49 protein-coding genes and 1 pseudogene (1 of these 50 only partly in view) are annotated in these 56,370 nt (G+C 74.5%); 25 read left to right on the top strand and 25 right to left on the bottom strand.

Annotated elements, in window-relative coordinates:
- From AB0K43_RS26830 to AB0K43_RS26815, 4 genes are all read left to right on the top strand, one after another.
- Positions 1-619, top strand: partial view of a sulfotransferase gene (locus AB0K43_RS26830; protein WP_363644106.1) — the 3' portion only. It extends 569 nt beyond the left edge of the window; the window shows 619 of its 1,188 coding nt (coding positions 570-1,188); its start codon lies off the left edge, out of view; its stop codon occupies positions 617-619.
- Between the two features lie 393 nt (positions 620-1,012).
- A complete protein-coding gene (locus tag AB0K43_RS26825; protein WP_363644104.1) occupies positions 1,013-1,183 on the top strand; it encodes a hypothetical protein in 171 nt (56 codons plus the stop codon).
- Between the two features lie 122 nt (positions 1,184-1,305).
- The gene (locus AB0K43_RS26820; RefSeq protein ID WP_363644102.1) at positions 1,306-1,740 is read left to right on the top strand and encodes an AraC family transcriptional regulator; all 435 of its coding nucleotides are present in this window, start codon (positions 1,306-1,308) and stop codon (positions 1,738-1,740) included.
- Between the two features lie 47 nt (positions 1,741-1,787).
- Entirely contained in the window at positions 1,788-2,207 is a 420-nt protein-coding gene (locus AB0K43_RS26815) for a VOC family protein (RefSeq protein WP_363644100.1), read from the top strand.
- 19 nt (positions 2,208-2,226) lie between these two features.
- On the opposite strand, the gene AB0K43_RS26810 is transcribed toward AB0K43_RS26815, so the two are convergent.
- Complete coding sequence (locus AB0K43_RS26810; protein WP_363644098.1) at positions 2,227-3,132, bottom strand: ABC transporter substrate-binding protein; 906 nt, start codon at positions 3,130-3,132, stop codon at positions 2,227-2,229.
- Between the two features lie 270 nt (positions 3,133-3,402).
- Between AB0K43_RS26810 and AB0K43_RS26805 the strand changes: the two genes are divergently transcribed.
- Together AB0K43_RS26805 and AB0K43_RS26800 are read left to right on the top strand one after the other, a co-directional pair.
- Positions 3,403-4,215, top strand: coding sequence for a maleylpyruvate isomerase family mycothiol-dependent enzyme (locus tag AB0K43_RS26805; RefSeq protein ID WP_363644096.1), 813 nt, complete (start codon positions 3,403-3,405; stop codon positions 4,213-4,215).
- 163 nt (positions 4,216-4,378) lie between these two features.
- On the top strand, positions 4,379-4,906 hold the full coding sequence (locus tag AB0K43_RS26800; RefSeq protein WP_363644094.1) for a gamma carbonic anhydrase family protein: 528 nt from the start codon (positions 4,379-4,381) through the stop codon (positions 4,904-4,906).
- 16 nt (positions 4,907-4,922) lie between these two features.
- Here AB0K43_RS26800 and AB0K43_RS26795 read toward each other — a convergent pair whose 3' ends face one another.
- The gene (locus AB0K43_RS26795; protein ID WP_363644092.1) at positions 4,923-6,719 is read right to left on the bottom strand and encodes a hypothetical protein; all 1,797 of its coding nucleotides are present in this window, start codon (positions 6,717-6,719) and stop codon (positions 4,923-4,925) included.
- A gap of 202 nt (positions 6,720-6,921) precedes the next feature.
- Here AB0K43_RS26795 and AB0K43_RS26790 point away from each other — a divergent pair, with 202 nt between their 5' ends.
- The 5 genes from AB0K43_RS26790 to AB0K43_RS26770 are packed head-to-tail and all read left to right on the top strand — an operon-like array spanning position 6,922 to position 15,165.
- Positions 6,922-11,055, top strand: coding sequence for a hypothetical protein (locus AB0K43_RS26790; RefSeq protein WP_363644090.1), 4,134 nt, complete (start codon positions 6,922-6,924; stop codon positions 11,053-11,055).
- Positions 11,056-11,102: 47 nt separating this feature from the next.
- On the top strand, positions 11,103-11,537 hold the full coding sequence (locus AB0K43_RS26785; RefSeq protein WP_363644088.1) for a hypothetical protein: 435 nt from the start codon (positions 11,103-11,105) through the stop codon (positions 11,535-11,537).
- On the top strand, positions 11,534-12,250 hold the full coding sequence (gene grpE, locus AB0K43_RS26780; protein ID WP_363644086.1) for a nucleotide exchange factor GrpE: 717 nt from the start codon (positions 11,534-11,536) through the stop codon (positions 12,248-12,250). Before AB0K43_RS26785 ends, grpE begins: the two co-directional genes overlap by 4 nt.
- Before the next feature lie 24 nt (positions 12,251-12,274).
- Entirely contained in the window at positions 12,275-14,851 is a 2,577-nt protein-coding gene (locus tag AB0K43_RS26775) for an Hsp70 family protein (RefSeq protein WP_363644084.1), read from the top strand.
- The gene (locus AB0K43_RS26770) at positions 14,848-15,165 is read left to right on the top strand and encodes a hypothetical protein (protein ID WP_363644083.1); all 318 of its coding nucleotides are present in this window, start codon (positions 14,848-14,850) and stop codon (positions 15,163-15,165) included. The genes AB0K43_RS26775 and AB0K43_RS26770 overlap by 4 nt, the downstream gene beginning before the upstream one ends.
- Positions 15,166-15,203: 38 nt before the next feature.
- Here the strand turns inward: AB0K43_RS26770 and AB0K43_RS26765 are convergent, their stop codons facing one another.
- The 4 genes from AB0K43_RS26765 to AB0K43_RS26750 form a co-directional block, all read right to left on the bottom strand.
- Entirely contained in the window at positions 15,204-15,932 is a 729-nt protein-coding gene (locus AB0K43_RS26765) for a hypothetical protein (RefSeq protein ID WP_363644081.1), read from the bottom strand.
- Positions 15,933-16,155: 223 nt separating this feature from the next.
- On the bottom strand, positions 16,156-18,930 hold the full coding sequence (locus tag AB0K43_RS26760) for a tetratricopeptide repeat protein (protein WP_363644079.1): 2,775 nt from the start codon (positions 18,928-18,930) through the stop codon (positions 16,156-16,158).
- A gap of 16 nt (positions 18,931-18,946) precedes the next feature.
- Complete coding sequence (locus AB0K43_RS26755) at positions 18,947-20,182, bottom strand: hypothetical protein (RefSeq protein WP_363644077.1); 1,236 nt, start codon at positions 20,180-20,182, stop codon at positions 18,947-18,949.
- Positions 20,182-21,330 (bottom strand): hypothetical protein, encoded by a 1,149-nt coding sequence (locus tag AB0K43_RS26750; RefSeq protein ID WP_363644075.1) that lies wholly within the window; start codon positions 21,328-21,330, stop codon positions 20,182-20,184. Before AB0K43_RS26750 ends, AB0K43_RS26755 begins: the two co-directional genes overlap by 1 nt.
- Before the next feature lie 186 nt (positions 21,331-21,516).
- Here AB0K43_RS26750 and AB0K43_RS26745 point away from each other — a divergent pair, with 186 nt between their 5' ends.
- Complete coding sequence (locus AB0K43_RS26745) at positions 21,517-23,055, top strand: MFS transporter (RefSeq protein WP_363644073.1); 1,539 nt, start codon at positions 21,517-21,519, stop codon at positions 23,053-23,055.
- Here AB0K43_RS26745 and AB0K43_RS26740 read toward each other — a convergent pair.
- Together AB0K43_RS26740 and AB0K43_RS26735 are read right to left on the bottom strand one after the other, a co-directional pair.
- On the bottom strand, positions 23,043-24,311 hold the full coding sequence (locus AB0K43_RS26740; protein ID WP_363644071.1) for a glycosyltransferase: 1,269 nt from the start codon (positions 24,309-24,311) through the stop codon (positions 23,043-23,045). The two genes, AB0K43_RS26745 and AB0K43_RS26740, sit on opposite strands and share 13 nt — an antisense overlap.
- 151 nt (positions 24,312-24,462) lie before the next feature.
- Complete coding sequence (locus AB0K43_RS26735) at positions 24,463-25,317, bottom strand: SDR family NAD(P)-dependent oxidoreductase (RefSeq protein WP_363644069.1); 855 nt, start codon at positions 25,315-25,317, stop codon at positions 24,463-24,465.
- 107 nt (positions 25,318-25,424) lie between these two features.
- Here AB0K43_RS26735 and AB0K43_RS26730 point away from each other — a divergent pair, with 107 nt between their 5' ends.
- Positions 25,425-25,886, top strand: a complete 462-nt coding sequence (locus tag AB0K43_RS26730) for a MarR family transcriptional regulator (protein WP_363644067.1) — start codon at positions 25,425-25,427, stop codon at positions 25,884-25,886.
- Between the two features lie 138 nt (positions 25,887-26,024).
- Here AB0K43_RS26730 and AB0K43_RS26725 read toward each other — a convergent pair whose 3' ends face one another.
- The gene (locus tag AB0K43_RS26725) at positions 26,025-26,390 is read right to left on the bottom strand and encodes a hypothetical protein (protein WP_363644065.1); all 366 of its coding nucleotides are present in this window, start codon (positions 26,388-26,390) and stop codon (positions 26,025-26,027) included.
- 140 nt (positions 26,391-26,530) lie between these two features.
- On the opposite strand from AB0K43_RS26725, the gene AB0K43_RS26720 reads away from it, so the two are divergent.
- The 8 genes from AB0K43_RS26720 to AB0K43_RS26685 all read left to right on the top strand — a co-directional run bounded on the left by AB0K43_RS26720 (position 26,531) and on the right by AB0K43_RS26685 (position 33,193).
- Complete coding sequence (locus AB0K43_RS26720) at positions 26,531-26,890, top strand: hypothetical protein (protein WP_363644063.1); 360 nt, start codon at positions 26,531-26,533, stop codon at positions 26,888-26,890.
- Complete coding sequence (locus tag AB0K43_RS26715) at positions 26,887-27,900, top strand: hypothetical protein (RefSeq protein WP_363644061.1); 1,014 nt, start codon at positions 26,887-26,889, stop codon at positions 27,898-27,900. Before AB0K43_RS26720 ends, AB0K43_RS26715 begins: the two co-directional genes overlap by 4 nt.
- Positions 27,901-27,980: 80 nt before the next feature.
- Complete coding sequence (locus AB0K43_RS26710) at positions 27,981-28,367, top strand: roadblock/LC7 domain-containing protein (RefSeq protein ID WP_363644059.1); 387 nt, start codon at positions 27,981-27,983, stop codon at positions 28,365-28,367.
- A 186-nt stretch (positions 28,368-28,553) separates the two neighbouring features.
- Positions 28,554-29,495 carry a 5-dehydro-4-deoxyglucarate dehydratase gene (locus tag AB0K43_RS26705; protein WP_363644057.1) on the top strand — a complete coding sequence of 314 codons (942 nt, stop codon included), beginning with the start codon at positions 28,554-28,556 and terminating at the stop codon, positions 29,493-29,495.
- Positions 29,495-30,754 carry a glucarate dehydratase family protein gene (locus AB0K43_RS26700; protein ID WP_363644055.1) on the top strand — a complete coding sequence of 420 codons (1,260 nt, stop codon included), beginning with the start codon at positions 29,495-29,497 and terminating at the stop codon, positions 30,752-30,754. The genes AB0K43_RS26705 and AB0K43_RS26700 overlap by 1 nt, the downstream gene beginning before the upstream one ends.
- Positions 30,751-31,911 (top strand): hypothetical protein, encoded by a 1,161-nt coding sequence (locus AB0K43_RS26695; protein WP_363644053.1) that lies wholly within the window; start codon positions 30,751-30,753, stop codon positions 31,909-31,911. Before AB0K43_RS26700 ends, AB0K43_RS26695 begins: the two co-directional genes overlap by 4 nt.
- Positions 31,908-32,735: an NAD(P)-dependent oxidoreductase gene (locus AB0K43_RS26690; protein ID WP_363644051.1), complete on the top strand. Its 828-nt coding sequence runs from the start codon at positions 31,908-31,910 to the stop codon at positions 32,733-32,735. The genes AB0K43_RS26695 and AB0K43_RS26690 overlap by 4 nt, the downstream gene beginning before the upstream one ends.
- Before the next feature lie 59 nt (positions 32,736-32,794).
- Positions 32,795-33,193, top strand: coding sequence for a DUF4440 domain-containing protein (locus tag AB0K43_RS26685; protein ID WP_363644049.1), 399 nt, complete (start codon positions 32,795-32,797; stop codon positions 33,191-33,193).
- 40 nt (positions 33,194-33,233) lie between these two features.
- On the opposite strand, the gene AB0K43_RS26680 is transcribed toward AB0K43_RS26685, so the two are convergent.
- The 7 genes and pseudogenes from AB0K43_RS26680 to AB0K43_RS26650 form a co-directional block, all read right to left on the bottom strand.
- Positions 33,234-33,743: a hypothetical protein gene (locus AB0K43_RS26680; protein ID WP_363644047.1), complete on the bottom strand. Its 510-nt coding sequence runs from the start codon at positions 33,741-33,743 to the stop codon at positions 33,234-33,236.
- A gap of 101 nt (positions 33,744-33,844) precedes the next feature.
- Entirely contained in the window at positions 33,845-36,274 is a 2,430-nt protein-coding gene (locus AB0K43_RS26675; protein ID WP_363644045.1) for a PQQ-dependent sugar dehydrogenase, read from the bottom strand.
- Positions 36,275-36,284: 10 nt separating this feature from the next.
- Positions 36,285-37,673, bottom strand: a complete 1,389-nt coding sequence (locus tag AB0K43_RS26670; protein WP_363644043.1) for a carbohydrate-binding protein — start codon at positions 37,671-37,673, stop codon at positions 36,285-36,287.
- Positions 37,674-37,709: 36 nt separating this feature from the next.
- Entirely contained in the window at positions 37,710-38,900 is a 1,191-nt protein-coding gene (locus AB0K43_RS26665) for a carbohydrate-binding protein (RefSeq protein WP_363644041.1), read from the bottom strand.
- 352 nt (positions 38,901-39,252) lie between these two features.
- Positions 39,253-40,224 (bottom strand): NAD-dependent epimerase/dehydratase family protein, encoded by a 972-nt coding sequence (locus AB0K43_RS26660; protein ID WP_363644039.1) that lies wholly within the window; start codon positions 40,222-40,224, stop codon positions 39,253-39,255.
- Positions 40,225-40,254: 30 nt separating this feature from the next.
- The gene (locus AB0K43_RS26655) at positions 40,255-40,383 is read right to left on the bottom strand and encodes a hypothetical protein (RefSeq protein ID WP_363644038.1); all 129 of its coding nucleotides are present in this window, start codon (positions 40,381-40,383) and stop codon (positions 40,255-40,257) included.
- A 178-nt stretch (positions 40,384-40,561) separates the two neighbouring features.
- Positions 40,562-41,248, bottom strand: a pseudogene (locus tag AB0K43_RS26650) (chitosanase); the annotation flags it as partial.
- Positions 41,249-42,084: 836 nt separating this feature from the next.
- On the opposite strand from AB0K43_RS26650, the gene AB0K43_RS26645 reads away from it, so the two are divergent.
- Positions 42,085-42,384: a hypothetical protein gene (locus tag AB0K43_RS26645; RefSeq protein WP_363644036.1), complete on the top strand. Its 300-nt coding sequence runs from the start codon at positions 42,085-42,087 to the stop codon at positions 42,382-42,384.
- The gene (locus AB0K43_RS26640) at positions 42,381-43,526 is read left to right on the top strand and encodes a hypothetical protein (RefSeq protein ID WP_363644034.1); all 1,146 of its coding nucleotides are present in this window, start codon (positions 42,381-42,383) and stop codon (positions 43,524-43,526) included. The genes AB0K43_RS26645 and AB0K43_RS26640 overlap by 4 nt, the downstream gene beginning before the upstream one ends.
- Before the next feature lie 75 nt (positions 43,527-43,601).
- Here AB0K43_RS26640 and AB0K43_RS26635 read toward each other — a convergent pair whose 3' ends face one another.
- Positions 43,602-45,527, bottom strand: a complete 1,926-nt coding sequence (locus tag AB0K43_RS26635) for a chitinase (protein WP_363644032.1) — start codon at positions 45,525-45,527, stop codon at positions 43,602-43,604.
- Positions 45,528-45,945: 418 nt separating this feature from the next.
- On the opposite strand from AB0K43_RS26635, the gene AB0K43_RS26630 reads away from it, so the two are divergent.
- Positions 45,946-46,626, top strand: coding sequence for a septal ring lytic transglycosylase RlpA family protein (locus tag AB0K43_RS26630; protein ID WP_363644030.1), 681 nt, complete (start codon positions 45,946-45,948; stop codon positions 46,624-46,626).
- Between the two features lie 24 nt (positions 46,627-46,650).
- Here the strand turns inward: AB0K43_RS26630 and AB0K43_RS26625 are convergent, their stop codons facing one another.
- From AB0K43_RS26625 to AB0K43_RS26590, 8 genes are all read right to left on the bottom strand, one after another.
- Complete coding sequence (locus tag AB0K43_RS26625; protein ID WP_363644028.1) at positions 46,651-47,097, bottom strand: DUF2871 domain-containing protein; 447 nt, start codon at positions 47,095-47,097, stop codon at positions 46,651-46,653.
- A gap of 120 nt (positions 47,098-47,217) precedes the next feature.
- Entirely contained in the window at positions 47,218-48,201 is a 984-nt protein-coding gene (locus AB0K43_RS26620; RefSeq protein ID WP_363644026.1) for an aldo/keto reductase, read from the bottom strand.
- A 39-nt stretch (positions 48,202-48,240) separates the two neighbouring features.
- Positions 48,241-49,692: a glycoside hydrolase family 3 protein gene (locus tag AB0K43_RS26615; RefSeq protein ID WP_363644024.1), complete on the bottom strand. Its 1,452-nt coding sequence runs from the start codon at positions 49,690-49,692 to the stop codon at positions 48,241-48,243.
- Positions 49,689-50,717: a BadF/BadG/BcrA/BcrD ATPase family protein gene (locus tag AB0K43_RS26610; protein ID WP_363644022.1), complete on the bottom strand. Its 1,029-nt coding sequence runs from the start codon at positions 50,715-50,717 to the stop codon at positions 49,689-49,691. Before AB0K43_RS26610 ends, AB0K43_RS26615 begins: the two co-directional genes overlap by 4 nt.
- Positions 50,714-51,973, bottom strand: coding sequence for a 6-phospho-beta-glucosidase (locus tag AB0K43_RS26605; protein WP_363644020.1), 1,260 nt, complete (start codon positions 51,971-51,973; stop codon positions 50,714-50,716). The genes AB0K43_RS26610 and AB0K43_RS26605 overlap by 4 nt, the downstream gene beginning before the upstream one ends.
- The gene (locus AB0K43_RS26600) at positions 51,970-52,866 is read right to left on the bottom strand and encodes a carbohydrate ABC transporter permease (RefSeq protein ID WP_363644018.1); all 897 of its coding nucleotides are present in this window, start codon (positions 52,864-52,866) and stop codon (positions 51,970-51,972) included. Before AB0K43_RS26600 ends, AB0K43_RS26605 begins: the two co-directional genes overlap by 4 nt.
- Entirely contained in the window at positions 52,863-53,792 is a 930-nt protein-coding gene (locus AB0K43_RS26595) for a sugar ABC transporter permease (RefSeq protein WP_363644016.1), read from the bottom strand. Before AB0K43_RS26595 ends, AB0K43_RS26600 begins: the two co-directional genes overlap by 4 nt.
- 1 nt (position 53,793) lies before the next feature.
- Positions 53,794-55,131: an ABC transporter substrate-binding protein gene (locus AB0K43_RS26590; protein WP_363644014.1), complete on the bottom strand. Its 1,338-nt coding sequence runs from the start codon at positions 55,129-55,131 to the stop codon at positions 53,794-53,796.
- A gap of 253 nt (positions 55,132-55,384) precedes the next feature.
- Between AB0K43_RS26590 and AB0K43_RS26585 the strand changes: the two genes are divergently transcribed.
- The gene (locus AB0K43_RS26585) at positions 55,385-56,215 is read left to right on the top strand and encodes a GntR family transcriptional regulator (RefSeq protein ID WP_363644012.1); all 831 of its coding nucleotides are present in this window, start codon (positions 55,385-55,387) and stop codon (positions 56,213-56,215) included.
- The last annotated feature ends 155 nt before the right edge of the window (positions 56,216-56,370 follow it).

Below are 56,370 nucleotides of genomic sequence, written 5' to 3'. Positions count from 1 at the left end.
GCCACTGTCCCAGGCCCGCATCCCCGACCACACGGCGCGGCACTACGAACGGGACTTCGTCCCCGACTACCGCTACCTCAAGCAGGTTTTCCAGGTACTCCAGTACGGCCGCCCGCGCCGCCGCTGGATGCTGAAGTCACCCATGCACCTGGAGAACCTCGACGCGCTGCGCACCGTCTTCCCGGATGCCACCATCGTGTGGACCCACCGCGACCCGGTCACCGTGGTGGCGTCCTTCTGCAGCCTGGTCGAGCACGGCATGGCCATCACCGTCCGCCCCCTCGACCTGCACGGGATCGGCGCCACCTGGCTCGATGTGCTCAGCCGTGCCATGACGCGGGGCCTGGCGGCCCGCGTCTCGATCCCCCCCGAGGCGCTGGTGGACGTCCCCTTCTCCTGGCTCGGGTCCCACCCCGCCACCGGCGCCCCCAAGCTCTACGAATCCATCGGCGCCCGCTGGACCAGCGCCACCGCGGCCCGACTACCCGAGATCACCGCCCGCCCGAAGGGCACCCGCCCGCACAGCTACGACCTGGCGCGCTACGGCCTGACCCGCGCCGGCGTCGAGGCGGCGTTCGCCGACTACAACACCTTGCGCGCCAAGGTCGATCAGGGCTGACGCCCGGGCCCTCCGACGCGTCCGCCGGGCAGGGGCGGGCCGGAAAGGCGCGGTCCGCCTGGTCATTCGGCGTGGGTCACCCCCGGGGCGGCCCGACACGCCAGCTGACCGACGCTTCGACTCTGACACCGAGTCACCTCCGGATTTCGCATATCGGCCTCGGCTCACGCAGAGGGGAAAGACGCTGGCGGAGGCACGCCCGCACCGCGGTGCAGGAAGGGATGGGGCGGGGATGGCCGACCTCGTCGATCGAGCCATGCTGGCGGCGGTGTTCCCGCCGGAGTCGTTGATCACCGTGGCCGAGCACGCGTCGACCGCGGTGGCACACGAGCCGAGCCGTTCGTCTTCTTCCTGTACCTCCTGGAGACCGAGCGGCCCAACTACGACTTCGAGGTGGTGGGCCCGGACGGCACCTACCGGCCCGGCGCGCAGCAGAGGCTGCGGACGAGGATGGCGGCTGCCGATCCGGCGGCCTTCGCCCCGCCGGATCAAAACTCCGAGTTCGAGCCGGGCGAGCCGACCTGGGAGATGGCCCTACGGAACGTGGGCGACCGGCTGCAGTGAGCACCCGGATCCGGCCGGGCGCCCGCACCGGCACCGATCGCTGTCGCGGACGAGTGCGGTGCGCGCTCGACCTGGATCGGCTCTGGGGGCGGGTGGGCGCCGGGCGGCTATCCTGAGGGGTTGTGGCTTCGCATCCTCCCGCCCGGCATCTGTTGCGTGCCAAGGACCTGGCCGACGCTCGGTACGCCGAGGCGTTGACGGTCGCCGAGCTGGCGGCGGCGGCCGGGCTGTCGCGGGCGCACTTCAGCCGGGAGTTCCGGCGGGCGTTCGGGGAGTCGCCGCACGTGTACCTGCTGACCAGGCGGCTGGAGCGGGCGGCCGCGCTGCTGCGGACCACCGATCGGCCGATCGCCACCGTCTGCTTCGACGTGGGGCTGAGCAGTCTGGGGTCGTTCACCACCAGCTTCACCCGGATGCACGGGCTGACCCCGGCGGCCTACCGGGCCGCGTTCCCGCCGGCCGCCGCGCACGCGATCGTGCCCGGCTGCGTCCAGCGCGCGTACGGGCGGCCGCAACACCGCACGTTTCGAGAAGACGGTGCCGACGGGGCGCAATAGCGTGACGGTAACGCCGAAGGAACGCACGCGTACACCGGGAGAATCCGATGCTCAAGATCGCTACCGCGCAGCTCTGGGTCCACGACCAGGAGGAGGCGCTCGCCTTCTACACCAGGAAGGTCGGGATGGAGGTCAGGTCCGACGTCACCCTCCCCGAGATGGGGAACTTCCGCTGGCTGACCGTCGGCCCGGCCGGGCAGGAGGACGTGGCCATCGTGCTGATGGCGATCCCCGGCCCGCCGGTGCTGGACTCCGACACCCAGGCGCAGGTCCGCGAGCTGACCGCCAAGGGGGCGGCCGGCACCGTCTTCCTGACCACCGAGGACTGCGACGCCGCCTACGCCGAGCTCTCCGGCCGCGGGGTCGAGTTCAACGAGAAGCCGACCGACCAGCCCTACGGCCGGGACTGCGGCTTCCGCGACCCCTCCGGCAACAACATCCGGCTCACCCAGCTCCGGGAGATGTGACCGCCGGCCGCCGGGCCGTTCAGCTGCCTCCGTTGACCACGGAGTTCTGGACGGCCCCGGCGGTCAGCTGCCGCTGCGCGAGGATGCCGTCGTAGCTGCTGTCCTGGACGAGCGAGTTGACCGCCTTGGTCAGGACGTCCCGCAGCTTGCTGTCCGCCTTGCGGACGGCGATGCCGTACGGGCGCGGCTGCAGCTGGGGGCCGGCGACGTCGAAGGCCTGGCCGTTGTCGACGGTCTGCGCGTTGTACTGCGCCTTCGGGTAGTCGGTGATGTAGACGTCCACCCGCTTGCCCTTCAGGCTGGTCAGGGCGTCGGCGTCGGCGTCCACCTGGAGCACCTTGAGGGGCTTGCCCAGGTGCTCGCAGGCCTTCTGCTGGCGGGTGGCGAGGTCGTCGTGGATGGTGCCCTTCTTGACCGCGACCGAGCGGCCGCACAGGTCGTCCAGCGTGGCGACCTTGGCCGGGTTGCCCTTGCCGACCATCAGCCCGAAGCCGGCCATGAAGTAGTCGACGAAGTCGACGCCCTCGTTGATCTGCTTGTTGTCCTTGTCGACGCCCTGCTGGCGCTCGCGGGTGTCGGTGATGCCGGACATCGCGATGTCGTACTTCTTGTCGAGCAGCCCGGGCAGGACGTTGGCGAACGGCCCGACGTCCTGGAAGCGGAACTCGACGCCGAGCAGCTTGCCCAGGGCGGCGGCGAGGTCGGGGTCGAGGCCGTCGGGCTTGCTCTGCGGGTTGCGGAAGATCATCGGGGCGGCCGTGTAGGAGGCACCGACCTGGATCACCCCGGCCTTGCGGATCGCCTCGGGGAGCTGGTCGCGCAGGGAGGTCTTGCCGCCGGTGCCCGTGCCGCAGGCGCTCAGCAGCAGGACGCCGGTGGTCGCGGCGGCGACGGCGGCGCAGCGACGGCTGGTGGAGGCAGTCATCTCGGTTACTCCCGGGGGGGTGGAGGCTTGGTTCCGGGGTTCGTGGGATGACGGCGGATCGCGCCGACGCACGCCGCACCGGCCCCGTTCCGATGTGACGCGTCCCGCCCCCGCCGGCGCGGCCGTGCCGCCGCTGAGCTGCGCCGGGAGGAGGAGAAGCTGGCCAGACTATAACCGCCGTGGCCACCTCACGATCCACCGGGGGCGGGCGAGCGGTGCTGGTGGGCCGGGGTATGGACAGGCCGGCCGCCATGGTCCAGGCTCCGCTCCATGACCGAGTCGACCGCCGGCACCGCCGTGAGCGCCCGCCTGACCGAGGCGATCGCGGCCACGGCCGAGGACATCGCCGAGTTGCTCCGGGCGCACCCGCGCGCCGGGGCGCCGATCCCCGGGGCCACCTGGTCGGTGGGCGAGGCCGCGGCCCACCTCGCGCTGGCCAACCTGCTGATGGCCGACCTCGCCGGCGGGCTGGAGCGCCCCTACGGCGACGGCACCCCGGGCAGCCTCGCGGCGGCCAACGCCGAGTCGCTCGACGCCTACCCCGAGCGGGACCCCGCGGTGCTGGCGGAGGCGATCGTCCGGCACGCCGCCGCCTTCACACAGGCCGCCGCGGCCCGGTCCGCGGCCGAACCGGTGCGGACCCCGCTGGGGCCGATGGACCTGGGCACGCTGGCCTCGTACCTGCTCACCCACATGCTGGGGCACGGGTACGACCTGGCGCGGGCGCTGGGGCGGCCGCACATGATCGACCGGGAGCGGGTGGAGCTGTCGCTCCCGTTCCTGCTGACCGCGATGGGCCGGGTGGTCGATCCGGTGGCCGCGGCCGGCCGTGGTGGTCGCTACACGCTCGGGCTGCGCGGCGGGCGGCGGTTCGGGGTGGTGATCGAGGGCGGCACGGCGACGGTCGGCCAGGAACCGCCGGAGCGGTCCGACTGCACGATCGTCGCGGAGCACGTCACCTTCTTCCTGATCGCCCTCGGGCGCTGCACCCCGTGGCAGGCGGTCGCCCGTGGCGGGATCCTCGCCTGGGGGCGCCGGCCCTGGCTGGCGTTCGGTTTCCCGACCCACTTCAAGGCGCCCTGAGGCGGGATCGCGCTCGTGGCGCGGCGGGTCCGGTCGAGGCGGGCCGGGGCGTTCGCCGGCCGGGCCGCGGGCGGTTGCGGCGGCCCGGGGGACGGGGAGTTGACCGGCGGGTAGCCTGCGGGGCAGACCCGGTCGCCGACCGGACCCGGAGAGGGAGACTCCCATGGCAGAGCCGCTGATCGTCGCCGTCGCCGGCCGGACGCCCGAGGTGGATCCGGCCGCTTTCGTGGCGCCGAACGCCGTGGTGGTCGGCTCGGTCACCGTCGCGGCGGGGGCGAGCATCTGGTACGGAGCGGTGCTGCGCGGGGACGCCGAGGCGATCACGGTCGGGCCGGACACCAACATCCAGGACAACTGCACGGTGCACAGCGACCCTGCGTTCCCCGCGGTGCTGGGCGCGCGGATCACGGTGGGGCACAACGCCGTGCTGCACGGCTGCGTCGTGGAGGACGACGTGCTGGTCGGGATGAGCGCGACCGTGCTCAACGGCGCCCGGATCGGGGCGGGTTCGCTGGTCGCGGCCGGGGCCGTGGTGCCGCAGGGCATGCAGGTGCCGCCGGGCTCGCTGGTGGCCGGGGTGCCGGCGAAGGTCCGGCGCGAGCTCACCGAGGAGGAGCGCTCCGGGATCAAGGCCAACGCCGAGGGCTACCTGCTGCTCGCCGAGGCCCACCGCGGGACGGCGCCGCGCTGAGGGCCGCTCCGGCCGGTCAGCGCGGCTGGTCCAGCCCGACCGGCTGCCAGCGGTAGGCGGCGTCCTCCTGCCAGCAGTGCAACTCGTCCTCCACCACGGCGGCCAGGCACAGCCGCCAGTCCTCGCCGACCGACAGCGCGACCCGGGTGGCCGGCCGCAGGGTGGGGCGCCACCAGTGCGGGCGGCGGGCGCCGCCCGCGGCGGGCAGCCGCAGCCGGACGCCGCCGGTGCCGGCCAGCGCGATGGTCGGCCCGCCCCGGTGGCCGGCCATCGCCACGCCCAGCGCCGGCTCGGCGTCCCCGATCTCGGTCGGCGCCGCCTCCGGCCCCGCGCCGAGCGGCCAGAGCCGGACCGAGCCGTCCGGGCGCAGCACGGCGGCCTGCGGCCCCGCCGAGGTGCGGGCCAGGGCCGCGCCGCGCACCGGGCCGGACGGGCGCAGCTGCTCGCAGGCGGCCTGGGCGCCCACCCGCCAGCACAGCACCCGGCCCTGGTGTTCCACCAGCACCGCCCAGACCCCGGCCCGCTCCTCCACCGCGGCCAGCACCCGGTCGGCGGGGCAGCGGGGCAGTTCCTGGCCGGTCAGAGTGACCCCCGGGGCCCAGCGGTACGAGTGCAGGGCGCCGGCCCGGGCCGTCCAGACCACCAGCTCCGCCGCACCGTTCACGGCGCCCGCGACCCCGCTGATCCCGCGGGCCGCCTCCCACCAGCCGGAGGCGTTGCCGACCCAGAGCGCGCCGGAGCGGTCCTCGGCGAACACCGCGAGCTCGGCGCTCCGGCCCGCCCGGCCGATCACCAACTCCCTGATCCCGCTCGGCGACTGCCCCGGCGGAAGCTCCTGGTCGGTGTGCCCGGGGCCGGCCGGGAGCACCCCGGCCGCGCCGCCCGCGACCACCAGCGGCCGCCCGGCCGGGCCCGGCAGCACCGCGAGGCAGGAGGTGCGCGGCAGCGGCCGGTGGGCGCGCAGCAGATCGCGGCCGCGGGCGGCCCAGGGGCCGAGCGGGGCGGGCCGGCGGTCCGGGTCGTGGTGCAGCGGCTCGCAGGCCCACTGCGCCAGCTCCTCCCCGTAGCCGGCCTCGACCAGCTCGCGCCGGGCCTGCTCGGCCGCCAGCCGGTGGTCCAGCCGGGCATGGTCGGGCAGCAGCAGGGCGCGGGCCAGGGTGCCGACGGCGAACAGGTCCTTGGCGGCGGCCGGGAACCCGCCGACCTGCTCGGCCTCGGGCGGTACGTGCCCGGGGGTGAACACCGCGACCGTCAGGGTGTGGTCCAGCGGGGCGAGGAAGGTGAGGTCGATCAGTTTGACGTTGCCCTCGGCGTCCACCAGGACGTTGGCCGGGGAGATGTCCCGGTGCACCCAGCGCTTGCGGTGCAGCTCGTCCACGATCCGGCAGAGCCGGACCAGCACCTCGGCCGCTGCGGGCAGCGCGCCGCGGTTGGCGCCGGCCCAGCGGTGCAGCGGCACGCCCTCCACCCAGGGGGAGATCTGGTAGCCGAGCAACCCGCCGCCCGGGGCGCCGCCGGGCCGGTGCGGGGAGGGGCCGAGCAGGAAGCTGGGCACCACCAGGTCGGTGATGCCCAGGCGGTGGGCGTTGTGCGAGACGTCGTCCCAGCGGCCGAGCCAGCGGCGGACCTCGGAGGGATCGCGCTCCAGCATGATCTTCGCGGCCACCAGTTCCTTCAGCCCGCTGTGGCCGGTGCGCACCGCCCGCCACACCTCGGCCTCGCCGCCGCGGTGGTGGAACTCCAGCAGTTCGTACTGCTCAGGGTCGAATTCCGGCCCGAACCGGAGCCCTGGCACCCAACGCGACTCGGTCACTCCACCCCCGTCTGAGACGACCCGCCGATTGGACCCGGCCCCCGCCTTCGGCAGCCCCAGGATAGTGCTCTTTCCCGACCCGGGGCGCCCCGAAGGCCTATCCTGATCCCACGGGGGCCGACTTGACCATGCGTCAAGGCCTCCTTTCACCAGTCGGGTTGGCGCTGCCGGCCGACGGATCGGAACTGCAGGGGGACGGTGCATGGCGCAGGTCGTGCTGGTGCTGCTGGTGGTGGCGCTGGTCGGGGCGGGCGGGGTGGCGCTGTTGCGGCGTGCCCGCGCGCTCGACCCCGGGGCGGTGGCCAAGGCGCTGACCTCGGCGGCGGTGCAGGCCGCGGCCGGACGGCAGGAACGGGCCCGGCGGCAGTACGCCCGGCTGGCCGGGCGGCTGGCGGCGGCCCCCGCGCCGATGCGGCCGCAGCGCGGTCTGGCGCTGCTCGGCCAGGCCGAGGCCACCGCCGCGCTCGGCGACGGCCCGGCGGCGCTGCCGCTCTACCGCGAGGCCTTTCCGCTGCTGGCCGATCCGGCCCGTCAGCTGCCCCGGTGGAGCCTCGCCCAGCTCGCCGAGGAGCGGATGCGCGCCCCGGAGGGCGACCTCGCGCCGGCGCTCGCCTTCGTCCGGGCAGCCGGCCGTGGCGCGCAGCCCGGGGCCGAGGCCGAGGCGGTGGGCCGCACCCTGGGGTGGTTGCAGCAGCTCTGCCGTGAGGGCTCCGTCGAGCAGCGGGAGAGCGCCACCGCGGCGGTCCAGGGCGGCCTGCCCGGCTGGGACTGGCCGGTGCTGGCCCGGGCGGCGCTGCTGCGCGACAGCGGCCGGCGGGCCGAGGCCGAGGCGGTGCTGGCCACCGCGGCGCCGGCCGGCGGCGCCGAACTCTGGTTCCGACTGGGCGCCTCGCTCAGCACGCCGGGCCGGGAGGCGCAGGCCGTGGCGGCCTTCGACGAGGCGCTGCGGCGCGGCCCCGGCGAGCCCTCGCCGTGGTCCCGCGGCCCGGCGCTGCCCGCGGAGTGCCTGCTGTTCCGGGGGCTCGCCCGGCAGTTCCTGCAGGACCCGGTGGCGGCCGAGGTCGACCTGCGGGCGGCGGCGGCGCAGGCCCCGGCGGACCCGCGCCCGCGCTACGCGCTGGGGCGCCTGGCCCTGCTGCGGGACGCGGACGACCAGGCCCGGGAGCACTTCACGGCCGCACTGGCGGCCGAACCCTCCTACGCCCCGGCCAGGTTGGGCCTGGCCCTGCTGCACGAGCGGGCCGGGCGGGCGGCCGAGGCGGCGGCCGACTACCGGGCCGGGCTCGCCCTGGCACCGGACTGGCGGCCGGCCCTGGTCCGGCTCGGCGCGGCCCTGCTGGCCGCGGGGCAGCCGGCCCAGGCGGAGCCGCTGCTGCGGGCGGAGGCCTCGGCCAACTCCCCCTGGGCCCGGATCGCCGCCTTCCACCACGGTCTGGCGCTGGCGCAAACCGGCGATCCGGCCGGGGCGCTGGAGTGCTGGGAGCCGCTGCGCGACGAGGACCTGCTCGACCGGCTGGCGCTGCTGCGCGACCGGCTGGCCCGGCGGGTGCTCGCCACCGACCCGGCCGGCGCCCGCGCGCTGTGGCAGCGGGCCGTCGCCGACGCCCCGGCCGTACCGGGCTACCGCCTGGCCCTGCGCGAGGCCGCGCTGCGCGAAGCCGCGCACCTGCTGCTCGGCGCGCGGGACGTCCCGGCCGCCCGGGCCCGGGCCGCCGAGGCACTGGCGCTGGCCGGCCCGCCGCCCTCGACGGACCGGGCCGGCCAGGCGGCCCGGGAGGGGCGGCTGCGGGCCGCGCTCGCGCTGGCCGGCGGCTCGGCCGAGGGGCTGGGGGCGCTGCTGGATCCGAGCGGCGCCCCGCGGGACCGCTACCACCTGGCCGCCGCGGCGCTGCTGACCGGGCGGGCGGTGCAGACCGTGACCCTGCTGGCCCCGCTGGAGCCGGACCCGCAGGGCGACCCGGGCCTGGCCAGGCTGCGCGCGCTGCTCGCCGAGCGGGCCGGGAACCTACCCTTGGCGCTGGAGTGGCACGAGCACTTCCTGGCCGCCGGCGGGGCCGGGCCGGACGCCCTCGACGGGGCCCGCTGCTCCACCGGGGCCGACTGCGCCGAGCCGGCCGTCGACGCCTGCGGCGGCTGCGGCCGCGAGGGCTGCGCCGGCCACCTGTACCGCCCCGCCGGCGCGCTCTCCCCGCGCTGCGACCACTGCGCGGGCCACGCCCTGGACGCCGTGCTGGACTGCGGGCGCCGGCTCGGCCTGCCGGAGCGGGCCGAGCCCGCCCTCACCGCCTGGGCCGACGTGCTCGGAGACGGCCCCGCCGGCCGCACCGTCCGCCGGCACCTGGCGCTGCTGCGCGCCGAGGCGGGCGAGCTGGACGCCGCGCTGGACCTGCTGCCCGCCGGGGCGGCCCGGGAGCGCAGCGCCGTCCTGGTCCGCCGCGCCGCCGCCGCGCTGGCCGCGCAGCAGGCCGGGCCCGCCGCCGTCGACCTGCGCCGGGCCGTCGAGCTGAGGCCCGACCACCCGCAGGCCGTCCCCGCGCTCGGCACGCTGGCCGAGCACGAGGCCCGGCAGCACGCCGCCGAGGGCCGGGACGAGGACGCCTGGGAGGGCTACCGCACGCTGCTGCTCCGGGATCCGGGCCACCCGCGGGTGCTGCACTCGCTCGGCCTGGTCAGCTACCGGCGGGCGCTGGCCGCCGAGGCGGCCGGGTCGGCCGAGGCCGAAGCCCTGTGGCAGTGGGCCGTCGGCTGCCTGGTCTGCGCCCTGCACCTGCCTGAGCTGTGGGCCGAGGCCGCCCGGGTCACCGGCCGCCCGCTGGAGGCCGAGCGGATCGCCGCCGCCCGCGGCGCGCTGACCGACCGGCTCCGGGGCGATCTGCGCGAGCTGGACCGGGCGCGCGGCCGCAGTGCGGACCAGGTGGACGCCTGGACGGTGCGGCTCGGGATGGAGGCCCGCAGTGCCGAGGCCTTCGCCCAGGAAGAGCTGCGGGTGGCCGTGCCCGGCGCCCCCGAGCGGCGGCTGGTGCTCGGCCCGGCGCTCGGGGGGCTGCTGCGTCCGGCCCCGGCCGGCTCCGTACTCGCCACCTGGGAAGGGCAGTTCGAGCAGGCGGTGCTGCCGTTCCGCCGGCCCGGGCCGTTCGGCGCGCACCCGCTGACCGAGGCGCTGAGCCTGTTCGACGGCCTCGGGCCGCACCGCTACCTGCTGCTCCAGGGCCGGCACGCGGCGGCGGTCGCCGCCCTGGACGCGATACCCGAGGCCGAGCGCGACGAGGCCTGGCACGTCCTCTCCCGGGAGGCCCTGATCAGCGAGGCCAGGGAGCACCACCGCCACCAGGACTGGCGCGAGGCGCTCGACCGGCTGGCCCGGGCCCGCGCGCTGCCGGGCGCCCCGCTCGCCGCCGAGCTCTCCCTGCTGGCCGCCGACGCCGGGCTGCGCGCCGCCCGCGCGCTGCTCAAGGAGAGCGACGACGACCAGCAGGGCGCGGTGGAACTGCTGGAGCAGGCGCTGGAGTTGGCGCCGGACCACGCCGAGGTGCGGAGCAACCTGGGCGCCGCCTACGCCCAGCTGGCCCGCAAGACCAACAACGAGAGCACCGACTACTCCGCTGCCCTGGTCCTGCTGCGCAAGGCGCTCACGCTGGCCCCCGAGGACCCGACCGCCCGGCACTTCCTGGAGGCCGCCCTCGGCAACCGGGCCAACCAGCTCACCCGCCCCGGCCCCGACCGGGACCTGCTGGAGGCGGTGGAGCTGTGGCAGGAACTGATCGAGCTGGACGCCGACCCGGAGCACCGCCTCGCGCTCGCCTACTCCCAGCGGCTGCTGGCCCGCTCGGCCGCGCTGGCCGACAACCGCGCCGAGGCCGTCGCCCGGATGGCCGCCTCGCTGCGGGCCGACCCGGAGTGGAACGGCGACACCGCGCGCGAGGCGCCGCGCCGGGTCTCGGTGCTGCTGGCCAACCACACGGTGGACGAGTTGCAGGACCGGCCGTTCGCCGAGCGGGCCCGGTTGCTGCGGCAGGCCCAGACCTACGACGACTCCGCCGACCTGCGGCGACTGATGGTCAGCGTCTGGCGCAGCGAGGCGGCGGACGACTACGTGGCCAAGCGCTACCAGGACGCCACCTCCCTGCTCGAACAGGCGCTGGACCTGGCGCACCACCCCGAGGACCTAGCGAAGATCCGCAACGAGCTGGGGGTGGTCTGCGGCGCGCACGCCGTCCAGAACGCCAACCAGCGCCAGTACCGGCAGGCCCGCGCCCTGATCGCGAAAGCCGTCGGGCACAGCCCGGACGACCGCGAGCTGCGCGCGCTCAAGCGGCGGATCGACGCCCTGCGCTGACCAGGACCTGACCGCCCGACCGCCACCGCCGCACCGTTCGAGGAGGAGTGACCGCCACCATGCCGCTGCACGAACCGTCGCCGTACGAGGTCCTGGGCATCCCGCTCTCGGCCGGGGTGCGGGAGATCAACCTCGCCGTCGGCCCGGCGATGCGGGCGGGCCGGTTCGACCGCCAGCAGATCCAGGAGGCCGCGGCGCTGCTGCGCAACCCGGACCGGCGGCTGGAGCTGGACCTCCAGCAGCAGCTGCCGCCGGACCCGGTGGACGGGGTGGCCGCGCTGCTGGGTCCGGCCCTCGCCGAGCCGCTGCTGACCGTCGAGCGGGGGCCGCTGCCGCCCGAGGCGCTGCTGGTGCTGCGGCGCGCCGAACTGGTGGCCGACTTCGCCGAGCCGGCCCCGGCCGGTGTCGACCCCGATCCCCCCGTCCCCGCGCGCTTCACCGCCGACCTGTCGGTGCTGCCGCCGATCGAGATACCGGAGTGAGCGTGCTGGAGCAGGAGTTGGACGAGCCGCTGGAGGTGCCGCAGCGGGCTCTGGAGGTCGATCTGGCGCAGGCGTTCAGCCAGTTGCTGTTCCGGGCCTCGCTGTTGCAGCGGCTGCGGGGCGACGAGGCGCGGGCGGCCAGGGCGGCGCAGCGGGAGTTGCTGGGGCTGCTGGTGGAGGTGGACGACGCCTTGGCGGCGCTCGGGCTCGACCAGGAGCTGGTGCTGCTCGGCCGGGGCAGCGGGATCGACGCCACCCGGCGCCGGCTGCTGGGCAAGCTGGCCAAGGCCGGGGTGCGGCCGATGCGGTTGGAGGGGCTGGCGGCGGACCCGGCGCTGTCCGAGATCGTGGGCGGCGAGGTGCGGCCCGGGCTGGAGCCGGAGACGGTCGTGCAGACCGTGGTCACCGGCTTCTTCTGGAACGACGAGGTGCTGCGCCGCGCCCAGGTGGTGGTGGCCACTCCCCCGCCCGGGCCGGCCGGGCCCCCGGAAGCGGCCGGGCCCCCGGAAGCGGGTGGGCCCGGGGAGCCGGTGGCGGTGGAGCTGCCGGTCGCCGTGGATCCGCCGGCCGCCGTGGCACCGCCCGCCGCGGCACCGCCCGCCGCGGCGCCGGCCCCGACCGGGGCGGGTGCACCCGGCGCCGGTGTGCCCGGGGCCCGGAAGGGCGGGGCCGGAGCCGCGGCGGGCGGTCGGCGCAGGCGACGGAAGCGTTAGGGACAAGAGGGGAATTCGGAAGACATGTACCGCACTCTCGGGATCGATCTGGGCACCACCAACTCCGTGGTGGCCCACCTCCGCCGCGGCGAGCCGGAGATCATCTTCAACCGGCAGAACCAGGAGGCCACCCCCTCCGTCGTCGGCCGGGGCCGGCGTGGCGAGCTGCTGGTCGGCTCGACCGCGCGCGGCCGGCTCGCCCTCGACGGCGAGAACGTGATCCGCTCGGTCAAGCGCTTCATGGGACGCAAGTTCCGCGACCCGCAGGTCCAGGCGGCCCTGGACGAGCTGGACTACAAGGTCACCGCCGGCACCGACGGGGACGTCAACGTCTGGTTCGACGGCCGCTCCTACACCCCGATCGAGATCTCCGCGATCATCCTGCGCCGGCTCAAGGAGGACGCCGAGCAGCGCTTCGGCGAGCCGTTCCACCGGGCCGTCATCACGGTGCCCGCGTACTTCGGCGAGCGCCAGGTGGCGGCCACCCAGGAGGCCGGCCGGATGGCCGGGCTGCACGTGCTGCGGGTGATCAACGAGCCCACCGCCGCGGCCCTCGCGTACGGGATGACCAACGAGGCCGGCGACGAGGGCCGCACCGTGCTGGTCTACGACCTCGGCGGCGGCACCTTCGACATCTCCATCCTGCTGCTGGTGCCCGGCTCGGTCTCGGTGCTCGGCATCGAGGGGGACAACCTGCTCGGCGGCGACGACTTCGACCGCGCGATCACCACCGCGCTGCTGGAGGACATCCGCGAGGAGTACGGCGCGGACTACCGGCCGGACCGCCGGGACCGGCCGCGGATCGCCTCGGCCGCCGAGGTCGTCAAGATCGAACTGTCCAACCAGGAGGCCTCGGACGTGGTCCTGGCCGGCCTCGGCGCGGGGCAGCTGGTGCTGGAGACGGTCTTCGAGCGGCCCCGCTTCGAGGAGCTGATCGAGGCCCGGATCGAGCGCACCATCGAGCTCACCCACAAGGCGGTGATGCAGGCCAACCTCACCGTCGGGGACATCGACGAGGTGCTGCTGGTCGGCGGCTCCACCGCGATCCCGCTGGTGGCGCGGCGCCTGGGCGAGGTGTTCGGGCCGAAGCGGATCCGGCGCGGCGTCAACCCGATGCAGTGCGTGGCGCTGGGTGCGGCGGTGCAGTGCGCGCTGGTCTCCGAGGTGGAGTGCCCGGAGTGCCGTGCCCCCGGTGACCTGGCCGCCTCGGCCTGCGCCAACTGCTCCGCCTCGCTGCTCGGCGGCCCCCGGGTGTCCTGCCCCGGCTGCCACCTGCCGGTGGACACCGCCGCCGCGGCCTGCCCCAAGTGCGGGCAGGACCTGGCCGCCGACGCCGCCGTGGCCGGGCCGGCGGCCGCCCCGGTACCGACCGCGCCCGCCACCCGGACCCGCGGCTGCCCGCGCTGCGGCACCCCGGCGGCCGCCGGGGCGAGCGCCTGCGAGCTCTGCGGGGAGGCACTGGGGACGGCGGAGCCGGGCGCGGACGCCGCCGGGGCCCGCTCCACGGCCGCCGAGGACGTGGGTCTGCGGTGCGCAGGCTGCGGCACCGTCAATCCGCCCGGCACCGAGGTGTGTGCCTCCTGCGGGGAGCTGATGCAGGTCACCAACCCGTTCGACATCACCCCGAAGAACCTGGGCATCGAGCTCAACGACGGCCGGCTGGCCGTCATCATCCCCAAGAACACGAGCTATCCGACCACCTCGCCGGTCAGCCGGGAGTTCGTGGTCTCCGGCAGCGGACGGCAGCGGCTGGAGGTCGCGGTCTACGAGGGCGAGCACGAGATCGCCCAGCAGAACGAGCTGATCGGGCACCTGACCCTGCGGCTGCCCGAGGGCCTGGGCGGCCGGACCCCGGTGGACGTCTCGTTCGGCCTCGACCGGGACCGCACCATCACCCTCTCGGTGCGGGTGCAGGGCGGCGACGAGAAGACCGTGAAGCTGGAGCGGGTCACCCTCGACCCGGAGCTCAAGGTGCAGGTCGAGGACCAGCAGCGGCAGATCGAGAGCTTCACCGACCGCTGGGGCGCCGAGCTCACCGAGGCCGAACTGCGCGAGGCGCGGCGGCTGATGGACACCCTGGACGACATGGCCGCCGGCCAGACCGGGGGCCGGTCGGTGGACGAGGCGCTGGAGCGGGCCCAGGCCCAGCTGCGGGCCCAGCGCTGGGTGCGCGGTTCGGAGGCGTACCTGAGCCTGTTCCTGCACTACTGCGAGAAGCACCTCGACCCGAGCGACCTGAGCCGGCTGCGCGCGGTCGCGACGGAGCTGAGGCTGCGCCGCGAGGCCGCGGACTGGGACGGCGCGGTGGCCGCGGCCGCCCGCGCGGACGAGCTCTGCGACTCGCTCGGGCACACCTTCCGGATGCTGACGATGTGCAACGTGTACGTGAACCAGAACCTGGTCTCGGCGGCCCTGGCCCAGCGGATCATGGCGGAACTGCGCGGGCTGGACGGGGCGGTGGAGTCGGCCAACATGGAGGCGGCCAACCGGCACAACACGGCGCTGCTGCGGCTGTACGCCGAGGCCCAGCGGGAGCTCGGCGAGGACTCGCTGCCGGAGCCGGTCGGCCCGGTCCGCCCGGAGGAGGCCGGCCCCCGATGAGCATGCCGCCGAAGACCGAGGTGCCGCCGATCGAGGTGCCGTGCCCGCAGTGCGCGGTGCCGGCCGACCGGGACAGCCTGCGCTGCCCCTCCTGCCGGGAGGACCTGGCGGCGCTGGTGCGGCTGCGCTACGCCGGCCGGATCGACTACAACGAGGCGCTCGCCCTGGCCCGGGCGGGTGACGATCCGTCGGCGCTGGTACTGCTGCGCCGCGCCCTGGCGGCCGAGCCGGACCTGCACCCGGCCCAACGGCTGCTGGCGCGGATCTCCGCCCGGTCCGGCACGACGGAGGAGGCCACCGCCCTGCGGCGCTGATCGCGCGTCGCGCCCCGTACGGCCGGGCGCGGCCCTCCTCACGTCCCGGGCACGGTCAGGGCCGCCCGCTGGTGGTCGTCGGCGGTCAGCACGACCGCATAGGAGTCGAAGTGGGTGCTGACCACGGCCGAGGCCTCGATCGAGGCGTCGCCGCCGTGGTCGGCCGTCCCGCTACCGGTGATGAGCAGCGTCTCGGCACCCGTCCGGTCCGTGCCGGTGACCTTGACGGTGATCACCGAGCCGTCGGCGACGTCGTCCGCGGTGGCCTTCACCGAGAGCGCGGTGCCGGTCGCCCGGGCGGCGCTCTGCAGGCCGACCTGGTAGGAGGGAGCTGCCGCCACCGCCGCGACGATTCCGGCCGCGCCCGCGAACAGGATCCCGCCGAGCAGCAGCCAGCCGGCGGCGGTCACCCGCCCGGCGCGCTTGAACTCGTCCTGGTACCAGGCCTTCACATCCTCCAGGTTGCCCAACCGGACATCGCGGCTGCGCAGCACGAGCGACCCGAGTGCGAGCAGCACCGCCAGCAGCGTCAGCAGCACGGCGATACCGGCGAGCGTCCGTGGGAGCGGTCGGTCCGCCAGCCGGTCGACGGACACCAGGCCCAGCGCGGTGAGCGCGGTGCCCACCAGCGTGACCGTCGCCACCAGGTACTTCGCGTTGGCCGCGATCCGCAGCAGCGTCTGTTCGGGCCCGAGCGCGGCGGCCGCCTGCTGCCAGCGCACCGTCTCGGGTGACGGTGCCCTCCCCTGCCGGTCGGCGGCGGTCATGGCCTGAACGTCCCTTCGAACTCGACCTCGTGGGCGTCCCCGCCCGATCCGGGACACCGCACCACGACGGTGAAGGGTTGGTCCGCGTTCCTGCTTCGCCGCCGGAACGAGAACCCGAAGTTGGCCACCCTGGTGGGGTCACTCGCCACCTGGTCCCCCACCTCGGCCGTCAGGTCGTTGCCGTGTGCCGCGCAGACGTAACTCGTGGGCGTGAGTGTCGCGTTCACCGTCCCGCTCCGTTCGGCTCGGCCGATCCGTCGGGCTGCAGCAAGCGTTGCAGGACCGTCAGGGAGCGCTGGTCCGTCTCCCGGTAGGCGGGTTGGGTGAGCACGGTCGGCAGGTCGTGCGCGGCAATCCGCAGGACGGCGCGGCGGCGCCCCGGCGAGGGGACCTCGCGCAGCCTCGTCACCGCCTCCTCGTAGGCCTCGACGGCCCGCTCGACCGGGCCGGTGCCGAGCAGCGCGAGCGCCAGGTCGAAGCGGACCGAGTGCATGCTGTCGTCGAGCAGCAGCGCCTCGCCGAAGTTCCTGGCGGCCTGCCTGCACTCGTCCAGCCGCAGGTGGCACCAGCCGGCCTGGGCCAGCTCCAGCGCGTCCCTGGGCGACATGGCCTTGAGGATCGTCCGAAATCTCTGCTCCGCCTGGGCCGGCATGCCGTCCTGGAGCAACAGGTCGGCCATGCCGATCTCCGCCCAGGCTCCGCCACCACCGGCGGCCAGGGCGGACCGGAAGCTCCTGCGGGCATCCTCCCGCATGCCGAGCAGTTCCTCGGCCCAGCCGCGGATCGTCCAGGCCCAACCGATCGTGGGGTCGAGCTGCACCGCCCGGCCCAGCGCCAGCAGGCAGTCCGCCAATTCGTCCTGGTCCATCAGCAGCGCGCCCTTGACCGCCCAGGCCCAGGCGTAGGTGTCGTTGAGGTCGATGGCGCGTGCCAGCGATGCCGCGGCCTCGTCGTCCCGCGTCAGGGTGTACTCGGTGGCGCCCCGGCAACCCCAGGCCCATGCGTCCTGCGGCGCCAGGTCGGTCGCGGCGGTGTAGGACTCCAGCGCTTCGGCCAGGCGCCCTTCGGCGCGGAGCAGTTCGCCGAGTTCGGTGTGGGCCCAGTTGAGCGTGCTGTCCAGCTCCAGGGCCCGGCGCAGGTGGCGCTCGGCCTCGACCTTGTCCGATGCCCGCAGGACCTGGCCCTTGGTGCCCAGGGCGAAGGCGTTGTCGGGGCCGGCCTCCAGCGCCCGGTCCAGGTGGACCAGCGCCTCCCGGTCGCGTCCGAGCCGCCGGAGCGCCTCGCCGAGGTGGGCCTGGACGTCGGTCACCGCTGCCGCGGGCCCACCGGCCTTCGCCAGTCCTCGCTCCGCGCGCTCCAGCACGACCACGGCGTCCTGGAACCGTCCGACCAGGACGCGGACCTTGCCCTGCAGGAGCAGCAGCGACGGCTCGCCCGGGTGGATCCGCAGTCCTTCGACCGCCAACTGCTCGGCGTCGTCGTACCGTGCCCCGTCGAGGAGCAGCCCGCCCAGCGTGTGCCGGATCTCCGGGGAGTCCGGCACGAGGCGCAGCAGCTCGCCGAGCGGCTTGCGCGCCTCGTCGTGCCGGTCGAGCCGCAGCAGCGCCTGCGCCTGCGCGGAGAGCGCCATCACGTGGTCGTGGTCCAGCCCGACCGCCCGCGTCGCCGCGTCGAGCGCGTCCCGGAAGCGGTCGAGCCGCAGCAGGATCATCGATCGGCAGGCGAGCAGGTCGGCGCTGTCCGGGGTGAACAGCAGTGCGTGGTCGGTCTCGGCCAGGGCCGTCACAGGTCGGCCGAGGTCGACCATCGTCAGGATCATCTCCACCCGGTCGTCCAGGTCGGCCACCTCCTCGGCCAGGAGTTCCTGCAGGACCCCGAGCGCCTCGGCCGACCTCCCCGACTGCCGCAGGATCCTCGCCCTCAGCCTGCGCAGCTCGACATCACCGGGCCAGGCGACGAGTGCCTCGTCCACCGTGTCGAGAGCCTCCGCCCGCCGCCCGGTCGTGACCAGCACCCGGACCCGGGCCGCCATCAGCACCGGATCGACCGGGGACATGGTGAGCCCGCTGTCCAGCAGCGCCAACGCCTCCTCGACCCGGCCCAGATCGGCGAGCAGCTGGGCCTGGAAGGCCCGCGCGACCTCCAGCTCGGGGTGGCTGTCCCGCACGCTCTCGATGGCCTCCAACGCCACCTGCGGACCGGCGAGGTCGGCGAGCGCGAAGCTCCTCCCCATCATGGCGTCCACCGGATCGTGGCTCAGGCCGATGGCCTGCTCGAAGCAGTGCAGCGCCTCACCGGGCTGTCCGCCGGCCCCGAAATGCGTTCCTGCCCGCACGTAGGCCGCGGCGGCCTGCTCGGGGCGGTCGTCCAGGAGCCTGGTCTCGGCGAGCCGTTGGGCGAGCCGCGGGTCGTCCTCCTCCACGTCGATGGCCAGTTGCAGGAGCCGCTCGGCGCGCGCCAGGTCGTGCCGCTCACGCAACGTCAGGACGATCCGGATGATCGTGTCGACCGGTACGGCGGCGAGCGCTTCGAGGGCCGTGACGACGGCCTCGAACGCCTCGTCCAGCCGGTCGAGCCGGGCGAGCGCCGTGCCGTGGTCGACGAGTTCGGCCGGCTTGAGCTCCGCTCCCCCGGCGACCAGGCGGTCGAAGATCGCCACGGCGGCCGCGAACCGGACCTGCGCCTGATCGGGCTCGGCGGCCTCGATCGCGCGGCCGAGCACGGTGAGGACACAGGCGTGGATCACGTCCACCTGCTGCGTGCCGTCGGCGTCCGCCGCCGCGACGGCGGCGGCCCTGCGGCCGGGGAGCAGGGCGAGCAGCCTGGTCGAGATCTGGGCGCTCTCGGAGTTCCGCCCCGCGGCGAGCGCCTCACGGGCCGAGGCCAGGTCCATCAGCAGACGGCCGGTAGGTGCGCCGATGAGGTCCCAGTGGCGGGGCACGGCCAGCGGACGCTCGCCACCCGCCGTCGTTCGCCAGGGTTCGGTCCGGATCGTCATCAGCAACTCACCATCCTCAGGGGTCCGGACGGATGGCGCCCGGCAGTTCCACACCTGGCGGCCGCCTGGTCCGACCCCGGATGTCGATGATCTGCTGACAGAGCTCACGGGTGACGTCGGCCCCCTCCGTCACCCAGGCCGGCTCGTGGATGCGCGCATACCAGGAGGCGTTCAGCGCATCGCGCAGGCGGTTTATCGGCGCCACCGCCGGCACCGCTGGTGAAAGCTTCGGGTCTCTCAGCTCCTTGCACCAGCGGCTACCCCACTGCACAGCCGTGTCCCAGTCGTCGACCGCGTATGCAGCCTGCGGAAGGAAAAACCAGTTGAAGGTGTCAAAGACCGTCGCCGGATCGAGCGCGAGTCGCTCAAGCGGGTCGGCCGCACCCGGGTCCGTCCCTAGCACCAGGTGCAACGCCTGGTCCCAGTGCTTGCCCAGCTTGTCGTGGAGGTCGGCAACGTCCCCGTCGGCGATCCGAGCGAGGATTCCACGAACCATCGCCACCCGCTGCGCGACGAACTCCCGACAGTCCGGATCGGGAGCAACGAAATCGAGCCGTAGGAGCATGAGCGCGCAGGCATACGCAGGCCCAAGTGTGTAGGTGGCGAAGGCGTCGGAGAGCAACGCCCGGATTCGCTCCTCGATAACATCCTGGTCAGCCCCGAGGCCATGGTGCACGTCGATCGCGGACTTCCGAGCAAATGCGTCGATCTCCGGGCGGTCGGTGATCGCGACCTGCCCGTACTCGAAGGTGACGAGCGGGAGCGTCCACACGTCCCATTCCGGGAACTGGACGTGGGCAATGTGCCGAGCCCCCGCGTGCCGGCCCCCATTGTGGGCGGGAATCGCGATGGTGGTCAGCATCCTGCCTACACTCCTGGCGCACTCGTTAATCAGCTCGTCCGCAAAGGTGCAGATCTGGTTGTCCAGGTCCCGCTCGCGGAAGGTCAGGCCGCCCATGAGCTCCAGGCACTCACGGAAGATGTCCTCGCTCTGCTCCTGGATCGCTGCAAGTTTCTGCCAAGCGACCCGTTGGTGGAGCGGGTGGGGACTCCGGTCGATCCCGGTCGACAGCTGTTCCAGCTCCCACAGCCTGGACACCGAATCGCTGCGGATGGCGTCGAAGGCCGCGTCCCACACGCCCTCCTCCAGCGGCACGTGGTCGAGGGCGAGTTCGCGGACCGAGAGGTCCCGGGCCCGTTCCAGATTCAGCCGCAGCGCCTCCACCCGCCCTTGGAGCATCGACCAGGGCATCACAGCACCTCCGGAACCCGCTGCTCGGCCAGGCTCCGCGCGCCGATCGCGATCCTCCCGCGGGCGGGCTCGTCGGCCGCGCCGATCCGTGCCAGCCACGCCAGGTTGACCAGATCCGGGATCGGCCGGGCGTCGTCGGCCCCCGCCGTGCCGTCCCGGAGCCGCTTTCTCAGGCCTCCGGTGCCGACCAGGTGCTCACCGTCGTAGCGGGCCGTCGGCAGATGAGCCCGCAGCAGGTCCAGCGACTGCTCGCGCCAGCTGGCGAACGGCTCCTCGGGCCCGCGATCGGCCGCCGTGCCCGCCGCGGTGGTGCCGTCCTGCCAGGCCTGCCGCATGGCGGCCAGTGCCAGGTCGTAGTCCCCGTGCTCGTCGAGGGCCTTGAGCGTCGCGTCGATCACCGCCACGCGGGTGTTGGCGGCCGGGTGCGTCGGCCGGTCGAGCTGGGCGGCGACCGGGTCGAAGCGTTCGAACACGCAGGTCAGGCCGTAGGCCGGGCCGAGTACGTAGCACGCGTAGACATCGGCGAAGATCTCGTGGAACCACGCCCAGTGCCGGCTGTCACCCTCCTGTGCCCGCGCCGCGAGATCCTCCAGCGGGTGCACGGTCCGCCCGCCCTGAACGATGGTCAGTGCCGGTCCGACGAAGTGTCCGTGCTCGTGCGCGACCACCGGCAGCTCCCAGAACGACTTGCTCGGGAAGCGCACCCGGATCACCCGCGAGAAGCGGGTGTAGGACTCGGCGGTGCCGAGCACCGTGAACGACTCCCACCGCACCGGGGCCTGCCGGGTGATCTCGTCCAGCAGCGCGTCCGCGAGCCGGCAGTACCCGTCGTCCAGTCCCGCATCACGCACTGCCGCCCCCTCGACCAGGGCGAGCGCCTCCTCGAAGACCTCGTCGAGCTCGGCCTGGAGCCGGTGCAGGCGGGGCCAGAGCTGGGTCGCCGCGGTGGCGTCGACCGCCTCGGAGAGTTTCTGGACCTCGATGCGGTGGAGGTTGAACTCGGTCGCCAGGCGGATCTCCACCCGCTCGCGCAGGGCCGCCCCGATGGCCAGGGTGCTCTCCTGCGCCGCGTCGATCTGCTGGATCAGGGCGTCGACCCGCGAACGGAGTAACGCGCTGGAGCAGTCTGGGGAGATCGTCCGGGACATGGGGCCACCACCTCACGGATTGGGCCGGGCCCTCACTTCCAGTGTGTTCCTGTTCACCCGATTTGTCCTCCATGCAGGCGCCGCCCGCCGCCGCCGCCGTGTCCGTGCGCCGGTCGCGGCCCCTCGACCCGTAGCGTCGGGCGGTGACGGACCGGGCCGGCCGGTGCGACGAGGGGAACGGCTCCCGTGGAACGCAAGTGGTGGACCCTGCTCGCCGTCTCGGTGGCGACCTTCATGCTCCTGCTGGACATCACGGTGGTGAACGTGGCGCTGCCGTCGATCCGCAAGGACCTCGGCGCCAGCTTCACCGACCTGCAGTGGGTGTTCGACGCGTACGCGCTGACGCTCGCCGCGCTGGTGCTGACGGCCGGGTCGATCGCCGACCGGGTGGGCCGCCGGCGGACCTTCGCGGCCGGGCTGGTGATCTTCTCGCTCGCCTCGCTGCTGTGCGCGCTGGCGCCGAACCCGACCTTCCTCAACCTCTCGCGCGCGCTCCAGGGGGTGGGCGGCGCGGTGATGTTCGCGGTGTCGTTGGCGCTGGTCGCCCAGGAGTTCCTCGCCGGGCGGGAGCGCGGCACGGCGATGGGCATCTACGGCGCCACCATCGGGGTCGCGGTGGCGATCGGCCCGCTGGTCGGCGGGGCGCTGACCGACTCGCTGGGCTGGGAGTCGATCTTCTACCTGAACCTGCCGATCGGCGCGGCGGCGCTGGTGGTCACGTTCCTGAAGCTGCGCGAGAGCCGGGACCCGAACGCCACGGGGGTCGACTGGCCGGGCGTCGCGACCTTCAGCACCGCGCTCTTCCTGCTGGTACTGGCCCTGGTACGGGGCAACGCGGAGGGCTGGGGCAGTGCGCTGATCGTCTCGCTGTTCGTGGCCGCGGCGCTGCTGCTCGGCGCGTTCGTGGTGATCGAGCAGCGGGTCGCCGAGCCGATGCTGCCGCTCGGACTGTTCCGGCGCGGCGCCTTCACCGGCGTGCAGCTGGCCGCCTTCGCGGTCTCCGGCTCGCTCTTCGCCCTGTTCCTCTACCTGACCCTCTACCTGCAGAACTACCTCGGCCTGTCCCCCTTCCAGGCCGGGGTGCGCTACCTGCCGAGCACCGTGCTCAGCTTCCTGGTCGCCCCGATCGCCGGCGCGCTGCTCTCCCGGGTGCAGGCCCGGTTCATGCTCTGCGTCGGCCTCGCCGCGGTCGGGCTGGGGCTGCTGCTGATGAACGGCATCCAGCCGGACTCGACCTGGACCACCCTGCTCAGCGGCTTCCTGTTCGCGGGCGCGGGGGTCGGCCTGGTCAATCCGGTGATCGCGGACGTGGCGGTGAGCGTGGTGCCCAAGGAGCGCAGCGGCATGGCGGCCGGCATCAACGACACCTTCCGCCAGGTCGGCATCGCGGTGGGCATCGCCGTCTGGGGTGCGATCTTCGTCGGCCGCGGCGCCGACCAGGTCCGCGAGCTGGCCGCGGGCACCCCGGCCGCGGTCGGGGCGCGCCCGCGCGAGCTGATCGAGGCGGCCTCCTCGGGCAGCCTGGACGAGGCGCTGGCCGCCGTCCCGGCCGAGTCCCGCGAGGCGGTCGCCCGGGCGGCCCGCGAGGGCTTCCTGTCGGGCCTCAACACCGTGCTGACGCTCGGTGCGCTGCTCGCCTTCGCCGGCGCCGCGCTGGCGCTGTGGCTGGTCCGGGAGAGCGAGATCGAGCGGGACGTCCAGCCGGAGCCCGCTCAGGCCACCTGACGCGCCCGGGCCAGCGCGGCCACCACGCTCGCGGCCTGCCGGTGCTCGGGCAGCTCCGGCAGGTGGACCCGGCCGCGTGCGGCCTGCCGCTCCAGCGCCTCGGCCAGCTCCACCGGATGCTGCGGCCAGGGCGCGATCCCGGCCCTGGCCAGGGTGGCCGCGTTCGCCCGCCCGTGCCCGGAGATCACCTGGTAGCTCACCGCGGGCAGCCCCGCGACCAGGGCCTCGGTCAGGGACAGCCCGCCGGCGTTGTGGACCAGGACGTCGGCGGCGGCCATCAGCGCGGGGACGTCCTCGCGCCAGCCCAGCGCCACCACCCCGGGCAGCCGGGTGATCCGCCGGCGCAGCCGCTCGTTGCGCCCGCACAGCACCACCGGGACGGTGCCGTCCAGCGCGGCGAGCGCACGGACACCCGCCGTCACGTCGCCGAGCCCCAGCGAGCCCGTGCTGAGCAGGGCCATCCGGTGCTCAGGCGGTACGCCCAGCTCGGCACGCAGCGCCTGCCGGCGCAGCGGGTCGACGGGCGCCGCGAAGGCGGCGGGCGCCAGCGGACCGGCCGGCGACATCGGTACGCCGTAGCGCTCGGCGCCCTCCTCGGCGGTGGCCGCCGTGGCGGTGAGGTGGAGGTCGACGTGCGGGTGCACCCACAGGCGGTGCGGCGCCGGGTCGGTGAGGTAGCTGACCACGGGGGCGGTGAGCACTCCCTGCTGCCGCAGCATCCCCAGGCTCTGGGCGGCGAACGGGAAGGTGGTCACCACGGCGTCGTAGCCCTCGCCGGCCCAGCGGGCCAGCTCCTCGCAGGCCAGCCGGCACAGCCGCATGGTGAGGGCGCGCACCACCGAGTCCCGCTCCTCGCTGCGGAACAGCCACTCGAACACGGCCGGCGCGCGGCCGGCGCTGAAGGCGTAGCCGTCCTGCAGCAGCCGCTGGTGGCGGCGCGGCAGGGCGTCGAGGTAGTCGCGGTAGGCGGTGTCCACGCCGAGGGCCCGGAGCCGGTGCACCAGCTCGCGGGCGGCGCCGTTGTGCCCCGCTCCGACGCTGCCCGTGATCACCAGGACCCGGGGCGGGCGGGCCGGGCGGGCCTGCGGTCGGGTCCGCGGACGGGCGGGCGGCCGGTCGGCGCCGGCGGGGCGGTGGCCGGTCGGGGAGGCGTGCTCGAGGACGTTCATGAAGGTCCGCTCGGCGAGGAGCGTCCGGCCCGTCGCGTCGCCGACGGTGCCGGCCGCTGGTGGGGGCGAGTGCCGGAAGATCGGCACCGGTGCCGAAGACGGCGCGAACTCCCTTCTGGGTCGGGCGGGTTCGGCCGGGCCACGGGTGCCTTGGCGGTACCGTAGGAGATCCGGACGATGCCCTTCCACTCACCTGCGTGAGCAGCAACCGGCAGGTCGGTGAACAGCGGGCGGCGGGTCAGGCCACCCAGCTGCCGGTCAGGGCGAGGACGGCCGAACCGTCCAGGTCGGCCAGCTTGCGGCCGGCGAAGGCGCGGGCCGCCTCGGAGGTCTGCATCCGCAGGACGGGGCGGTCGGTGCCGAGCGCCTCGGTGATCGTCACGGCGGCCTCGGCCGGGGTCTGGGCGGCGGTCGCGAAGGCGGCCAGCGTCCGCTCGGCGTAGCGGCCGAGCGCCGGGGCGTACGGGCCGGCGGCGCGCAGCTCGGCGTCCAGGTCGATGCCCTGGTTGGCGATGAACTCGCTGGCCACCGCACCCGGCTCGACCAGGGTCACCTGCACGCCGGCGGTGGCGGCCACCGGGGCGAGCGACTCCAGGAAGCCCTCGACGGCGAACTTGGCCGCGCAGTAGGCCTCGTTGAACGGCTGGCCGACCACGCCACCGACGCTGGTCACGGCGATCAGGCGGCCGCCGGAGGCCCGCAGGTGCGGCATGGCCGCGCGGGTCACCTCGACGACGCCGAAGAAGTTGACCTCCATCACGGCCCGGACGTCCGCCACCGTCTCCTGCTCGATGGTGCCGACGTGACCGGAGCCGGCGTTGTTGACCACGGCGTCCAGCCGCCCGTGCTCGGCGATCACGCCCGTCAGGCAGGCGGCCACCGAGGCCGGGTCGGTGACGTCAAGCTGCCGGAGCAGGACCGACCCGGCGACACCGGCCTCGGCGGCGGCCTGCTCCAGGGCGGCCGAGCGCCCGAGGTCGCGCATGGTGGCGACGACCAGCCAGCCGGCCCGGGCGGCGTCGACCGCCGCGGCCAGGCCGATGCCGGAGGAGCAGCCGGTGATCAGGACGGTCTTGCGCGGGGTGGTGGACATGCCGATACCTCTTCCGGGGTTGCGATCAGGGGATCAGGGGATCCGATTGCGTGTACACACACACTAATGCTGTGTGCACGTGCACGCAAACCGGTACGATGACCGGCATGACGCGCGCCGACCTGACCCTGGGGCCCCTCTCGGAGCAGGACCACGCCTTCTACGGCCTGGTCTGGGCCGGCACCACGCTCGCCGCCCGGGTCGACCGCGAGCTGACCCGGGTGCACGACCTGCCGATGTCCTGGTTCGAGGTGATGCTCTGGCTGGCCGGCCAGCAGGAGCCGGTGGCCGCCTCCGACCTCGGCGCCCGCACCATGCTCAGCCGCAGCCAGGTCTCCCGCGTGGTGGACGCACTGGCCGCCCGCGGGCTGGTGGAGCGCTCCCCCTCGCCCTCGGACGCCCGCTCGGTGCGGATCGCGCTCACCGAGCAGGGCCGCGCCGCCTTCGCCGAGGCCGACGAGACCCGGCGGGAGCTGCTGCGGCCGGTGTTCACCGATCTCCTCGACGCCGCGGACATCCAGGCGCTGGAGACGGTCTGGCGCAAGCTCAAGCAGCCCCGGCAGCAGTAACCCCGGGGCCGCGGGGAATACCGGCGGGTAATCCCCGGCGGAAATGCCGGACGGCCGGAAGGGCATCGCCCACCGGCCGCCGTTGTGTTCCGGACGACAATTCGCCGCTTCGCTGAACCGGCGCCACCCTGCCGTCCGTTACACCTCCAGGATTCCCTCGATGCGCTTCAGTTCGTGACGGGCCAGGGCCAGATTGGCGCGCGAGCGGTCCAGCGCGAAGTAGAGGAACAGCGAGCCGCGGCTGCGGGCCAGCGGGCGCAGCAGGTGGTACTGGCTGCTGAGCGTGATCAGGATGTCCTCGATCGCCTCGTCGAGCGAAAGCCTGGCCAGGGTACGGACCTTGGCGCGCACCACCTCGGTGTTGCCGGCCGCCGCGACCTCCAGGTCGAGGTCCTTGCCGCCACCGAGGTAGCCGAGCGACATCCCGCTCTCGTAGTCGACCAGGGACACCCCGATGGCGCCGTCGATGGCCATCGCTTCCTTCAGCGCGCTCTCAATGTTCACGGCGTTCCTTCTCGTTCACGACTTCGGCTGGCGATGCATTATGGCGGGCCAAAGCGACGACAAACCGTCATCTTCGGTCGTAGTTGCACAAGATGATGTTTAAAGTACTCTGACCGGAGTCGCAAAGTGAAGGGGTGCAGGTGAGCACGGTCGAAGCAGCGCTCCGCGAAGTGCTGGACTCCCCCGGGGTGGTCCGGGCCACTCTGGCCGACGCCGTCACCGGCCTGACCTACGGCGCGGTCGGCTCCGGGACGGCCGCCGGCGACGGCGCCGAGATCGCCGAACTGGCCACCCTGGTCTCCGGCCGGATGCACGAGGCGGGCGCCGGCGGCGAGCTGGAGAGCCTGGTGATCACCACCGCGCGCGCCCACCACGTGGTCCAGCTGGTGCCGCGGCGGGGCGACGCGCTGGTCCTGGCGGTGGTGCTGGACCGCGCGTCCACCAACCTCGCCCTGGCGATCCGCCAGGTGAACGACCTCGCCAAGGCCGTGCTGGCATGAGCCCGGCCGCACCGCCCGCACCGCGCAACGTGCCCACCCTGCTGGTCCGGCTCCAGGAGGAGCGGTTCACCGGCGCCGTCCTGGTCTCCGGCACCCCCGGCGGGGTGGTCCACCTGCGCCGGGGGCTGGTCGTCGCGGTGGAGACGCCCGGCGCTCCCTCGGTCGAGACCGTGCTGCTGAAGTCCCGCCGGATCACCGAGGAGGACTGGTCCGCTGCCCGGGCCGCGGCCGGCCGCACCGACGACGCGCCCGGCCCGGCCGCGACCGAGGCCACGACCGAGGCAGCGGAGTCGGCACCGACCGAGGCGGCGGATCTCGGCTCGGCCCTGGTCGGGCACGGGCTGATCGGCGGCGTGGAGCTGGAAGTCGTCTGCACGGCGGCCGTGTTCGACGGTGCCTTCGCCATGTCGCTCGGCCCGGTCGAGAGTTGGCAGGTGGAGCCGGCCGCCGCGGCCCCCGAGCTCGGCGCCCGGCCCGGGGTGGAGCCGCGGCAGCTGGCCGAGGAGACGGTGCGCCGGGGCACGCTGCTCGCCCGACTCTGGGGCCCGCTCGGCGAGATCGCCGAGGCCCGGCCCCGGCCCGCGGCGCAGGTCGAATCCGGCCAGCTGGCCCCGCGCCACCGCGACCTGCTGCTCAACGCGAACGGCCGGCGGGTGCCCCGGGACCTCGCCTTCGCGGTCGGCCGCGGCGTCTTCCCGGTGATGCTCGACCTGGCCCGGATGCGGGAGCGGCGACTGCTGCGGCCGGAGGCGGAACAGGCGGCGACCGTCCCGGCCGTCGGGCCCCGGGCGCCGGTGCCCGCACAGCCCTCCGCGGCGCCCGACCCGGCCGCCGCACTGCCGCGCCGGGTCCCCGGCGACCGGCGGCCCGGCACCGCCCCGGCCGACGAGGCCGGCCCGCACCGGATGGAGGCCGACGCCACCGCGGACGCGCTCCGGCGCATCCAGCAGGCGCTGGCCGACTCCCGGCGCGCCGAAGCGGCCCGCCACGTCGACCCGGACGCCGGGTGAGACCGCACCGCCCGGCCACCCCCTCAGCCTTCCGGCGCGGGCCCCTCCGCGTCACCGACGCCTATCCAAGGAGCACAGTCATGCAGCAGCGGATCTCGTCCGAGGCACTGGTGGACGAGCTGAGAAGGCTGCGCGAGCGGGTCATGGGAGTCACCGAGTCCGTCGTCTCGACGGCCGACGGCCTGCTCGTCGCGGCCGACACCGTGTCCGTCCAGCCGGAGTCGCTGTCCGCGCTGGCCGCCGCCACCCTGGCGCTCGGCCGCCGCACCACGGCGGAGGCCGGTCTCGGCAGCATGCGGGAGAACGTCACCCGGGCCGGCGGCGGCTTCGTGGTGGTGACCGCGATCGGTGAGCACGCCCTGCTGGTCGTGGTCGGCGACGAAGGGCTGGACGTGGCCGCGCTCGGCCGCGAGTGCCCGGGCACCGTCGAGGCCCTCGGCCGGCTGCTGACGGCCGCCGCCTCGTAGCGCGGGGCTCGCGCCTCGTAGCGCGCGGGGCTCGGACCGAGAGGGCCGTCGCGGGTGTACCGGCGGCGGCGCCGGCGGACGGTCGGGGTTCGTACGCGTGGCCTCGCCGCCGGGGCCGGGCGGGGCTGACAGGATGTCATCGCCCGGTATCCGTCCGTCCCGCAGTCGCGACCTCGAGGGGACCTCGTGCACCTGCAAGGGCTGCTGTCCTTCCCGCTGACCCCGTTCACCCCCGACGACACGGTGGACCTGGCGCGCTACGCCGAGCACCTGGAGCGGCAGATCGCCGCCGGGCCGGCCGCCCTCTTCGTCGCCTGCGGCACCGGCGAGTTCACCGCCCTCGACCGGGAGGAGTACCGCGACCTGGTGGCCACCGCCGTCCGGGTCGCCGGCGGGCGGCTGCCGGTGGTGGCCGGCTGCGGCGGCGGCCCGCGGCTGGCCCGCGAGTTCGCGCTCGCCGCCGCCGGGTGCGGCGCGGACGGGTTGCTGCTGCTCCCGCCGTACCTGGTCGCCTCCACTCCCGCCGGGCTGGTCGGCCACGTCCGCTACGTGGCCGGGGCCACCGAACTGCCGATCATCGTCTACCAGCGGGCCAACGCCGTGCTGGACGAGGCCGCGGCGGTGGCCCTGCTCAACCTGCCGACCGTGACCGGCATCAAGGACGGCCGGGGCGACGTGGACGCGATGCTGCGGCTGGTCACCGCCGTCCGCACCAGCGGGCACCCGCGGGCGGCCGCATTCGGCTTCCTCAACGGCCTGCCCACCGCCGAACTGTCGGCGCAGGCCTACCGGGCGATCGGCGTGCCCGGCTACTCCTCCGCCGTACTCTGCTTCGCCCCGGACATCGCGACCGCCTTCCACCGCGCGGTGCGAACCGGCGACCAGCGGGCCGTCCAACTGCTGCTGGCCGAGTTCTACCTGCCGTTCGTCGCGCTGCGCGACCGGGTGCCCGGCTACGCCGTCGCCCTGGTCAAGGCCGGGGCCCGGCTCGCCGGCCTCGACCTGGGCCCGGTCCGGCCGCCGCTGGTGGACGCCTCCCCCGAGCACGTCCGGCAGCTGTCCGGGATCATCGCGCGCGGGCGCGCCGCGCTGGCCCGGTCGGCCCCGTCGGCCCGGTCGGAGGACTGATGCGGATCCGCTCCGTGGTGATCACCCCGGTCGCCTTCGCCGACCCGCCGCTGCTCACCGCGGCCGGGGTGCACCAGCCCTGGGCCCTGCGGGCGATCGTCCAACTGCACGGCGAGGACGGCCTGGTGGGCCTCGGCGAGACCTACGGGGACGCCCCCCACCTGCGGCTGCTGGAGGCCGTGGCCCCGACCCTGACCGGGCTCGACCCCTTCGACACCAACGGCCTGCTGCGCCGGGTCGAGGCCGTGCTCGGTGGCGCCGACGCCCCCGACCGGCACGGGCTGACCGGTGGGTCCACCCCGCGCAAGACCGCGCTGCGGGTGCACAGCCCGTTCGAGGTGGCCTGCCTCGACCTGCAGGGGCAGCTGGTCGGGCGGCCGGTGGTGGACCTGCTCGGCGGCCCGGTCCGCGACCGGGTGCCCTACTCCGCCTACCTGTTCTACAAGTGGGCGGGCCACCCGGGCCGGGTGGCGGAGGACCCGTACCCGGAGGCGCTCGACACCGAGGGCATCGTCACCCAGGCCCGGCTGCTGATCGACCGCCACGGCTTCCGCTCGATCAAGCTCAAGGGCGGGGTGCTGCCGCCGGACCGGGAGGTCGAGGCGATCCGGGCGCTGCGCGCCGCCTTCCCCGACCACCCCCTGCGGCTCGACCCGAACGCCGCCTGGACGGTGGCGACCTCGCTCCGGGTCGCCGCCGCCACCGAGGGCCTGCTGGAGTACCTGGAGGACCCGACCCCGGGCATCCCCGGCATGGCCGAGGTCGCCGCGAAGGCGCCGATGCCGCTGGCCACCAACATGTGCGTGGTCGGCCCGGACGACATCCCCGAGGGCTTCGGCCGCCGGGCGGTCGGCGTGCTGCTCGCCGACCACCACTACTGGGGCGGCCTGCGGCGCTCGGCCGAACTCGCGGCGATCTGCCGTACCTGGGGCGTCGGGGTCTCCATGCACTCCAACAGCCACCTCGGGATCAGCCTCGCCGCGATGACCCACCTCGGCGCGGCGCTGCCCGAGCTCGACCACGCCGCCGACACCCACACCCCCTGGCAGAACGGCCAGGACGTGCTCGCGGAACCGCTCCCGATCACCGACGGCGCGGTCCGGGTGCCCGACGGCCCCGGCCTCGGGGTGCGGCTCGACCCCGACGCGCTGGCCCGGCTGCACGAGAACTACCTGCGCTGCGGCATCCGGGAGCGCGACGACACCGGCTACCTGCGGCAGTTCGACCCCGCCTTCCGCGTGCGGCGGGCCCACTGGTGACCTCGACCGTGTCCGCCCACGCCTACCCCTGGGACGTGCTCGGCGACCCCGCCCTGGCGGACCGGGTCCGGACGGCCGGACTGGACGCCGTGACCCTCGCCGTCAGCTACCACTCCACCCGCGCCGCGACCCCGCAGCACCCGCGCCACCGCTTCGTCGACGCCCGGCACGCCGCGCTCTACCGCCCGGTCAGGCCACGGGCCTGGCAGGGGCGCCGGCTGGCGCCGCTGGGCGCCGACTGGATGGCGGGCCCCGACCCGGCCGGCGCGGCCGCCGCCGCACTGGCCGGGGCCGGCATCCCGGTCAACGCCTGGGTGGTGCTGGCCCACAACAGCCGGCTCGGCCGGCTGCACCCCGACCTCGCCGTCACCAACTGCTTCGGCGAGCCGTACCCGTACGCACTCTGCCCGGCCCGGCCCGAGGTGCGCGAGCACTGCGCGACACTGACCGCCGAAGCGCTGCGCGCGCTGCCGACCGGCGCGGTCCGCGGGGTCTCGCTGGAGTCGGCCGGCCAGCTCGGCGCCGCGCACCCGGGCTGCCACGAGAAGACCGACGGGGCGTACGGGCCGGCGGCGCTGCGAGCGCTCTCGGTCTGCTGCTGCGAGGGCTGCCGGCGGGGCTGGCGGGCCGCCGGCCTCGACCCCGCCGACGTCACCGGGCGGCTGCGCCGGTCGGTGGACACCGACCGGCCGCTCCCCGAGGAGCTCGCCGCCGCCGTCCTGACGGTGCGCCAGGAGGCCGCCGACCGGCTGCGCCGGGCCGCGGTCACCGCCGCCCGGGCCGCCCTGCCCGGCGCCGACATCACCCTGCACGCCCACCCCGACCCCTGGGCCACCGGCCCGTCCCCGGGACTGACCCCGGGCGCGCCGGCCGAGGTGGACGCGCTGCTGGTGCCCTGCTGGCCCACCGGCCCGGACAGCGCCGAGCTGGTCCGGCGGGCCGCCGCGCACGGCCGTCCGGTCGACGCCTATGTGACCCTGCTGCCGCCGGCCGACCCCGCCCTGCTGCCCGGGCACGTCCGGCGGCTGCGCGCGGCGGGTGCGAGCCGGCTCAGCCTCTACCACCTCGGGCTGCTGCCGGCCCGGCAGCAGCCGCTGCTGGCCGCGCTGGCCGAGGAGTTCCGCACCACCGACCCGGGCCCGGGAGCGAGCCGATGACCCAGCCGACGCCCCGGCCGACGACCGGGCCCCGCACCATCCTGCTCACCGGCGCCGCGGGCGGCGTGGGCACCTTCCTGCGCGAGCGGCTGCCCGGGTACGGGTACCGGCTGCGCCCGGCCGACCTGCGACCGGTCGAGGGCGCCCCGGACGCGCTGGTCTGCGACCTGCGCGACCCCGAGGCCGTCCGGGCCGCGGTGCGGGGCGTCGACGCCGTGGTGCACCTGGGCGGGATCTCCGTCGAGGACTCCTTCGACGCCGTGCTGGACGCCAACGTCCGGGGCCTGCACCACCTCTACGAGGCCGTCCGGCAGGAGGGGGTGGGCCGGGTGGTGTTCGCCAGCAGCAACCACGCGGTGGGTTTCGTGCCGCTGCCCGCCGCCGGGGAGCTCGTCGGCAGCGCGATCGTGCCCCGGCCGGACACCTACTACGGCCTGTCCAAGGTCTTCGGGGAGGGCCTGGCCTCGCTCTACGCCGACAAGTACGGGGTGGAGACGGTGTCGATCCGGATCGGCTCCTGCTTCGCCGAGCCCCGGTCGGTGCGGATGCTCTCCACCTGGCTCAGCCCGGACGACTGCGCCCGGCTGGTGCACGCCGCGCTCACCGCCCCCGGCGTCGGGCACACGGTGGTGAACGGGATCAGTGCCAACACCCGAGCCTGGTGGGACCTGGGCTCCGCCCGGGCGCTGGGCTACCGGCCGCAGGACGACGCCGAGGTGTTCGCCGCGGCCGTCCTGGCCGAGCACGGCGAGCTCGACCCGGGGCATCCGGACGCCCGCCTGGTCGGCGGCTGGTTCACCGAGGTCGAGCCACCCCGGCCGTAGGCGGGACCGGGGTGGCGAAGCCCTCGTGGACGGAGCGGGGCCGGTGTTACTGTCGCGCCATGTCCAAGCTCGAAATCGACGCGCTCACCGCCGAGTTCTTCGGCGCCTTCGACAACCGGGGCGGCAAGGCCGCCGACGTCGCCCGGCTCCGCCGGTTGATCATCCCGGGCGGGGTGATCGTCAACACCGGGGCGGCGTTCACGGTCTACACCGTGGACGAATTCGTCGAACCGCGCGAGAAGCTGCTGGCCGACGGCCGGCTGACCGAGTTCTCGGAGTGGGAGACCTCCGAACGGACCGATCTTACCGGCGACATCGCGAGCCGCTTCGGCGAGTACCGCAAGTCCGGGATCCTGGACGGCGAGCCGTTCGAGGGCGGCGGGACCAAGACCATCCAGTTCGTCCGCACCCCGGAGGGCTGGCGGATCTCCGCGTTCGCCTGGTACGACCGGCCCTGACCGCCGGGCGGGTCGGGCCGGTCGTCCACCAGCCGCTGGTCTACCAGCCGCCGGAGGTCGAGGTGGTGGACGTGCCGGAGCCGGTCGAGGTCCGGACCGGCGGGAGGTCGGCACCGGAGGTGCTGATCCGGGCGACGCCCCGGCCCGGTTCCTGGTGGCGGCCGGCCGATTCGGTGGCGGCCCGCCAGGTGGCGGCGGCCGGCTCGGGCGCCGCCGGCGGGCGCGGGCGCTCCTGGTCGATTCGCAGCACCAGGCTGCGGCCACCGGGGTTGCCGACCCGGTCGCGGTCGGTGCAGCGGATCACCTGGCTGCGGGTGCCGCCGCGCTCCTCCCACCGCCCCACCACGGCCCGGATGCTGGGCCCCCAGGCGCCCTGGTGCTCGTGCTCGACGGCGAGGTCCCAGTCCTCGGCGTCGATCAGCTCGCTGGCGCCGAGGACCCCGGGCACCACCACGGTGCCGCCGCCCCGGACGGTCACCACGGCGCGCTGCGGCCACTCGGCCTGGACGCCGGTCACGGTGATCCGGTGGGCGCCTCGGTACTTCGGCATCGGTCACTCCCGCGGGCTGGTTCGGCTGGTCGGTACTCCTCCTTCCTGGTACGGCCGGTGGCCGGGCGGGGGTTCACCGCCGCCCGGCCGCCGGTCCGGCCTCAGCCGATGGTGATCCGGAAGATCTTGTCCGCGCCGTCCGCCGCGCCGCCGTTGTTGTCGGCGTTGGTGGTGGTCAGCCAGAGCTGGTCCTGGCCGGGCACCTTGCTGACCGTACGCAGCCGCCCGTAGGTGCCGACGTAGTACGAGGTAGGCGTGCCGACGTTCTCGGTGCCGCCGTTGATCGGGATCCGCCACATCCGCTCACCGCGCAGCGCGGCCATGTAGACCACGTTGCGGACGATCGCGATGCCGCTGGGCGAGGCCTCGTTGACCGGCCAGCTGGCCTTCGGGTTGGTCATCCCGGCCGTGCTGCAGGTGCCCTCGCAGATCGGCCAGCCGTAGTTGGCGCCGGGCTTGATCAGGTTGAGTTCGTCCCGCTTGGAGTCGCCGAACTCCGCCTCCCACAGCCGCCCGTTGCGGTCGAAGGCCAGGCCCTGCGGGTTGCGGTGGCCGTAGCTGTAGACGTAGTTGTCGAACGGGTTGCCGGGGGCCGGCCTGCCGTCGGTGGTCAGCCGCAGGATCTTGCCGTTGAGCGAGTTCTTGTCCTGCGCCTGGTTGGAGGTCTGGGCGTCGCCGGTGGAGGCGTACAGGTAGCCGTCCGGGCCGAAGGCCAGCCGGCCGCCGTTGTGGTAGCGGTTCTTCTGGATCCCCTGGAGCAGCACGGTGTACCCGCCGAGCGTGCTGCCGTTGTACGTCATCCGCACGATCCGGTTGCCCTCGGCGGCGGTGTGCATGAAGTACACGTAGTGGTTGCTCGACCAGTTGGGGTCGACGGCCACGCCCAGCAGGCCGCCCTCGCCGTCCGTGGTCACCGCGTTGGGCACGGTGCCGACCTGGGCCTTGGTCCCGCCCGTGGTGAGGGTGAACACCTTGAAGCTGTCCCGCTCGGTCACCAGGGCGCTCTTGCCGTCCGGCATCCAGGAGACGCCCCAGGGCACGGTCCAGCCGCCGGACAGGGTCGCCGGCGAGCCGGGTACCCCGCCGTCGGCGGCGCAGGCACCGGTGGTGAAGGAGACCGGGGCGGAGGGCGGGGAGTAGCCGCCCGCGGTGTCCTCGGCCACCACGGTCAGGGTGAACGGGGCGTCGCAGGCCAGCCCGGTCACCGCCGTGGAGGTGGCCGGCGGGGTGCCGGTCACCGTCTTGAGCACCGCGCTGCCGCTGCGGATCTCGTACGCCACCACGCCCTTGTCGTCCGTGGAGGCACCCCACGTGAGGGTGGCGCCGGTGGAGTCGACCGCCGAGACGGTCGGCGTGCCGGGCCTGCCGGGCAGCGGGTCGGTACCGGCCTGCGTGGTGCAGTCGATCGCGACGCTGGCCGGTGAGGCGTTGCCCGCCGCGTCACGGGCGATCACGGTGAGGTTGTAGGTGGTGGCGGGGGTGAGACCGGTGAGCTGCTTGCCGGTGGTGTCCCCCGGGGCCTCGGCGAGCTTGTTGCCGTGCTCGTAGATGTCGTAGGCGCTGACGCCGACGTTGTCGGCGGCGGCGCCCCAGGCCAGGGTGAGGCCGTTCGGCCCGATGCCCGAGCAGACGGGAGTGCCGGGGCGGGTCGGCGGGGTGGTGTCGGCGCCCGCGCCCACCCGGAGCCGGTCCAGGTTGGGGCCGCCGTCGGTGCCGGTGGCGGTGGCGCGGATCCGGTTGCTGCCGGCGGCCAGGGTGACGTTGACGGTCCGCACCGCCCAGGTGTCCCAGTTCGCGGTGGGCGGGAAGGAGACGCCGGAGGCCACCACCGCGCCGTTGACCGCGATGTCCAGCGGCCGGTCCGCCGTGCCCGCGTTGGCGTAGCGGAACTCCAGCGCGGTGCTGCCCGCGGTGGCCGCGCTCACCGTGAACTCCACCGAGCCGCCGGCGGTGTTGGCGTAGTCGACGAAGCCGGTGCCGGTGTAGCCGCTGTGGTTGGTGGCGACCGCGGCCTGGCCGAGGGCCGCGTCCTCGGCCTGGTAGTCGGTGGTCGGCGCGGTGAGGTCGAGGTCCAGGTAGTCCAGGTTGGGCAGGCCGTTGGCGCTGGTCGAGGTCAGCCGGATCCGGTTGGCACCCGCGGTCACCTGCGCGGTGACCGTGGCGGTGGTCCAGTCGTCCCAGGTGCCGGTGGACGGGAAGGAGCGGGCCGCCGAGACCACGGCGCCGTTGACCGTGACGTCGCCCGGGCGGTCCAGGGCGGTGCCGTTGGCGTAGCGGATGCCGATCACCGCGGTGCCGGCGCTCGCGGCGTTCACCGTGAACTCCACCGAACTGCCGCTCACGTTGTCGCCGTTGACGAAGCCGGTGCCCGAGTACCCCAGGTGGTTGGACTCCACCGCGCCCAGCGTGACGGTGGCGCTCTCCGCCTCGTACCGGGTGGCGGCGGCCGAGGCGGACGGCGCCGCGACCACGCCCACCAGCAGGCCCGCGGCCGCCAGCAGGGTGCAGCCCGTTCTGTGCGTACGGTTCATCGGGAGCTCCTCAGCCCTGGTACTGGACGACGATCTTGGTGAACTCGTACGGGGACTGCGGGACGCCGCTGCAGGCGTCGGCGTCGGTGCCCGAGCCGCAGGCGCGGTCACGGTTGACCGACCAGAACGAGTACCGGGCGATGTGGTGCTGCTGGGCGTACGACAGGATGGTCCGGAAGTCGCCGGTGGTGACGCTCTCGCCGGCCTCGTCGGTCTTTCCGTTCATGGACGAGACCCCGATGTGGCGGTAGGCCGCGTCGTCGCTGTAGCCGTAGGCGCTCTTGACCGCCGCCTTGAGCCCCTCCAGCGCACCGACCGAGGCCTGGCCCATGCTGCCGCTGTGGCCGCCGAAGTCGAACGGCATCACCACCCAGCCGTCGTTGCCGAGTCCGGCCGCGGCCCCCCGCTTGATCAGGTCCTTGCCGGTGGCGTCGGGGCCGGTCGGGGTGGTGCCCATGGTCACGTAGGTGACGATGCCGGGGTTGGCGCTCTTCACCAGCTTCAGGGCGTCGACCACCCGCTGCCGGACGGTGGCGTTGGAGAACTCGGTGTCCTCGATGTCGATGTCCAGGGCCTTGAGGTGGTAGGCGTTGATCACCTTCTGGTAGGCGCCGGCCAGCGCGGTGGCGCTGGCGCACTTCTCGCCCAGCTTGTTGCCGCTCCAACCGCCGACCGAGACCACCACGTCGCCGCCGGCCGCCCGGATCGAGTTGATCGCGGCCTCGTCGGTGCCGCCGGCCAGCGCCCGGCTGCCGTCCCACTTCGGGTTGCAGGAGCCGTCGGAGAGGATGAAGGCCAGCGTGAACCACTTGGCGCCGGTGGCGGCCATCACGTCGGTCGGCTTCTGCGGGCTGCCCCAGCCCAGGTACTCGTAGGGCGCCGCGGCCATCGCGCCGGGGCCGGAGCCGCTCTGCGGGGTGACCTCCAGGTAGTCGGTGTTCGGGCCGCCGCTCGCGGTGGTGGCGGTCGCCCGGACGGTGTTGGCGCCGGCCTTGAGCGGCACGGTGAGGGTGGCGGTGGCCCAGGTGTCCCAGGAGCCGGTGCCCGGGAACGACCGGGCGGCCGCGACGACCGTGCCGTTGACGCTGATGTCCATCGACCGGTCGGCCGAGGTGCCGTTCGCGTAGCGGAGGGTGAGGGTGGCACTGCCGGCGGCGGCCGCGTCGACCGACCACTGGACGTACCCGCCGGTGGTGTTGGTGTAGTCGACGAAGCCGCTGCCGGAGAATCCGGCGTGGTTGCTCGCGGTGGTCGCCGAGGAGAGCGTGGCGCTCTCCGCCTCGTACCGACCGGTGGCCGCCGAGGCGGGGTGCGCCGGGGCCAGCAGCAGGGCGGCCGGGCCGAGGGCGGCGGCCAGCACGGCACCGATCAGTCGTGGTCTCGGGTTGGTGGAGGGCATGGTGCTCGCTTCCGGAATCGGCTGACGTAGGGGGCGTCAGCGAACAGTGATCCTGTCGAGATTCGGGCCGCCGGCCGCGCTGGCGGTGGTCGCCCGGATGGTGTTGGTCCCCGCCCGGAGGGTGATCGGGAGGGTGCTCGTCGCCCAGGTGTCCCAGCTGCCGGTCGGGCCGAAGGGCCGGCCCGCGCCCACCACGGCGCCGTTGACGGAGATGTCCATCGGACGGTCGGTCGGGCTCCCGTTGGCGTGGCGCAGGTCCAGCGCGGCGCCGGCCGGGGCGCCGGACTCCACCGTCCACTCCAGGTAACTGCCCTTGGTGTCGGCCAGGTTGACGTAACCGGAACCACTGTGGCCGGAGTGCTCGGACTCCACCGTGCCCTGCGAGATCCGGGCCTCCTCGGCCTGGTACACCCCGGAGGAACCGCTCACCAGCTGGTATCCGCGCATGTCCCTGGTGAGCAGGTAGCAGTCCCGCAGCGAGCCCGAAGTGTCGTTCAGGGAACGGTAGATGCCCCACTTGGGCCGGACCCGGTCGGCGAGGAAGGTGTCGATGCCGGTCCTGGTGACGTCGATCAGCGTCACGCCGGCGCGGCGCAGCACCCAGCGGACCGAACCCGAGGTCCGGTCGCCGACCCTGATCCGGAAGTCGACGTCCACCCAGCTGTCGTGCAGCGGATCGAGGCTGGTGTCGCCGAGGTGGATGCCGGCGCCCGGCATGGTCAGCTCGATGGTCTGCGCAGCGCCGGCCCGGCGCAGCCCCTGCACCACGATCGGCAGGGTGCCGGTGCCCGGCTGCTTGATCTGCAGGACGTCGGACCAGGTGGTGGTCGCCCGTAGCGAGGAGGGGATGTACATGGCGTAGGTGGTCCGCCAGGTCTCCCCCGGCAGCCACTCCAGCGCGGGGCCCCCGGCCGGGCTGCGCATGCCGGTGACCTCCTGGCGCTGCCGGTCGGTCTTGGTGTCCCGGTCGACCAGGTGCATGTTCCAGCGGTAGGTGTCGCCCTGCGGGAGGATGTGCGGGTGGCCGCCCGGGTGCGAGTGCGCCCGGTCGTCCTCCACCGTCTCGAAGGCGGCGAGGCCGTCGGCGGCCGCGGAGGGCGACCAGCGCAGCTTCCAGCTGGACACCGCCAGGGTGCTGCCGGCGGCGAAGGCGGGCGCGGGGAGGCCGGCCGCCGCGGCCGTGCCGAGCGCTGCGGCGAGCAGTTTTCTGCGCGAGGGTCGGTCCATGGAGCTCCTCGGGGTCTGCGGGGCTGCGCGGCGGCGCGGACGGGGCCGGGCAGGACGGAGCAGGGCAGGACTGTGCAGGGCAGCACCGCTGCCGTCCGGTGTCGGGGGTGGGCGAGCGGGGCGACGGACGCTCAGCGCGTACGTGGTGGCGCGGCCGCGCTCGTGACCGTGCTCGTGACCGCGCTCTCGGGGGTGGCGTTCATCTGCCGTGACCTTGCCTTCCTGCATGGGGGTTCAGGAGTGCGCAGTGCTCGGCCGAGGCTCCCCGGGGAGGAGCGGCCTGAGTAACGTACAGAATCGACGCCTGAGCGGGCACGGTCAATATGTATCGTTAGGAAAGTTTCCCAATTATTCAGGGGGCCAGGTCGAGCGCGGCCAGGGTGCGGGCCAGTGCGTCCGCGAACGGGGTCGCGCGCCAGCCGAGTTCGACCCGCGCCCGGGTGGCGTCGGCCACCGACTCCGAGCGCAGGAAGTGGAGTTCGCCGGTGGCGAGCAGCGGCGGCCGACCGGTCAACCGGGAGAACAGCTCGCCCGTCTCGGCCAGCAGGGCGGCCGGCAGGCCCGGCAGGGTACGGGGCACCCGGACGCCGGGGAACAGACCGGCCACCGTTTCGGCGATCTCGCGCATCGTCAGATAGCGGTCGGACAGGATGAACCGGGAGCCCACCGGCGCCGCGGCCGCGAGCAGCTGGCCGGCCGCCACGTCCTCGGAGAACACCACCGACATGCCGCCCGGCGGCAGCATCGGGACCTGGTTGCGGCGCAGCCGGTCGAGCAGGTTGTTCATGGTCACCACCGCCGGGCCCGGGCCGTGGACCGCCGACGGGTGGACGGTCCGGGCCGGCAGGCCGTCCTCCGCGACCGCGGCGGTGACCAGCCGGTCGGCCTCCTGCTTGGACCGCTCGTACGGGGTCTCCAGCGGGCGCGCGGCCAGCCGGGACTCGTCGAACGGGCGGCCCGGCGCACGCTCGAACACGTCGATGGTGCTGGTGTGGACGAAGCACTCCACGCCCTCGGCGAGCGCCGCCGCCACCAGGTGCCGGGTGCCGTCGGTGTTCACCCGGGTGAACGCCTCCGGGTCCCTGAGCCACTGCTCGGGCAGGCCGGCGGTGTGGAAGACGGTGTCGCAGCCCCGGACGGCCGCCCGCACCGAGGCCGGGTCGGTCACGTCACCGACCGCCACCGCGACGCCCGGCGGCAGCAGTCCCGCCGCGCGCGGCGCCGAGCGCACCAGCGCCCGTACCCGCACTCCCTCGCCGAGCAGTCGCGCGACCAGCGCGCCGCCCACCGTCCCGGTGGCTCCGGTGACGAGCACGTTCCGCATGACTGCCTCTTCCGTTCGTGGATCCGGCGTTCAGGGGGCGGGCGGCGGCGGAGCGGGGTCCGCACCGGCCGGGGCGGGCACGCTGAGGCCCGGGGGCGCCTGGGCCGCCCGGTCGAGCAGGTGGTGCAGTGCCGGGGCCCCGAGCAGGGCGGCTGCCACCGCCAGCACGATGGCCCGCCGTCGCCGGCGCGGGCCGGGGGGCCGTTTTGATCCGCCGTTCATCCCGCCGCCTTCACTCCCGTCGACCGTGCACGCCTGTTGATGGTGGCCCTGCTGATAGTGGCCCTGCTGATGGTGCACCGCCATCATCGTCAACGGGCTTTGCCGAAGCTCCGGCTCAGCCGCCGATCAGGTAGGTGTCGCCGTGCACCCGCCAGCGCAGCGGCGCCGCCAGGTCGAGGTTGCCGGCCTGGAGGAACCAGCGCTGCTCGGTGTCCACCCTGCTGGTGTCGTGGTGCGCCCGCTCGGTGAGCATCGCCGCCCGGCGGGCGTCCAGGAAGGCGTTCAGGTAGGTGGTCTCGTCTCCGCCCTGGGCGGGCGTCCTGGCCCGGCGCATCGCGGCGGCTCGGATCCCGCCGAAGCTCACCGGGTCGCTGCCGGGACCGTGCATCACGATGGCGTCGTAGTAGCTGAACTGGCCGAGCGCGCGCAGCCCGTCGGCCTTGGCCTGGCGCACCGCCGGGTCGAAGTAGGCGCGGTCCCGCTCGTCGTCCTGGGCGCGCCGGAAGGCCGGGTCCTGGGCGGCCTTCGCCCAGTCGGCGGGGAAGGTCGGGTCCAAGCCCTGGTGCGAGGCGGAGCCGTCCACCGCGGCCAGCGCGGGGAGGTACCGCGCCAGCGGGTTGTCCGGCTTCAGATCCCGGTAGTGCCGGACCAGTTCGAGCATGTCGTGGGTGCCCGAGGTGAAGCCGATCAGGCCGCCGGTGTAGCCCCGGCCGTCCTTGATGTCCTCGATGTAGCCGTACTGGGCCCGCCAGTCCAGTGAGGAGTTCTCCGCGCTGGAGACCAGCTGCTGGGCGATGTCCTTGAGCCGGGGGCCGCTCAGGTCGCTGCCGGTGACGACCGTGCTCGGGGCCGGCTTCGGCGGGGTGCTGCCGGGCGGCGCCGGGGCGGTGGTCAGGGCCGCGCCGGCCGGCGACCCGGCGTCAGCGCCCGTGGTGTCGCGCACCGCCACCGGGGTCGCGCCGGGCGGGCCGGACGCGGGCGAGGACTCCTCCGGGCTCCGCCGCTGCGACGGCTCGGCCGAGCCGCTCGGCACCGGGTCTCCGGCCGCGGTGGGCGAGGGCGCCATGGTCGCCGCGGGCGTCCGGCCCGCGGGGGCCGCCACGGTCGGCGCACGGCCCGCCGTGCCCGAGCCGGGACCGCCGCTGACGGCCACCGTGGCCACCACCGCCGAGGCGGCCCCTGCGATCAGCACCGCACGGACCACCCGCGGCTTCAGCCGCAGGACGGGCCGGTTCTGGTCTCGCTGCATGCAGCACTCCGTTCGGGGGACTCCGCGGGGCCGTGGACGTGCCCGCCGCTGGTGGAACGGGACCCGGCATCCGCCGGGTTCACCGGGGCGGGGCCGGCCGGTGAACCCGGCGACGGCGCGGCGCCGTTGAACCGGGCGAACCCCCGGTCGCCGGTCACAGGAAGACGGTGCCCCGAAGATGCCCGACCCCACGCCGAAACAGCCGGCCCGACGACAGGCGCCCGCCCGGGACAGGGGATGGCGCACCCCGGGTGCTGTCCGCACGGCCGGGCCCCACCGGGGAAGCGGGACCCGACCGGAGGAACGGCCGCGCACCGGGCGGGGGTTCACCCGCCGGTCGGCGCCGTCGCGCCGTCCGGCCACCGAGGAGAGCCATGAAGGGACACACCATGACAACGACGCGCGGACGGTCGGCCGTCCTCGTCCCGGCCGCGGCCGCTCTGGGCCTGGCGGCCGCCGCCGTCCTCGCGGTGGGTCCGCCCTCGTTCGCGGCCACCGCCGCGGCCTCCCGGCCCGCCTCGGGCACCTCGGTCGCCGCGGTCGCCAGGGCCGCGGCGGCGCCGAGCACCTCCCGCACCGGCGTCCGGATCGAGCTCCTCGGGCCGGCCGCGGCGCCCGGTCCGCGCCTCCTCGCCCCGCTGCCGGGCGCCCCCACCGGAGCCTCGACGCAGAAACGGACCACCCGATGACCGATACCCACTACAGTCTTCCCGGCCCCCGGCAGCCGGAGGCCGACCACGGTCTGCACCTGCCCTGGGTGGACACGACCGCCGACCGCGGCCAGAGCCTGGGCGAACGGCTGCTCGGCCCCTGGCAGCAGGTGAGCGCGCGGGCCGCGACGGTCGGCAGCTCGGTGCGCCGCACCGCCGTGGACGCGGCCGGCCGGCTCCGGCCCGCCCAACTGCCGCTCGGACGCCGGACGGTGGCCGCACACGGCGGCGAGCGCTCGACGGCACCCGGCTTCTGGGACGCGCGACGGGGCGTCATGATCGGCTGCATGGTGGTCGGTACGGTGCTACTGGTGGTCTCCCCCGGCCTGCGCCCGGAGTCCGCACCGGCCACCGATCCGGCGGCCGCCGGCAGCGCGGCCGGGCCCGAGGGCACCGGCCCGGCCGGCAGTCGCGGCCGGCCGCACCCGCCGGCCTCGGCCGCCGCACCGGCCTCCGACTCACCCTCCCCGTCCGCGTCCGACTCGCCCTCCGCCGCGGCGAGTCCGTCACCGCAGACCCCCACCGCGACGGCCCCGGCGACCACCGCCGCACCGCGGACCACCGCCCCCGCACCGCCCGCGGCCACCCTGCCGCCCGCCGGACCGGCCCCGTTCCGGGCCGTGGCCGGCTTCGGGTGCGCCGGCCCCGGCGGCCACTTCAAGGAGGTCGGCGCCTTCAGCGAGGGCGCCGGCGGTTGGAACACCGTGAACAGCGGGGGTTACGCAGGCGACTCCTGTGACGGCCGGTTCGAGGCCGTCCCGATGTCCGGCGACCGGAACAAGGACGACCCGAGCTTCTACGCGCAGTGGACCTTCGACGTCGGCACCACGACGGCCGCCTGCACGGTGGCCGTCTACGTGCCGACCAGTTCCTCGGTCAAGCAGGTCGGCGGCGCCCCCGCGTACTACACGGTCGGCGCGGGCTCGGGCGGCGACCTCGGATCCTTCACCGTCGACCAGATCGGGAACCGGGGCAGCTGGGTCGACGCGGGTTCGTTCGCCGCCCGCAACGGCACGCTGACCGTCAAACTCCACAACCGCGGCCTGGACTTCACCGGATCCGGCCAGAAGACCTACGCGCACCTCGCGGCGGCCCAGATCCGGGTGGACTGTCCGCGCTGAACGGCCGTGACGGCACCGGGGGCGGTCGGCGGGACCCTCCGCCGGCCGCCCCCGGTGTTCCGGGCCCGGTCCTGGCTACTCGGCCGGCCGGGAGTTGCGCCGGCGGCGGGCGCCGACCAAGCCGAAGCCGCCACCGAGCAGCAGCAGCGCACCCGCTCCCGCGACGACCACACTGGTGGCGTCACCGCCGCCGGTCGAGGCCAGCTGGCCGTCACCGCCCTTGTCCTGCGGCTGGGTGGCCGGGGGCTTGGGCTTGGCGGCGGGCGGGGTGCTGGAGTCCGCCGGAGTGGGGGTCGGGGTGGGCGTCGGGGTCGGCGTCGGGGTCGGGGTCGCCGTGCGGCAGGTGGAGCCCGGTGCGGTGCACTCCTCGGGCTTGGTGGCCGTGGGGGTGGGGGTGGGGGTGGCACTCCTGGTCGCCGTCGCCACCGCGGAGGCAGGGGCGGAGACCGGCGCCGAGGGGACGGTGGTCGGGCTCGCGCAGGTGCTCCGGCTGGGTGCGGGGCTCCTGGAGGCGGACGCAGATCCGGACGCTGAGGCAGAGGCAGACGCGGATGCCGAAGCGGACCCGGACGTGGACGCCGAAGCGGACCCGGAGGCGGACCCGGAGGCCGACGGGCTCCTGGAGACGGCCGGCTCGGCCGGGGCGGTGGAGGCGCTCCTCCCCATCCGCGTTTCCTCGTCGTCGTCCTCGTCGTCCCCGTCGTCGTCGCTGTCGTCGCGGGGCACCGCGGGCTGGTCGCTGACCTGGGCGGCGCTGCGCCGGGCCTGCCGCTGCTCGTCCTCGTCCCCGTCGTCCTCGCCGTCGTCCGCAGGCTTGGCGGTGGTCGGGTCGGCGGACGGCTGCGGGCTCTTCGAGTGCGTCCGGGTCGCCGACGGCGAGGCCGACCCCGACCCGCTCTTCGACGGGGCCGCGGTCGCCGACGGGGTGGCACTCGCCGAGGCGGTGGCGGACGGGGTCGCTCCCGGGGCCGCGCAGGCGCCGTCACCCGGGACCGAGTCCACGTGGTAGCCGGCCACCACCTTGGTGAACTCGTAGTCGCCCTGGGCGATCCCGCTGCACTCGGACTCCGCGTAGGCACCGGCGCAGGCCCGGTCCCGGTTGACCGCCCAGAAGGTGAACCGCGCCAGGTGGTGCGTGGCCGCGAAGTCGCGCATCGCCGTGAGGTCGGCCACCGACACCTGCTCGCCCGTCTGGTCGGTGCGCCCGATCATCGAGGAGAGGCCCGAGTGCCGCCAGGCCTTGTCCGCGTCGTAGCCGTACGCGGTCGCCACCGCCTTCTGCAGCCCCGTGACCGCGGAGGCGGTGGCCTCGGCCATGGTGCCGGTGTGGCTGTCGAAGTCGAACGGCATGACGGTCCAGCCGTCCACCTCAAGGCCGGCCTTGGCGGCCTTGCCGATCAGGTCGAGGCCCTCGGCCTCGGGAGCGTCGGGATTGGCGGCGAAGGTGACGTAGACCAGCAGACCCTGGTTCCGGCCCTTGACGATCTTGAGCGCGTCGACCACCTTCTGGCGGATCTCGGCGTCCTTGTACTCGACGTCCTCGATGTCGATGTCGATCGCCTTGAGGTGGTACGCGTCGATCACCTTCTGGTAGGCGTCGGCGAGTTCGGCCGCCGTGCCGCACTTCTCGCCGAGCTTGGCGCCGTCCCAACCGCCGAACGAGGCCAGCACGTCCCCGCCGGCGGCCCGGATCGCCTTGATCTTCGCCTCGTCGTCACCGCCGGTCAACGGCCGGGAGCCGTCCCACAGCGGGTCGCAGCCGCCGTCCTTGCCCGCCAGCACGAAGGAGAGGGTGAACTGCTTGACGCCGGTGGCGTTCATCACCGCGACCGGGTCCTGCGCCTTGCCCCAACCCAGGTACTCGTAGACGGCGTTGAGGCCGATCGGGTCGCTGGTCGCGGCCGGCGCGTAGCTCTGCGCGACCACGAAGACGCCTCCGGCGGCGAGAGCCGTGGCCGCTGCCGCGATCCGGCGCCGTTGGCTGAACCGGTGTCTGGTCATGAGGATTCTCCTGAGAGGGGACATGGGCGGACGCGCCGGCGGGCGGCGCGGACACACTCGGGGGGCGCCCTCCCACAAGGGCGCCCCCCGAGCGCTGTTCCGACTCCCGCCGGGACGCACGGGGCGGACCCGGGCCGCAGGGCCGCCGCCCTCGACGGCAACCCGCCCACGGGCGGCCGCAGGTCCGTCCGCGTTGTCCGGAGGAGCCCTCGACCGGAGGAACGGCCCGTGCACCGCTCCGGGTTCAGCCGATGCCACGTCAGCCCCGCGGCCCGGGTCGGCACCCGGTGTGAACCGGTGGGCGCCGCCGGGCCGTTCCTCCGCACGGGCGGCACGGGACCATCGGACGACGGACCACCGCCCGGACTGCTACGGAGGGGTGGGCATGGGACGCAGGCGACTCCCGAGGAACCGCTGGTTGGCCGTACTGGTGGCAACCGCCCTCGGCGGTACGGGGGTTGCCGTGCTGCTGCCCTCCGCCGAGGCGGCGCTGCCCGCACCGCAGAACTGCACCGCGTCCTGGTACGGCGCGCGGGACGAGGGCGCGGAGGGGGCGGCCACAGCCTCCGGGGCGCCGTTCCACGCGGCCGAGATGACCGCGGCCAGCCGCACCCTGCCGTTCGGCACGGTCGTCAAGGTCACCGACCGGCGCTCCACCCGCTCGGTCGCCGTGCGGATCACCGACCGGGGGCCGTTCACCGACCCCGGCCACCGGTGCCTCGACCTGTCCGCCGGAGCCTTCGCCGCGCTCGGCGCGAACCTGTGTTCCGGCCTGGTCGACGTCCGGGTGGAACCGGTGGCCGCCGGCACCCCGCTGACCGCCCGGCGCGCGGACTTCCGGCCGATCTCGATGGCCGACTGCGCCCCGGGCAGCGGCGACCCCGAGCCGGGCCTCGGGACCGCACCGCCGCCGGCCCCCGCACCCACCACCGAGGCGCCGCGGCCCGACCCGGCCGCGACCCATGACGCCCGGTGGTGGCAGCAGGAGTGGCAGCGCCAGGTCCAGGAGATGGTCGCCACCCAGCAGCGGATGATCGACGAGCAGCGCCGCCTGATCGAGGCCCAGCAGCGCCTCGTCGCCGACCGGCAGGGCTCCTGACCGAAGGCCGGGTGGCGCCGGGGCTCAGACCTCGGTGCGGCCGGGCTCCGGCACGACGGGAGCACCGGCGTCGTCCTTGAGGCGCTTGCCGAGCAGGACGAAGAGCAGGATCAGGCCCACGGTGAGCACGATGTGCCCGAGGCCCGCGATCATCGAGACGGCCTCCGGGACGGTGTGGCCGAGGACGGTGAGGGTGCCGCGGTAGGTCATGGCGAGGACGGTGATCGCGATGCCCGCGTTGTAGCACCAGTAGAAGTACGTGAACTGCTTGGCCCCGGACAGCCCGAACTGCTTGTCGAGGGCGAGGACGATCAGGAAGCCCAGCATCCCGAGGGCGAGCAGGTGGGTGTGCACCACCGCCAACTGGGTGTCGCCCTCGAAGTGGTTGAGCTTGGTGAGCTCCCGGTAGTAGAGGCCCGATATCAGGCCGAGGATCATGTAGACATGTGCCGCGTAGTACGACTTCCGCACGTTGCGCCTGCTTTCCCCGTGATCAAGTGCCTTGCTGGCGGGGAACATTGAACCACCACGGCTCGCCCGCCGCGCGACCACCTGCACCGGGCGGCGGGCGGGCCGGTCACCGGCCACCGGTCACCAGGCGTAGCACTCCGGGGCCTCGCGGTGCGGCGGGAAGATCTCGTCCAGCCGGGCCAGGGTGGCCTCGTCGAGGGTGACCTCGAGGGCTTCCAGCCCGGCCGCCAGCTGCTCCATGGTGCGCGGGCCGACGATCGGGGCGGTCACGGCGGGCCGGTGCAGCAGCCAGGCCAGGGCGACCCGGGCGGGCGGCAGGCCGAGCTCCTCGCAGAGGGCCTCGTAGGCGGCGATCGGCTCGCGGAACCGCTCGGCCTTGCCGCGCAGGGCCTCGTCGGCCCGGCGGCCGCCCTCGGCGGTGCGGCGCAGGATGCCGCCGAGCAGGCCGCCGCTGAGCGGCGAGTAGGGCAGCAGGCCGAGGCCGTGGTGGCGGGCGGCGGGGATGAGCTCGCTCTCCACCGCCCGCTCCAGCAGGTTGTAGACCGACTGCTCGCTGACCAGGCCGAGCAGGTCGCGCCTGGCCGCGGCCGCCTGGGCGGTGGCGATGTGCCAGCCGGCGAAGTTGCTGGAGCCGACGTAGAGGATCTTGCCCTGGGCGATCAGCACCTCCATCGCCTGCCAGATCTCGTCCCACGGCGTCGCCCGGTCGATGTGGTGCATCTGGTAGAGGTCGATGTGGTCCGTCCGCAGCCGCCGCAGGCTGGCCTCGACCGCGCGCCGGATGTGCAGGGCGGACAGCCGGCCGCTGTTGGGCCAGCCCTCGCCGAGCTCGGGCATGGTGCCGTAGCCCTTGGTGGCGAGGACGGTGCGCTCGCGGCGGCCGCCGCCCTGGGCGAACCAGTTGCCCAGGATCTCCTCGGTGAGCCCCTTGGTGACCGTCCAGCCGTAGACGTCCGCGGTGTCGATCAGGTTGATGCCGGCCTCGTGAGCGGCGTCGAGGATCCGGTGGGCGTCCGGCTCGGTGGTCTGGCCGCCGAAGTTCATGGTGCCCAGGCACAGGCGGGAGACGGACAGGCCGGTACGGCCGAGGTGGGTGTACTCCATCGTGGGTCTTCTCCGGATCGAGGGGGTGTGGCGGGGGGGTCAGTGGTCCAGCGGCCGGCCGAGCAGCAGCTCGGTCGCCGCGAGCGCGGCGGCCCGGGAGGCGCCGTGAGTGGCCAGGTAGGCCGCCGCGGCGGGCGGGCGGTGGTGCGGCAGGCCCATCTCGACCAGGACGGTGTCCGGCCTGGCCGCCAGCAGGGCCTCGACGGCGGCCCGGGTCGCCGGGTGGCGGTGCAGGTCGCGGACCACCGCCAGCACCGTCCGGCCGGCGGGCAGCGGCGGCAGCGGCGCGGCCGGATCGCTCACCCGGACCACCCGGGCCTGCGGCAGCTGCCGGGCCAGCACCTCGCCCAGGCCCCAGGCGGTCGCACCGATGGCGGGGGTGGGCTCGTGCTGGAACTCCAGCACCACGGGGGCCTCGCCGAGCACCGGGAGGTCGCGGGCCAGCAGCGCCCGCCGGGCGGCCACGAGCCCCACCTCGTCCTGATCATCCGTCAGACAACGCTCGGGGCGGGCCCGTTCGGCGAGTCCGGCGATCCGGCCGGCCGCCTCGGCCAGCCGCTCGGCAGGCAGCTCACCGGCGGTCACCGCGCCGGCCAGCTCCTCGCGGAGCATCCGGGCCCGGGCCTCGCCCCGGTGGGTGCCGACGCACAGGCCGTCCGCGCCGGCGGCGATCGCCCGGACCGCGGTGCCCGCGATGCCGTAGCGGTCGTGCACGGCGTCCATCTCCAGCGAATCCGTGATCACCGCGCCCTGAAAACCGAGCCGGCCGCGCAGCACGTCGGTGAGCAGGGTCCGGCTGACCGTGGCCGGGACCCGGTCGTAGGCGGGCAGCAGGATGTGGGCGGTCATCACGGCCGCCACCCCGGCCGCGACGGCGGCCCGGAACGGCGGGAAGGCGGTCGCCTCGAACTCCGCGCGGCCCTCGGTGACCACCGGCAGGTCGTGGTGCGAGTCGACGGTGGTGGAACCGTGGCCCGGGAAGTGCTTGGCGCAGCCGGCCACCCCGGTGGACTGCAGGCCGGTGACGAAGGCCGCGCTGTGCGCGGCCACCCGCTCGGGGTCGCTGCCGAAGGAGCGGGTGCCGATCACCGGGTTGCCGGACTCGGTGTTGACGTCGACCACCGGGGCGAGGTCCAGGTTGACGCCGAGTTCGGCGAGCCGGGTGCCGATGGCCCGCGCGGTGCGCCGGGTCAGGTCGAGGTCGTCGGCGTGGCCGAGGGCGAGGTTGCCGGGCCAGGGGCTGCCCTCGTCCAGGAAGAGCCGGGTGACGTCGCCGCCCTCCTCGTCCAGGCCGATCAGCAGGTCCGGGTTCTCCGCGCGCAGGGCCGCGGTGAGTTCGGCGAGCTGCTCGGGGCCGGCCATGTTGCCGTGGTACAGCACCACGCCGCGGACGCCGTCCGCGATCCGGCGCAGCAGCCACTGCGGGGCGCACGGGCCGTCGAAGCCGGGCAGGATGCAGGCGTCGGCCCAGCGGTGCAGTTCGGCGCTCATCGCAGGGCCTCCGGCGGGAGGTCCTGCGGTCCGGTGGCGAACTGCTTGACCACCAGGTCGCGGGCGTAGCGGTGGTCCTCGCCGGTACGGTCCGCGCGGTGCAGCTCGCCGAGCGCGTGCAGGGCCGCCCCGGCGACCGGTGGCAGGGTGACGGTGCGCAGGACGGCGTGCGGTGCGGCCGCGAAGCGTTCCGCGACCCGGCCGGCCAGGTACGGGTGGCGGGCGGCCAGGATGCCGCCGCCGAGGACGACGTCCACCGGCCGGTCGAGCAGGTCGAGCCGGCGCAGCGCGGCGAGGCCCATCGCGGCGATCTCGTCGGCCTGCCGGTCGAGGATGCTCCGGGCCGCCCGGTCGCCCAGGGTGGCGGCCTCGAACAGCGGGCGGGTGAGCCCGTTGGGCGCGTCGGGCGGCAGGGTGCCCAGGTGCAGGGCCTCGGTGACCTCGGCGGCGCCGGCCAGGCCGAAGTGCGCGGCGACCGCGCCGGACAGGGTGGTGGCCGGGCCCCGGCCGTCCTCGGCCCGCACGGCGTGCCAGAGCACCGCGCGGCCGAGGTCGGCGCCGCCGCCCCAGTCGCCGGAGATCGCGCCGAGTGCGGGGAAGCGGGCCACGGTGCCGTCCGGGGCGACACCGACGCAGTTGATGCCGGTGCCGCAGACCACGGCCACGCCCCAGCCTTCGGCGGCGCCGGCGTGCAGCAGCGCGAAGGTGTCGTTGCCGGCGTGGCTGTGCCGGGCCCAGCCGCGCTCGGCCAGCGCGGACGTCAACTGCCGTTCCTCCTCGGGCAGATCGGCCCCGGCCAGGAAGGCGGAGAGTCGCTCGACCGGGCGCCCGTCGGGCAGGTGGCGGTGCAGCAGGGTGGCGATCAGGGCGCCGAGTTCGTCCAGGGCCGGGCCGAGTCCGGTGACCTGGGGACGGAACGGGCCGCCGCGCACGCCGCCGAGCAGCAGGCCCTCGGCGGTGCCCAGGTAGGCGTCGGTCTTGCTGTTGCCGCCGTCGACGGCCAGGAACAGCGCCTCCCCGGTCATCCGCGGCTCCACGGCAGGTGTGCCGCGTCGGCCGCGACCAGCTGTTCGGCCAGCTTGCGGGCCTGCTCGTACTGGCCGATCAGCGGGTGGGCGAGCAGCGCGTTCTCGACCAGCTCCACACCGCCCTCCAGTGCCGCCCGCAGGGCCAGCTCCTCGTAGGCCGAGACGTGCGCGACCAAGCCGGCGTAGAGCGGCTCCAGCGGGGCGACCGGCAGCGGCTCGGCGCCCCGCGCGCCGATCCGGGCGGGCACCTCGATCACGGCGTCCGGCGGGAGGAACGGGAGGGTGGTGCCGTTGCGCACGTTGGCGACCTGGATCTCGCCGGTGTCCCGGAGCAGCCCGCCGACCAGGGCGACCGCGGCCTCGGAGTAGAACGCGCCGCCGCGCTCCCCGAGCAGCGTGGGCTTGGCGTCCAGGGCCGGGTCGGCGTACAGCTCCAGCAGTTGCTGCTCCAGCGCGGCGACCTCCTGCGCCCGGGAGGGCCGGGCCCGCTGGTCGGCGACCACGGCGTCGTGGCCGTAGTAGTAGCGCAGGTAGTAGGAGGGGATGACGCCGAGCCGGTGCAGCAGCTCCGGCGGGAGCAGGCAGCGGGCGGCCATCGAGTCGGCGTGCTCGGCGAGCAGCCTGGGCAGCACGTCCACGCCGTCGACCCGGACGCCGCGCTCCCAGGTGAGGTGGTTGAGGCCGACGTGGTCCAGTTCGACCTTCTCCGGGTCGACGCCGAGCCACTCGCCGAAGGTGTGCTGGAAGCCCTTGGCGACGTTGCACAGGCCGACCGCCTTGTGGCCGGCGTCGAGCAGCGCGCGGGTGACGATGCCGACCGGGTTGGTGAAGTCGACGATCCAGGCGTCCGGGCTCGCCCGGCGGACCCGCTCGGCGATCTCCAGCACCACCGGGACGGTGCGCAGCGCCTTGGCCAGGCCGCCGGCGCCGGTGGTCTCCTGGCCGACGCAGCCGCACTCCAGCGGAAAGGTCTCGTCCGAGTGCCGGGCGGCCTGGCCGCCGATCCGCAGCTGGAGCAGGACGGCCGAGGCGCCGTCGAGGGCGCCGTCCAGGTCGGTGGTCCAGCTGACCTTGCCGGGGTGGCCCTGCCGGGCGAGGATCCGGGCGGAGAGCGGGCCGACCAGGTCGAGGCGGCCGGGCTCCGGATCGACCAGGACCAGTTCGTCCAGCGGCAGCTGGTCGCGCAACCTGGCGAAGCCGTCCGCGAGTTCGGGGGTGTAGGTCGAGCCTCCACCGACGACGACGATCTTCAACCCTTGACTCCTGTCATGGTGACGCCTTCGATGAAGGCCTTCTGGGCGAGGAAGAACACGATGATCACGGGGACCATGGCGATCAGGGTGGCGGCCATGGTGAGGTTCCACTCGACCGCCTGCGAGCTGCGGAAGCCCGCCAGGCCGACGGCCAGGGTCCAGCTGTCCGGGTTCTCCCCGGTGTAGATCAGCGGCCCGTAGTAGTCGTTCCAGGCGGAGAAGAACTGGAACAGCGCGACGGCCGCGACGGCCGGCTTGATCATCGGCAGCACCACCCGGGTGAGCACCCGCAGTTCGCCGCAGCCGTCGATCCGGGCGGCGTCCAGGTACTCCTGCGGGACGGTGAGCAGGAACTGCCGGAGCAGGAAGATCGAGAAGGCGTCGCCGAACAGCGCCGGGACGACCAGCGGCCAGACCGTTCCGGTGAGGTGGAGCTGCGCCCAGACCAGGTACATCGGGATGACCAGCACCTGCGGCGGCAGCATCATCATGGTCAGCACGCCGAGGAAGGCGGTGCTACGGCCGCGGAAGCGGAACCGGGCCAGCGCGTAGGCCACCGGGACGCTGCTGAGCAGCATGGCGAGGGTCGCGCCGACGGCGTAGACCAGGGTGTTGCCGAGCCAGGTGAGGATCGGCGCCCGGCGGAAGACCTCGGCGTAGTTGGACCACTGCCAGTGCTCGGGCCAGAAGTTCGAGGTCATCGACTGCTGGTCGGTCATCAGCGAGGTGAGCAGGATGAACACCAGCGGCCCGGTGAACAGCAGGACCAGGGTGATCGCCACGGTGTGCTCGGCGATCCAGATCAGCACCCGGCGCCGGCGGGCCCGGTCGCGGGCGGCCCGGTGGGCGTCGGCGGCCGCCCGGCGGGCGGGGAGCGTGAGGGCGGACGTCATGAGGCCTCCTGCGGGGTGAAGGCGGACGAGCGGCGCAGGAGCACCACGGTGAACGCCATGGTGACCAGGAACAGCAGCACCGCCAGCGCGCAGGCGTAGCCCATGTGGAACTGGCCGAAGCCGGTGGTGTAGAGCCACTGCGAGTACGTCAGGGTGCTGCCGCCCGGGTAGCCGACCGCCACTCCGCTGCGGCTGTTGCCGGCCACCTGGGAGGCGACCATCGCCTGGGTGAAGTACTGGAGCGCGGCGATGACCCCGGTGACGGCCGAGAACAGCAGCACGGGCGCGATGGTCGGCAGGGTGATGTGCCGGAACCGCTGCCAGGGCCCGGCGCCGTCCAGCGCGGCGGCCTCGTACAGCTCGGCCGGCACGTCCAGCAGTGCGGCCAGGAAGATCACCATGCTGGAGCCGCTGCCCCACAGGGCGAGCAGGGTGAGCGCGGGCTTGGACCAGCTCTCGGAGTCGAACCAGAGCGGCCCGGGCAGGCCCAGGCTGCGCAGCAGTTCGTCGACCGGGCCGGTGCCGGGGTTGAAGAGGAAGACGAAGGCCACCGTGGCGGCCACCGGCGGGGCGAGCGCGGGCAGGTAGAACAGGGTGCGGAACAGGCCCGCCCCCGCCTTCAGCCGGGCCGTCAGCATGGCCACCCCGAGGGCGAAGAGCAGTTGGGCCGGCACCATGACCGCCACCAGCCAGCCGGTGTTGCGCACCGACTGCCAGACGTGCGGGTCCTGGGTGAACAGGTACCGGTAGTTGCGCAGGCCCACCCAGGCGGCGGGGGAGATCATGTTGGAGTTGGTGAAGGACAGGTAGACCGTGGTGACCAGCGGGTACAGCAGGAAGACGGCGACGCCGATCAGCCACGGCGACAGGAAGGCGAGCCGGGCGAGCCGGCGCCGGAGCGCCGGCCGCGAGGTGGTCCTGGTCATCTCACTGCCCGAGCGTCAGGGCGGCGTCGTTCTGCCGGTCGACCTCGCGCAGCGCCGCGGCGAGGTCGCCGACCTGCCCGTCCTGCCACTTCTCGGCGAACGGCTCGAAGTTGGTCACGTACCCGCCGCCGTCCGGCGAGGCCGGGGTGGTGCTGGTGTGCGGGTTCTTGAACACGTCCAGGAACGGCTGGAACCTCGGGTCCTTGGCGAGGGTGAGCTCGGGCGAGGCCAGCGCGGGCAGGGTGGTGGGCACGTTGCCGACCTCGTTGGCGAGGGTGACCAGGGCCTGGGTGTCGGTGGTGAGGAACTTCAGCAGCTTCCAGGCGGCGCCGGCGTGCCTGGTGCCCTTCGGGATGCCCATCACGTTGCCGCCGACGTAGCCGGCGCCGTACAGCTCCGGTTTGCCGTCGGCGGCCGGCATCGGTGCGGTGCCGTAGTCGAGGTCCGCCCCGTCGCCCTTGATGAAGGCGGTCCGCCACTCGCCGTCCACCATCATGGCGAGGCTGCCGGTCTCGAAGGCGTTCTGCGCGGACTGCTCGGCGGCCATGCCCGACTTGAAGGTCTTGAGCTTCTCCGCGCCGAACCAGTCGACCAGGCTCTTCTGCCAGGTCAGCGCGGCGGCGAAGGCCGGATCGGCGGCGGTGTTGGACTTGCCGTCGGCGGTCAGCCACTGGCCGCCCCAGCTGGGCACCAGGTGCTCGGTGAGCATCTCGTAGCCGCCGAAGTACGGCATGAAGCCGGCCGTCCTGATCGAGCCGTCCGGGTTGAACCTGGTCAGCTTCTTGGCGTCCTCGGCCAGCTCGGTCATGGTCTTCGGGGGTCCGGCGATGCCGGCCTCGGCGAAGAGCTTCTTGTTGTAGTACAGGCCGAAGGTGTCGGCCAGCCAGGGCAGGGTGCAGCGCTTGCCCTGGTAGGCGGTGTAGCTCTGGACGGCCGGCGGGATCTGCGCCAGGTCGACCCGGTCGGCGGCGATGTTCGGCGCCAGGTCGAGGAAGGCGCCGGAGGAGCACCACCCGCCGACGTTGCCGGCGTTGAAGGAGGCCGCGACGTCCGGTCCGGTGCCGCCGCGGATCGCCTGGTTGATCTTGTCGTCGGTCTGGCCCTTCACCGTCTCGACGGTGATGTAGGGGTACTTCTGGTGGAACAGCGCCAGCGCCTTGTCCACCGCGGCGGTCTCCCGCTCGGAGGTGAACGCGTGCCAGAAGGTGATGGTGACCGGCGCGGTGTCGTCCGCGCCGGTGTCGGCGCTCGGCGCCGTTCCGGCGGTGCCGCAGCCGGCCGTCAGCAGCGAGACCGCGAGTGCCGCGGTGGTGACGGCGGAGCCGACGCTTCTTCTCACAGCAGTACCTCATTCGCACGGGGGGGTGGTTCCAGGGACCCGCGGCGCGGTGGGGGGCGCGGGCAGGGAGAATCGAAAGACGCTCCGCCGGGAGGGGTCCGAAGCCCGGCCGCACAGCGGAGACGAGAGAATTTTTACCAGTGCAGCGATCGACGCGCCATAGTTTGACCAATGGTAAATTCAGCGAGATCATGAAGGACGATCGGAACGCGGCCCCGGATCGGCTCCGGCGGCCGGTGAGGAGCAGCGAGAAGTGACCGACGAGGCGGCCGAACGGGAGCTCTCCCGGTCATCGGCGAAGCGCAACCGCATCCGCGACCACCTGCTCGACCTGGTCGAGGCACTGGCCAACGGCGACGCCATCCCGTCCGAGCGCCGGCTCTGCACCGATCTCGACGTGTCGCGGCCGACGCTGCGCGCCGTGGTGGACGACCTGGTCCGCGACGGTCTGCTGGTACGACGTCAGGGGCAAGGGGTGTTCGTGGCACAGCCCAAGATCGCGCAGACGCTGACGCCCGGCGACGGGCCGGTGCCCCGCACGGCGGGTGTCGCGGGCGCCTGGACCAGCCGTACCGTCGACTTCGCCAGGATCAGCGCGGGCGCCCGGGTCGGCCGGCGACTGCGGCTGGCACCCGCCTCGCCGGTGCTGCGGATCACCCGGCTGCGGCTGGTCGACGGCCAGCCGATGTCGGTGGAGACGCTGTACGTCCCGGAGTCGGCGGTGCCCGGCCTGACCGCCCGGGACCTGGAGGAGAACTCCTTCTACGACCTGCTGGAGCGCCGCTACGGCATCGGGGTCGCCGAGGCGGTGCAGACCATCGAGCCGACCGTCACCGACGAGCGGGAGGCCGAACTCCTCGATGTGCCGGCGCACTTCCCCGCCCTGCTGTTCGAGCGGGTCACCGAGGACGAGCAGGGCATGGTGGTCGAGTTCACCCGCTCGGTGTACCGCGGCGACCGCTACCGGATCGTCTCCCGGCTCTCGCTGGCCCGGGGCGGCGGGCAGGGTCGGGTGCTGTCCGGCCGCTGGGCGACCGCCGGGCCGGGACCGGACGCGCTGCCGGCCGACCCGTTCCTGGCCTGACCCGCACCACGCGGCGGCAGGGGCCGGGAGACGGTGTCTCCCGGCCCCTGCGCGGTCAGCCGGTCAGCTCGCGGTCCAGAGCTGGTTGGCCTGGCCGGTGCACGGCCACAGCTCCAGCTTGGTGCCGTTGGGCGCGGCGACCGCGCCGCCGATCA

Source organism: Kitasatospora sp. NPDC049258 (genome assembly GCF_040678895.1).
Classification (GTDB): domain Bacteria; phylum Actinomycetota; class Actinomycetes; order Streptomycetales; family Streptomycetaceae; genus Kitasatospora.
The sequence above is the reverse complement of the archived record's forward strand: the minus strand, read 5'-3'. Positions and strand labels throughout refer to the sequence as shown.

Excerpts from the sequence above, each read along its gene's own strand:
- AB0K43_RS26615 (WP_363644024.1), bottom strand. The coding sequence starts at position 49,692 with ATGAGCGCCGAACTGCACCGCTGGGCCGACGCCTGCATCCTGCCCGGC.
- AB0K43_RS26750 (WP_363644075.1), bottom strand. The coding sequence starts at position 21,330 with ATGTCCCGGACGATCTCCCCAGACTGCTCCAGCGCGTTACTCCGTTCG.
- AB0K43_RS26815 (WP_363644100.1), top strand. The coding sequence starts at position 1,788 with ATGCTCAAGATCGCTACCGCGCAGCTCTGGGTCCACGACCAGGAGGAG.
- AB0K43_RS26805 (WP_363644096.1), top strand. The coding sequence starts at position 3,403 with ATGACCGAGTCGACCGCCGGCACCGCCGTGAGCGCCCGCCTGACCGAG.
- AB0K43_RS26800 (WP_363644094.1), top strand. The coding sequence starts at position 4,379 with ATGGCAGAGCCGCTGATCGTCGCCGTCGCCGGCCGGACGCCCGAGGTG.
- AB0K43_RS26595 (WP_363644016.1), bottom strand. The coding sequence starts at position 53,792 with ATGACCAGGACCACCTCGCGGCCGGCGCTCCGGCGCCGGCTCGCCCGG.
- AB0K43_RS26640 (WP_363644034.1), top strand. The coding sequence starts at position 42,381 with ATGACCGATACCCACTACAGTCTTCCCGGCCCCCGGCAGCCGGAGGCC.
- AB0K43_RS26675 (WP_363644045.1), bottom strand. The coding sequence starts at position 36,274 with ATGAACCGTACGCACAGAACGGGCTGCACCCTGCTGGCGGCCGCGGGC.
- AB0K43_RS26610 (WP_363644022.1), bottom strand. The coding sequence starts at position 50,717 with ATGACCGGGGAGGCGCTGTTCCTGGCCGTCGACGGCGGCAACAGCAAG.
- AB0K43_RS26690 (WP_363644051.1), top strand. The coding sequence starts at position 31,908 with ATGACCCAGCCGACGCCCCGGCCGACGACCGGGCCCCGCACCATCCTG.
- AB0K43_RS26715 (WP_363644061.1), top strand. The coding sequence starts at position 26,887 with ATGAGCCCGGCCGCACCGCCCGCACCGCGCAACGTGCCCACCCTGCTG.
- AB0K43_RS26670 (WP_363644043.1), bottom strand. The coding sequence starts at position 37,673 with ATGCCCTCCACCAACCCGAGACCACGACTGATCGGTGCCGTGCTGGCC.
- AB0K43_RS26810 (WP_363644098.1), bottom strand. The coding sequence starts at position 3,132 with ATGACTGCCTCCACCAGCCGTCGCTGCGCCGCCGTCGCCGCCGCGACC.
- AB0K43_RS26735 (WP_363644069.1), bottom strand. The coding sequence starts at position 25,317 with ATGTCCACCACCCCGCGCAAGACCGTCCTGATCACCGGCTGCTCCTCC.
- AB0K43_RS26600 (WP_363644018.1), bottom strand. The coding sequence starts at position 52,866 with ATGACGTCCGCCCTCACGCTCCCCGCCCGCCGGGCGGCCGCCGACGCC.
- AB0K43_RS26710 (WP_363644059.1), top strand. The coding sequence starts at position 27,981 with ATGCAGCAGCGGATCTCGTCCGAGGCACTGGTGGACGAGCTGAGAAGG.
- AB0K43_RS26635 (WP_363644032.1), bottom strand. The coding sequence starts at position 45,527 with ATGACCAGACACCGGTTCAGCCAACGGCGCCGGATCGCGGCAGCGGCC.
- AB0K43_RS26765 (WP_363644081.1), bottom strand. The coding sequence starts at position 15,932 with ATGACCGCCGCCGACCGGCAGGGGAGGGCACCGTCACCCGAGACGGTG.
- AB0K43_RS26770 (WP_363644083.1), top strand. The coding sequence starts at position 14,848 with ATGAGCATGCCGCCGAAGACCGAGGTGCCGCCGATCGAGGTGCCGTGC.
- AB0K43_RS26790 (WP_363644090.1), top strand. The coding sequence starts at position 6,922 with ATGGCGCAGGTCGTGCTGGTGCTGCTGGTGGTGGCGCTGGTCGGGGCG.
- AB0K43_RS26645 (WP_363644036.1), top strand. The coding sequence starts at position 42,085 with ATGACAACGACGCGCGGACGGTCGGCCGTCCTCGTCCCGGCCGCGGCC.
- AB0K43_RS26775 (WP_363644084.1), top strand. The coding sequence starts at position 12,275 with ATGTACCGCACTCTCGGGATCGATCTGGGCACCACCAACTCCGTGGTG.
- AB0K43_RS26760 (WP_363644079.1), bottom strand. The coding sequence starts at position 18,930 with ATGACGATCCGGACCGAACCCTGGCGAACGACGGCGGGTGGCGAGCGT.
- AB0K43_RS26620 (WP_363644026.1), bottom strand. The coding sequence starts at position 48,201 with ATGGAGTACACCCACCTCGGCCGTACCGGCCTGTCCGTCTCCCGCCTG.
- AB0K43_RS26680 (WP_363644047.1), bottom strand. The coding sequence starts at position 33,743 with ATGCCGAAGTACCGAGGCGCCCACCGGATCACCGTGACCGGCGTCCAG.
- AB0K43_RS26755 (WP_363644077.1), bottom strand. The coding sequence starts at position 20,182 with ATGCCCTGGTCGATGCTCCAAGGGCGGGTGGAGGCGCTGCGGCTGAAT.
- AB0K43_RS26660 (WP_363644039.1), bottom strand. The coding sequence starts at position 40,224 with ATGCGGAACGTGCTCGTCACCGGAGCCACCGGGACGGTGGGCGGCGCG.
- AB0K43_RS26700 (WP_363644055.1), top strand. The coding sequence starts at position 29,495 with ATGCGGATCCGCTCCGTGGTGATCACCCCGGTCGCCTTCGCCGACCCG.
- AB0K43_RS26665 (WP_363644041.1), bottom strand. The coding sequence starts at position 38,900 with ATGGACCGACCCTCGCGCAGAAAACTGCTCGCCGCAGCGCTCGGCACG.
- AB0K43_RS26730 (WP_363644067.1), top strand. The coding sequence starts at position 25,425 with ATGACGCGCGCCGACCTGACCCTGGGGCCCCTCTCGGAGCAGGACCAC.
- AB0K43_RS26685 (WP_363644049.1), top strand. The coding sequence starts at position 32,795 with ATGTCCAAGCTCGAAATCGACGCGCTCACCGCCGAGTTCTTCGGCGCC.